The organism is Pedobacter hartonius (genome assembly GCF_900107535.1).
Lineage (GTDB): Bacteria > Bacteroidota > Bacteroidia > Sphingobacteriales > Sphingobacteriaceae > Pedobacter > Pedobacter hartonius.
Map to the genome: position 1 here is coordinate 1 of NZ_FNRA01000017.1, position 46,807 is coordinate 46,807.

Sequence of the window (46,807 nt, forward strand, 5' to 3'; positions counted from 1 at the left end):
AACTCCTTCGGGTATGCTTTTCTCTCTCGTGACATAATTTCTGTTAAGGTATGTAAATCCCTTAACTCCGTGTCTACTCAAATATAGCAAGTCCAATATCCTTTTTTTTCTAGTATTTTATAGGAATCATTAATTACTTTATAATCCACATTGGCGACTAGCCTAAATATATCTCGATCCAATTTTTGATTTGGAGAGACAATATCCTGATCTATAGCAAAACAAATTTGAGACGCTATGGAGTTTGCAGTATGTCTATTAACGAAACTGCCATTCCATATAATATCATTACAGATTTTAATTGCTCTATCATACTGATTTATATTCATAAAAGTAAAAACGTATAAATATAAGATTTAAATATAAAAATAATTATTTCAGAATAAGAAAATAATTATTAATACATTACCAGTGATACTGGTTGATAATTATGAATTACTGCTGTGAAGTAGATCAACCCAAGCGCAATGCGCTATTTCCTGGAATCAGAAAAAAATGATCAAAAAAGGGGAACCTATGCATTGAATGTCTTCGGACGGCTTATGATATTGAGCGCGAAATCAAGGATAAAGCTCCCAATGAGCGCAAACAAGCCAGACAGAAACTATCCAAACCTATATGGGTTCACTTTGGGCAGTGGCTTGAAGAAAACGCTGGGATGCTGAATGAGAAAAATGCTATTACTAAAACCTTTGCCTATACCATAAAACGATATAAATGCCTAGTGGTATATTGAAAACGGCACCTTAAACATTGATAACAACCCAATTGAGGGCAGTATAAGAGGAATTGCGCTCGGAAGAAAGAACTTTCTGTTCTGCGGCTCCCAGGAAGGGGCACAAAGAAGTGCCATGCTATATTCTTTCATGGGAACATACAAATTACAAGGCATTAATCCCATGGTCTGGATGGTAGACGTATTGAAAAAAATCAATAATCAACACACAGACCAAATCCAAGATCTTTTACCACACCGATGGAAAGAGCTGCAAGAAATCGAACCTGTGCGGTAGTGTTAGCTTAGCCTTAAGCTGTGGTTAATAACTAAGTATCTTTCTGAAAATTGCTTCTGCTAATAGCGGCGGAACTGCATTTCCAATTTGTTGTTGTATGTGAGACAAAGGTCCTTCAAAAACAAAGCTGTCCGGAAAACTTTGTAATCTGGCTGCCTCGCGTACCGATAACCCTCGATCTTGAAATGGGTGAATAAGCATATTTTTCCGATAGTTCGAGATTACTACAGATGGCTTATTAGCATCTAAACGCTTATAAATTCCACTGTGACAGTTACTGGTATTTGAATAGTTACCCATTAGTTCAGCTGGAATTGCCTTCCAATTTTCACCCTGCTTAATATGTTTGTAGCGCTCAATCACATAATCCTGATTTCGCGAGACAAAATTCTGTAGTGGTGTTACGGAATCTGCCCGCATCTTTGCAGCATATTCACTGATATCACTGAATGGCAAGGTATATTGCGCAATTGGAAAGTTATCACCATTGACGAGGACAGGTAGATCTGCTAGAGCTTCCTGTACATTTACTTTTTTATCGTGCTTTTGAGGAAACTCAAAATTTATTCCCTTGCGATTTCCTACCATAAAAAATCGATTACGATGTTGCGGCACACCATAGTCTGACGCATATAGCACAGCTTCTGTAGTATCATAGCCGATCTCCCGAAAACATTCCTTTATTTTCAATACTGTATTGCCCTGATTGTAGTTTGTTATCCCCTCGACATTCTCAAAAAGAAACCATTCGGGTTGCAATACATTGACAAAACGAACGAACTCAGAGAATAGCTTATTATTACTATTCTCATCACTCCTTGTCTTTGTATTTGAGAGTGAAAAGCCTTGACACGGCGGGCCACCGAAAACAATAAATGGTGAGGCACTGCCCATGTGAAACTTGGGATTAATCTTGGTAATATCTTCACACAACACCTTTACTCCAGGATGGTTACGACCGAAGGTTTTGGCTGCAGATGGATCCTTTTCTACAGCAAATCCAATTTTAATGCCGGCACTCTCCGCCCCAAGACTAAGTCCTCCGGCACCACTAAAAATGTCAATTCCTATTTTGTTTATTGTTTTCAATTTATTAGATATGTTATCTCCCAGTCCTTTATAATAATTAGAAGCATGTTTTTCTGTTAGATTAAACATTTGTGAAAGTACAAATTATAATTATATTTTTAATCCCAATGCTTCGTTAGTTTAGATTTAGTCCCTCTTCCCTTGCCGTGTCGTAAATCTGATACAGGATCTTAGCTTGTTTTTCCGAAGGTAAGGTGATTTGCTTTATGGACATTTTTTCGAGAATTCCTAATTGCATATTGCTTAAGCTCCGTATACCCTTATAATTCCTATAATGTTCAAAAATCATCTTCCAATTTGCATTGGTAACGTTGAGCACAAACACCTGATTGTCGATCGCTTTTTCAAGTATCTTAACGTCTTTACTTTCTTTTATTTTATAATTTTTCTCCTCACGGTAGATGAATAAGCGCTCGTCAAGTTCAGGGAAATCGATATCTATATTTCTAACGGCCTCCCAACACATGCTATTTTTTGCCCACTGACTGATGTTAGCGTAACCTGTTGCAGGATGCGTGATTTTTTGGTAAACCTGCTGTGTAATCAGCTTTAGCATTTCAATAAGCTCAAATGGGATTTCTTGCTGTTCCCAAATTAGATCGAAGTTAAGTTGTAAGCCTGAGGTCACAACAAGCTCTGAAAGATAAGAGATCGAATAGGCTACCGTCTGCGCCCTATATCCACCATCATACCATGCCGCTGCTGATACAAGCTTCTCTGTTGTTCTAAAAAGGATCACCCTGCAGATCGCATCCTTAAAATAGGTTTCTGTAATAGCCAGATTATCTTTTTCTAATAATTCAGTAATGTCCTCTGCAAATTTTTTAAAACTCTCCTGCGCACCTTTTGAAACAACATCAGGGCGCCGCAACCACATTATTTCAGTTTTAGAGAGAAGAGTCTTGTCGACCACTTGTGATTTAGGATTTTCCAATGCAAAGCTGTTTTTTTCAGCAGTCTTAAGATAAGCCTGACTGTTAAGATATTCTCCTCGTACACGCTCATAGAACCATTTAGTTCTGCGCTGGGCACCACCGATTGCAGGCGCATAGACTCTACTTGAATATTCTTTCATATCCTTATGGAACGGGCTGTTTGAAAAGAAATCCGAATTATTTATTTTGTTTTGGGTATTTGCATATTCAGCTACCTTGGATATGAAATCATCTTGCTTGCTGGCATCTTTTACAACCGAAAGTTTCATTTGGACAGAAACTTTGGAAACATCAATGAGTGAGGTTCGCTTAGCAGCATATATGGCAGAAGTAGTCTGTCCACCATTTACGATCTGAAAATTCTTAATCTTTTTTAGGTGGCCATCCTCACCAAGCTCAATCTCACTGGCTGTTGCAGTGATTCCATTGTTATATGCGAAGAACATCTCGGGCTTATGTTCGATAGTAATCTTTAAGCCCTTGTTAACATTGCCTTTAAACTGAAGGAAAGTTCTAACATTTTGTTCAAATAGCTTTTGACCATGCTCCTCATAAATGTCGACTAAGTGATCACCATTGATAACTGTAAGATAAGATTGATAACTATTTTCCTCATCATTAATCTTTAAACATGGTAGGTCGACCACAATATCAGAGATAGTAGACTTTGCCTCAGATTCATAAATGTTATGAAGATAATTGATGTCAATCACCCTAAAGTCAAGTGCAGCTCCCTCTAGTATATCTGATGGTAGCTCTAATAGATTTCTTGTTGCCTTTCCGTCTGTTAATAGCATTAACCTTACACGAAGCAGTTGTCTTTTTTGAAAATATTTATAAATATTGTAAGCCATGCTATAAGCTTCGGAAGTTTCCTCCATATCCTTGTACAGACCATCAACTGACCTAGTGAGAAAAGTCTTGAGGCGATTAAATTTTGCCTCCATCTGCATTCTCGTGAAAGTTTGGATTGACTCATCCTGAAAAAACTGGTGATTGAGGACAGTAAGTATCTTTCTGTCGTCATCATAGTCATAACCATAAACTTCCATTCCTTTTTTAATATACTCCGCTGGGGAATAGTTGCTTGTCATGTCACCAACACTGACCAGATCTTCACAAACTACTTCGAAGAAGGATTGGGCCTGCAGTAGACCTCTACTATCCGCATCAGTAAGTATCGACTGGAGAAAATCCTCATGAAATTCTTCTAAAGTTGCCATGGTGTTATCAAGTTAAAATGGTAATTTTTGTTCATATTTTTCACATTGTACAAGATCCAAGCTGTATTTGACGCCTGAAATTCGGGAATCAATCATATCGTTAGTAATCCTTGGAAAATCTGTTTCTACCTTGTAAGTCTTCGAGCAATCTATAGAGTAACTAGAAAATGGACCTTGTGTTATGCCTTCTATATAACCATAGGCTGTTAATCGTTCCTCAAAAATACCTAATATCTGAATATCCATTGGAGTAATCAGATCAATGATAGCCTTAACTAATGATGGTATATCCAATCCAGTTGATCCTTGGCTGAGAGCATAACATATAAGGTAGACCGGCTTGATATCCGTTTCCAACTGTCCCAAGGAAGATATTCTTATTTTGGGGCCTTTGCTGGATACATAAGACTTAACTTCCAGGAAGCACTCTTGCAGCGAAAAGTCCTTCTGATCAGAATCGGGACCAACCCATCCAATAATAGCGTTTCTGTAACCGATAGCGGGTATGATCAGATCTAAAATACAATATAATTCCGCGAAGAGGCCCATTTGTATCTTTTCAGGCATCGATAAAGGTCTATCTTCACTTAAGAATCTTTGCCAGCGCTTTATACGTTGATTTATAATCCTGATCATATCAGGTTCATCCTTTACTCTCGAGACTCGATCAACAATATCGCAACATACCGCCAAAAACATCTCCCAGTCTTTATTCTCATGTAGGATCAAATAAAATCTTGTGCCATCATTATCTACAGTCGCAATAGAGATTCCTTTCATTTGGCCAATAAAACTTTCTTGGGGCAGTGAATGATTAAAATGAAACATCATTCCAAATCTTCCATCATCATCACAGATCCAAAAGAGATTATGAATTGTCTTTAGATCAATTCTTCTGACTGTCTGAGAGTTCATATATCGCCATGGGTTTTCAGATAGATTCATAATTATTCCTCACCTTCATCTAGCCTGTCCTCAAGCTGATCTAAAAAAACTGTATTCACCATCAAACGAACTGGTTTCGCTTCTGACAAAGCAGTCCCGTTAAAACTTATCCCAAAAGCGGCAATTTCCTCCAACTTAATATCACCTTCTTTATTCTCTACCTCTAATAGATGGAGCATTAGTAGTGGCTTAGTCCTCATACCGCGAGACTTCTTTCGATTATTACTAACTAATCGCCTTAGTTCAGGATCTTTTATTGCAATCGCTTCTGATGTTCCAGATGACACCTGACGATTGAGAACCTCATAAGCACCATTCTTGTCGGCTACAACCCTTTGCTGACGTTTTAATTTAATGTCTTTATATGAGAACTCTTCTCCGTCACCGCTATACAGCGCAATATCCCATAACGTATCAGTCTGATTTATATATTCTTTTATAAAACCAATTGGCATCCTCGATGAAAGCCCAAGTTTATCCTTATCGTAGGTTTTATAAGTATTCACGAACTTTTTCACGAGGGATCTATCGATATCTGTCCATAATACACTTTGAAAATCAGGCGAATGGTTTGTCGGCAGGTTATCAATCAAGTCTTGTATCGCTCTAATATTATCAGTTATTACATTAGGTTCCTTTCTGAGATAACTGGTTTCCTTCAGCGAACCTTCAAGACGCATATCAAAATAATAATATTCCATATTATGCTGCTTATTTCTTGCTGTAACCTGGAGAGCACTATCAGGATTCTCTTTGATATAAAGCCCAAAGTCTTCTGGCGTCCTACGGTTTTCCGCCATAAGTTTAAAGTCGTCTACCAAATCTTCTGTCGCTCTGATGATCTCAGCAAAATCGTTGATTCTATCCTGAGGCATAAATATCCTACATAGATCTTCATACCCTGGTCTATATCCAAACCATCTACCCATCTGCATAAGTGTGTCATAAAATACAGTGTTACGTAAAAAGTAGCTAACGCTTAATCCTTCAACAGTAAATCCACGGGCTAAACTAGCTCCGCCAACAACAATAGCATTAGTCACTACATCTTTTCTATATTCTAATGGAATAGCGCTTTTAGCGTGCACATCTCGTATCACTATAGTTTCTACAAAGTTTGGAAATTCCAGGAGGACGTCATTCCAATTTAAATTTAATTCCTCGACGTGATTTTTGTACGTTACAGCAAGTTGTTTTAAATACACACTCATCCCTTCGCCGCCCTCTAATGCAGCATATGCAATTGTGTCCTTCTTTAGTAACGTTAAATATTCCTCGGCAAGCGTTGCCAAATTTTTATGTACATCAGTAAATCTTGTTGCATGTATCAACATACTATTATGTTTGTCTCCCTGACCTCTCAATCTTCTAATAGATATATTTATTAGGAAAAGTCTAATTGCATCCAAAAGATTTTCTGGTAAACATTCTAGAATGAAATCCTTTTTATGAGTGTATGGAATTACTGTTTCATGGTCATCTATCGCAATAAGATGGCGTTGATTGGTATCTATAAATATTTTTCTAGCTCCAAAATAATTTGTAGGAGCATTCAAAGCATAAATAAAATCTTTTGGAAAAAGATCTTTTCCAACTGAATCGTTATTCGCTTTGTGATCGATAAAAATATTAGCGTAAGGGGTTGCGGTATAGGCTACATACGCTGATCTCTTGAAAAGGCTTAGCAATTGTCGCAATCTTTTATTAATAATTGTTGGATCGTTTTCTCCTTTTGTATTTATAGAGGCATAATCTGATTCATCATCTATTACCAACATGGCATGTTCGATATCATTTCCCCGATATTGTTTTTCAAGCCATTCGATCACGCTTTTTAAGGTGCTGGTGTTTTTTTTGATTACTAAAAGCACCGGTACATTTACAGTCTCAAAATTGATGCCCTGTGCTAATCGATCTGCGTCCTGCCTATTAAAGTCACGTTGTGTAGTTGTCAAACTATATGGCGTAAGGTGTTTCCCTCCGTTACCAATTCCAGCCCCAACCTGTTCCCCTCCACTATAGCCAACAAACGATTCATTCATCCTCTCCTGTGTCTGATCCCTTAGATTGTTAATGCCTCCGGCAATAATTACAATAAATTTATATCCAGCATCTGCAGCCTTACAGACAAGAGATGAATAATTAAGTGTTTTACCCGACTGCACATGCCCAACAACCATCCCATATCTACTAAACCGGTCGGTGGATGGAGACTCAAGGTTATTCATAACGACATCAGTATCGTCATCCGTTGTTTTGACAACATTTGGAGGAAGGGATTTGTAGAGATATGTCTTATACCTGTCCCAGTAATATAAGTCTGATTTCCCTTTTGCCAAAGACGTCCACCAGGAATTATCTCTTAGCTGTTGTTCATTACCTTGAATAACTGTCCCATGCCGCATTCCAACATCAAAATGTACCTCGAACTCGTGCTTCAATTGTTTCCATTCAACGTCCTTCAGATCTATGAACTCAGACACTGAAAGAATGTTATGTAATATTAAAACAGGAACAGCGGCAATCACGCCTTGAAGATTGCTTATTTCTTGATGAATAGCAGCCTTGTCCAAGGGACTGGGCATTTTGTTGAGCTTATCAAAAATGTAGCCCTTTACGGCCTGATAACTATTTTTCTCCATCTCTTAACAATTCTTTTCTATTTATAAATATCTCTGTTTTCAATAATTCTTCGATGTAGTTTGGTGGCAAACCTGCACTCTTCAATCTTTCTGTCAGTTCTTCTACGTCTGAAATTGTTAGAGCAGTTTGTTGTTTTAACTGATGCGGACTATTTTGTAGCTTAAACTGTATTGCATCAATTGGAAGGTAAGCCTGCAGTCCTTTAAGATATAGTTGAAGCTTTCGTAATAGTTCTTCCGGAAGATCAGCTTCTAGATCTGCATACAATGGATGATCTTCGTTTATCGCAAAACGGAAATCTTCGTTCATAGGAAAAATCTCCCAAAATTGTATCAGAGTTTTATCTTCTATTTTCCGTCCCCTACCAGTAAATGGTTTCGATCCAATTTCGGTCACACGCGAGATTATACGTTTAAGATTAGTCTTAACGAGATCTGCAGGCTTTGCTGTTGATTTTTTTATATCAATGCCCCAATAGTGATCCATATCGTTGGGAATATCAATTTTTATTCGCACAAGTTTATGAGCGTCTACGGTTTTATGTAATCCCCACCACGTGCCATAAACCAGAATACGATTCTCTCTATACAGATAAAACCCCTGAGACCTAATATATCCTTCCTCAGTTGCATAATGCTCATATTCTTGCTGTGATAGCTTTGAATGATGTGGAAGAATAAAAGGTTGCACTGTAACTTCTGATGAATGAATTTTGATACGCTCAAGTGATAGCTGCTGAGTTGCTGGGTGATTTAAATTGAATGGATTAAATGGTTTAATTCCATTATTATTTAATGAAATTTTAATGGAGAGTTTATCAGCACCCTCTAAGAAACGATGGAATACTAAAGCTAAATGCTTACGAACCTGATCAATAACAGAAGTAAGTTCTGATTTTTCACAACGATCAATCGTTTCCCAACAAACTAATGTGCCGCTTTTCTGCGATTTTAGTTCCGCTAACAATGGAAGATCCAAAATATCCTCGGGAGTTTTCAATAACCATTGATTTTTCTCCGAAATGTAGTCTAAGTCCCATTGCTTACTGGAAATTTGGCTATCCTTTTTGGATACAACAGTCAACTTTCTACACTGCGAAAATGACGCTGTCTTCAAGCCAAGCCCAAATCTTCCGAGGTCATTTTTCTTTCTTGTGTCTTTCGGATTCTTAGTCGCTAGACGCATTGCCTCTCTTAGTTCAGACTCTGACATACCTGTCCCATTATCTAACATTGCAAATCTTATCTGAGGAACGGGTGTTAAATGTATACTTACTTGACTCGCACCTGCTGTGATGCTATTATCAATTAGATCAGCCACTGCAACTTCAAATGAATATCCAATATCTCGAATTGATTCAATAAAGTTTCCAACGTTAGGATCGACGACTTCGGTTTTGAACATTTAAACGGCATTAATTGTATAGTATTAGCTAAAGTATCGTTTTTTTATCTGCTAGCAGAAAAGACATAATCTTTTTTTTAAAGAAAAATATCGTCCGTCCATATTATTTTGACCAACATGAATTTTTAATCGTTTTAGTGAGCAAATATTTTCCCCCATATAATAGATGACTTATCTAATGTCCCTTAAGGCACCAGTAATTTGCCGTCAAGAAACTGAAGATTGCATCAAACCTAAATATCAAATTTAATAGGGAGAGCATGAAGTTACTTACGGTTTCCCGTAAGCAACTAATATTCTGAAAATAATTATCTTACAGCATCAAGCTAAATCATAATATAGTCCTTATCAAGGCTCTTTTTGCCATTAAAACTTAATCTGATACTTTTTGCCGAATATTGGACTTAGGCTATTTAGACTAATGCGAAAAGAGATGACACCCTGACTAAGTATTGATCTAAGTGAATCCCCATGATAGAATTCTAGCCATGAGAGCAGATAAAGTTTCATGGATCTTATCTTTTTTAAGATCACATTCCCAAACATCAATTATGCTCCACCCTTTCATCTCTAAATCATTATGATGTAAAGCATCTCTCATTTTATTACCAAAAATTTTGTTGCGCCACCATTCGGTCCTTGATTTAGGAATTACATAATATTTACATCCTTCATGTCCATGCCAAAAACATCCATGTACAAAAATTATCGTTCTGTACTTTGGTAATACTATATCTGGTTTGCCTGCAAGATTCTTCACATGCAACCTAAACCTAAATCCATGTTTATGGAGGTACTTACGAACAAGTAGCTCAGGCTTTGTATCTTTACTACGGATCTTACTCATATTATAAGACCGAACTTCTTTTGAATGCATATCAGACATATTATCTTAACATTCGACATATGAGTTTGTTCAAATAGAATTGCACCAGATTACGATGAATTTTCTCATGTATTTTTTTATGAAAATTACATACCGCCATATATCCACATACGCTACAGGAAGACTATTTAACCTTCCTGCCTGATCTGGATTTACTGCATCAGGACAATAGGGAGGAAGTAAAGAAGAAATTCGAAGATAACATCAAGCCGTTGATCACGATTGCGCTAAACCAACCTTGGGATCACCTTCCCTTACCGGGTAATACCCTTTAACAAAAGCACTCATTAGACGCGAGCGTTTTTATTTATCTGTTTTAGATATTTTTTTGAAGACTCAATTTGTTTAGCGAACAAAAGTCTTCCTCTGAGTCTTACTAATACCAATGTTTCTATTTCAGATTCTGGCAGATTGACCTTATTATCTTCTTTTATATTTTTAGTTCTCATATCACAAATTTGTTTTTTATAATCAGACAGATCACGTTGTTACTACCTTGATTCCCCTACTCGAATGTGAGTTTGATCCTGTTTTTGTCTACTAATTGGGTAGCCCGACGCTGGCACAATCTAACTTTACTACGGCAAAAGTAAATAAATAATTAATTACCTATCTATTTGAAATAAAAAATTTATGCCGATATAAATATTGGTAACGAAACGATAGGTAAGTGATTCCAGTGATGAAGGTAAATACTTAGGCTCCCTTCTTCGATTTCAAACTACCCATTAACTGACTGTACAGATCTTCTTCGGCTTCTTTCCGTGGTTTAAGCTTTTTGATAGTCGGCCTTTTTCCTTTTGCCTTAGCCTCGATCAGCTTCAACAGCTTTTTATGATAAGTGTCTTCATATTTTGAAACATCAAAATCTTCGGCATACTGGTTCACCAGCGCCAGGCCCATATCCATTTCCTTTTTACTAATGGTTTTGCTATCATCAATCTTCAGCTCATCAGCGTCCCTGATTTGCTGCTGAAAACGGATGCGGGTTACCACAAGAGCATTTTTAACCGGATGTATAATACATAAACTTTCTGTACTGCGAAGTACAAAGCGGGCCAGCCCTGCTTTTTTTGATTTCTTCAGCACCTGCAGCAGCAGATTATAAGCCTTGTTGCTCCTCACATCGGGCTCAACATAGTAGGATGTCTCATAAAACATAGGGTTAACGGAAGCGATATCTACAAAGCTTTCAATCTCTATCGTTTTAGTCTTTTCCGGCGCTGCCGCCTCGAAATCACTATCCTCAACAATCACGTAATTATCTTCCTTATACAGATAACCCTTCACGATCTTATCATAGGGCACTTCCTTCCGGGTGTTTTCATTGATCCGCTGGAACTTGATATGGGCATGATCCCGCCCGTCAAGCATATCCAGGTCAAGGGATGACGTTTCAACTGCTGAATACAATTTCATTGGGATACTAACCAGCCCGAAGCCAATACTCCCCTTCCAGATAGATCTCATAATTGTTCGTTTTTATCTTTGTTTATCCCGTGTGGGTGATGTGCTTCAATCTGATCTGCCAGCAAATGCAGTAGCTCTTCTTTAAGATCTGCCGGGTTCTGGCAAATATGCAGGTAATTGTATGCGTCTGGTTCAAAGCTGGCTACAAGCTTTCCTTCCTGGAATACTTTTACTTTACAGGTTTCACCATTTTGGTGCAGGTATTCACCAATTTCAAAATGGTGGATCTGCTGATCTATGCTGATACTTATCGGATAATTGTCCATAATGCGTTTAAACTGTTAATGCTAACAAATTATAATACATGTAGTTTTCAGTTTTGTGTATTGAAATGCACCTTACACACTATTCAGGTAAAATATGTTAGCGCTGAAGGCTTCTATAAAATCATTTAAGTTTTCCACATGCGCATATTTACTAAATATATTAGCATATTTTTGGCTTTATGGAAATCGGATATATAGCAAAGAGAACATTAGTGCCTACACTGATGGAGTGGGTAAGCAAATCAAGAATACAGAGCCATCTTCCGGAACATTGTATTTTTATCATGTGGCTGAATGATAGTATTCAATTTAATCTTTCAAAACTTTCCATTGATCCTACCGGTGGAAAGATCTTTATCTTTTTTAACCGCAAGCGTAATATGGTGAAGTTATTGCATACCACCAAAAGTGGGGAAGAACCAATATGCGCCGGAATGACAGGGTTTACAAATATGTAAGCCTATCGGTTCGTTCTATATGCACATTTTAGTGAGAGTCAGCATCGTCCAGAATATCCAAAGACAGCAGCTTGCTGGAACCTTTCTTATGTACAAACTCCTTCCATTTCTGTATTTGGTTTTGAATGCGCTCAAATAGTTCAGGATATACCGTTTGCAACTGACCATTCGTAATATCGAACCATTCGTGCTCGTTATTGCTATACTGGAAAAAGCGATCTTCTGTATGGCGGATGTAAACATTCTTGGTCGGTTGTTCTAGGTCAAAACCACCAATCTTACAATAAGGAGTTTCTCCCGAGCTTTTGACCGGAACCGGAGCGCAGCTGTATCCGTACGTTTCCGTAAGATTTAGGCTGAGGGTAAATGAGAATAGCTCGTAATGATAATGGTTAAGCTTGGACTGGGTAAGTAATCTGATGTATGGACTATCATGCGAGACCTCCTGCCAGGAAATCAGCGATTGTCTACAAGTAGAGATCGAACTGGCATGATTCGCAAAGTACCAGCGCCAGTCTTTAAGACCTGTCTTTTCTTCTTTGATAAGATCATCGATTTTGCGGCTATCCTCAAAGAATTTGTTCATGACATTGATTTTATCAAATACTGCGCGCCAGTTCTCGTCACGCTCACGGCTATTACCCCGTTTGTTACTACAGAAACTAAATCTCCCCGAGGACTTGCTGATGAGGTAATCCTCATAGCAGATAAAAGCCCGTTGTAAACGGCGGTAGGGGTCATCCATGTTCGTCTCTGTGAAATAAGACTGGAAACGTTCGGCCAGTTGGACAAAGTATTCTTGTTCGAAGTTCCGATCTACGGTTGCTCTTTTCAGTAAAAAGCCAATTTGACCATACAAATAAAAGTGTTGTTCGTACCGGAGCAGAACATCTTCGTCTATTTTGTAATTAAGTATAAGGCTGGCCTTTAAGCGTTCTTCGGCGACTTGTCCTTGAGCAAAATAAGCGACATCGCTGCCATTATTTAGGTTTTGAAGAATGGCAGCGTAATGTTTTGAAAGCCTGTCGATCGACACAATCGCGGAGACGTATTCAGGCAGTTCATCAATGCGGGAGTTGTAAATAAGGTTTTGGATTACGCGCTGCCAGGAACAAAAGGCTTGTTTATCTTCTTGCTCATAAGCATTTAGAGGTTTGTTATACTTAACAACAAAACATAATATCCCATAAAGGAAAGCCCTATCCGAGTAGCTGTAAAGTTTTTTACCTGAAAATAGTACTGATGAGAAGCTTAGATTGGGGTCGATGAACGTATGTGCGCCGTTTATCCTTAGGAGTGCGTCTAATATCTCCCAACCTTTTCCTCTTAGTTGTCGAAGTGCTTTGAAGACATAATTGATGCTTTCAGTATTGAAAATCTGATGGGTTGAAAAGAAGCTAAATGGTATAATATTGTCTCTTGTATCAATATCCAATACATTGGACAGCGTGCGCCTTTCGCGGTAAACCGGCGTCGTCTCTGTTTTTAGTGTCCGAAGGAGATCATATTGCGCTAACCGGATAAAGAAATTCCATTGGGCAGCGTCTACGGATTCAGGGCTAAGTTTTTTTTGCCAGAAGATATCTGCCCAGGAGATGTCCATATGATCGTCCCAATTTGCGATAGCAATAATTATACTTTCTTTTTTGATATGATCGATTAGCCAGGATTTGAAATTTTCGAACTTGTCAAGCTGTCGCCCGCGCGCATTCATTTTGACATAAAGCTCGTCTTCCGCATTAATGCTATCTAAATCAAAAAAATCGAAAGTAATTGGTCCATTTTCTTCATTGGCAAGCTGGAAGTAGGTCTTTATATCTTGTGGATTAGCATCTTTAAAATGTTTGTGTATTTCGTCAAGCACAATTAACATACCGGATACTGTAGGATCATGCAGCCAATTGTCAAAGAATTCTTTATGGTTGATAATCGAGACCGACGGCTGAGTCTTTGGGTTCAGGTCGTTAACATTTAGTTGGTCAAGATGTGTGCAGAAAAGATTTGAGCTTTTTCGTGTTTTATAGGTGAAATTACTAAAGTCGATCAAATGGCTTTGGTTTCCCCTGACAGCAAGATAACGATATAGCAGGTAAAGCGTGGTCATGCGTTGTTGCCCGTCGAGCAGGATAAGGCGGTCAGCTCGAATATTTTTATCCAGTTCATCAAGATCGTACTCGAGGCCGAGGGCTAAAGAAGACGCATATTGTTTGACGGAACTGAGCAGCAATTTCATTGCTCTAACATTCTTGTTCCTTGACTCATCTTTTTCACCTCCCCGGACTCGGCCATAGATGAAGTCTAGGTGAATCCTAGTATTGCTGGTAATGGCGCTCGCCAGGTCAGCGACGAAACGTTCCCTGATCTCGGTAGCTTTAACACCGGTCCTACCCTGCGCGTAATCACGCTGAATAACTGGTATTTCGATTCGAAAATTCCGGATAAGTTTGGGGAATGTGTAACTTGTGGCCATGATAGGTATCGTTGTTATATGTATGGTTGTGGTTGTTCCGGAAGATAATTGTTTAGGAGTTTCTCTATCCCCTCTTTGTAGTCCCGGGCATCATTGATGCTCCAGAAAGAGACATTGATGCTGTCGTGATTCTTACTATAGTATTTACAGAAAGCGTTGCGTGTTGCCAATGGAATGAAACGGTCATCCTTAGTCTCTACGGCATCCAGAATCATTTCGCGTTTCTTAAAAAATAGGCGATTACTCAGCGCTGAGTTGGTCTTGCTATCTAGCAGCGCCATGTTACCGATGCCGTGCAGCTCTAATTTTGCGGTGATCTGATCGCTGAGCTGTTTCAGCCGATCTCTAAAGTCAGGATTGATCTTTGCTTCATGCTGACTTTGGCTCAATTCCTTGATAAAAACTTCTAAAGACCCTTTGATTTCAATTTCGACGTCAACGATGCGGACTTGTTCATTAGCCCATTGAATAGCCTCGCCTATTGTACTGAGATCTTTTGGGCTTTGGGGATGGATATGTTCTCGTGACCATATGTTTTCAGGGTTATTATATCGCCAAAAAGGAAAGCGAGCGTCCGGCAACAATAACTCATAACTCAATACATTGAACCATAGTAGTGTATTTCGAACGGGCCCTGGTTCATCAACATAGTGTAAATTGTCAATATGATAGGGATGATATTTGACCTTGTTCTTTTCCCGGACGCGCAGAAATAAGTTTTTGATCTGTCTTATGAGCTCTTCTTTGAACGCGCTTTTTGATGTGCTTTCATTGCTCCATCTCAGAATTTTCACGAGGTCTGTACTCCCAGTCGCGGTAAGGAATCCGATACGGTGATAGGTATAGGTATCCTGTGACCAGTCTCGTAGGCGCTGGTACTCACTGACTATCTTTTTCCAGTTCTCCGCGAGGTCCTCACCTACTTTACGCGCACTTTCCCATTTTTTGTAGACCTTACGCTGATCGTCGGTGCCCGGAGTGATACCCGCCTCCAATTGCAACAAAAAGTCGATACGTGTTGATAGCACTGCACCGCCGAGAAACCACCAAAATTCTCTTTCCTGTAGGCCTGCTTCTATCGTTTCCCACTCGAAAGCGAACTCCGCGATCTTTAGATCTCTTATCTCTGTATTTGGATATTCCTGAAATTGGAGCAGGACCATGGCTTTGATTAGTTCCGCATCAGTCAGGGTGATCTTACCAGCATTAAAGTTCTTGAATATTTCCTCCGAACTTTGATACTGATCGACGATCTCGTACCAGATAAATGCCGTATTGTTTAGTAATTTATTCTTAATGTAGTGCGGCGTAACTTCTCCGCGATTGAAAAAATTGTGTACGGTATTATAAGCTTGATAAAAATGATAATTGTCGATGTTATCTTCTTCGGGCTGTTGACTGATCAATTGTTTCCAGTCGTCATTATCCCCAAGTGGCTTTTTGTGAATTGTTCTCAGGAAGTGTTCGCTGCCAGTACGGGTTTGATAACATAAGGTGAAATGCGGAATTGCCTTATTTATGTATGAAAGAATAATATAAATGGTTGATAATCGCTGCTGCCCGTCGATTACATCAAAGCGACCGTTAATAATTTCGTGTTGGCCTTGATCTTTTTGAACATCTTCTTCTGTAGCCGTGACCACGAGAGGTTGCAGGCAATAAATCTCGTTTGGATCGCTTTCCGTGATATCGATTAGTAATTCTTCTACTTCTTTGCCGCTCCATTTATAACCTCGCTGGTAGTTCGGTATCCGGAATATTTTGTCGGCCAGTTCAGCAACTGGGAATAATTGGTTTTTGGGCATTAAGGTTTTAAGTTAAAAAAAATCAATAATATTACAATGCGTGATAATACATTGCTAAAGGCATGACAAATAAAAAATTCCTTTATGGAAATCCTAAAAATACTCAAGCTAAAAATGCCGCCTCCCGCAACATTCGGCAGATCGCAGCGTTTGCTAGTCCTGCACATCTAACGGCCAAAAAAATCATCCGTTATAAATACCTGCTGCCTGGATATTCCGCTCCATAGTACGCCATGATTCCGCTGCAAAGATGGCATGGTAGAACTTATAGATTCGATTTCGTCGGATATCAGTATTTTACCCATTCCAACTTAAATTTATAGCCCATTTGCTTTATTTTTAGATAAGTATCATATAATGTAATCTTGGAGAAAAATGAAAGGTTAAATTTTTTCCCTCCCTTTATAATTCGGAATACAATGGTAACTTCACTTGGAATGAACCTTGCCATGTCATATTGGGAGCGGATGGCAGCAGTCTTTATTTCCTTTTTGAAATCTTTTCTAAAACTAACATCGTTTAGCATAAGCCTTGCCGAAACCAGTCCCTGATTGAAGAGATGGCTGAGCTTGGATGCATTACCTCCCTCTTTGACATGGATAATCTCTTTATTCTTGTTTACAATATCTGCATACTCGATCTTTGTCGGCGCACCAGTATAAAATACCTGGTCCATTACTTCATGTTCTATCTGTGCGAAATTTTGAAGATACCCCGTTTCTGTTCCAAAAAAAGTAGTCTCCGAACCTTCAAATTCAGCTTTCCTAGCTGTCAGATGGTCAAAAAATCTAGTTACTGTCTTATAGTAATTCTTCTCCAGCTTGAACCAGACTCCATTTGTGAAAACGTAATAATTTTTATTGAACTCAACCTCACAAGATAGCGACCTGTAGAACGAATAACTTTTTTTGTGGGCATCATTGCCGTCATAAGTTTCTATGGTAAGTTTATTCAGATCATGGGCAAGAACAAGATGCCCAGCATTACGGTACTCTTCTATAAAATTTCCAGCATCTGGATAGTCCGACTCAATGTATGATCTGAACCCACCGTAACAAATGTGATCGATATCGAAATAGTTGATAATTTCAGGGTACGACAAGGTAAATCCCTCTGAGCTGTCAGCCGCAATTGCGGTATTGACTGCATTTTCAAGTTCGATGTCAAGAAGGTCTTTTAATGCCTTGTCCTTGACTGGCGCAACAAAATCAATCCAGTTAAAATTTGTTTTGTAGCTGACCTGTTGATATCGGCTAAAAATCTCGCCGCTTTTTTTGATAATAGAACTGCCCGCAAGGTCTGCTGTGATCATTAAGCTTTCACTGCCCACCAACCCTTTAGCAAATGAGCTGTCAATTGAGACTCCAGCAATCTGGCTGACCAGGTCTTTCATAATATCCAATTCGAATTCCGAGATGGCGCCCTGGGTAGCAAGCTGAACACGCTTACTTTTGGCCTTTCTGTCGATGGTCTTCGAGTCAAGGCTTCTTATCCCATTGACATTGATAGTATTGAGTACGACCTTCATACCAAAGTCCCATTCTGTCTTGCCTTCTATAAGGTCATGTAGACCATACCCAAATATATAGACCAAAAACCTATCGGAGATAGGTACAAAAAGCAAAGCGGCAGCCCCTTGGTTTTTTAGGTCAGGGATCTTCTGATTAAGCCCTTCTTCCAAAAAGCTTTTCCAGGATGGGGTTCCATCATAAGACTGTCCATAGTAGAGCTCTGAACCTTTTATATTGTCCCAGTCTTTTAGTGGGCCCTGCAGTCCATGATCATGTTTCAATAGATCTTTGACCTTAAGGGTTGGCTTACCTAATCTTGTTGTAAGTTTCATATTGAGAGGTATATTAGTAGAGCAAGCTTTTCTTATAATAATTCTATTTTTCTAAAATGTATTGCCATTTGTTTCTGGACAGTCTTGTCATAATCTGATTCTGAATCATTTGCTTTCCCTATTAAAATAAGCAGCTCAAGCAACAGCAGGAATGCAAGCCATATAAAATAAACCCCTGCCGCTATAGTAGATTCTTTCAAAATGCTAAACATAATTCCAAGTTCATCTAAAAAACCAATTTTATTGTTAACCTCTTTTTCAAGATCGGCTTTCACGCTAAGTAGTAGCATATCTTTTTGGGTTTTAAGGCTATTTAGCGTGGATAATTGTGCATCGATTGCAGGAAGTTGATTTATCTTTGGATTTGCTATCATTTTTATAGTCTTAGAAGTCGACCTTTCCATTGCAGTTTTACTCGTGGTAGTTTTAGTAGCTGTGTCTGTGGTAAACTTTGTAATTGGTACATTGCTTGTACTTGTTTCCACGGAGGATATGGTAGGATGCTTATTAAAATCATCAACTATTTCTTTTCGTTCACTTTCTTTGATAGCTATAGAAGTGTTTAGCTGCGCGATTTGGTCGCTAATTTGTTTGGTCTTACCTGGTAGAAGATCTTCCACCTGTTTTTGATTGCTTTTAAGTTTTGCTTTCTCAATATCATCTTTAAAGATTATCTGATCGATCACCAAAGAGCCTATGATGGCCATTAATAGGGCTAACCCTATTCGGGTTAATTTTAACCATTTATTAGCTTTATCAGAAAGCAACACCTGTTTTTCAATTTGAATGATCATTAGTACTGCAGTCAGTGCCCCGAAGATACTTCCGGGAACATCTAGCTTCATGTATGTATGACAAAAACAATAGCCCACAAAAGCCCAAACAGTTACCACAATTAATAAAGCAGCTGTGTACTTCCTGACTTTCCGTACAGAGATTTCGCTGCAATTACTAAGGATATAGAAATCGTATCCTGTCAGAAAGCAACAAACCTTCAGCCACCAATTCTGAAAATTTTTCATCTAAAATCGTTTTAAAATTGTATGATGAGATATTGCTGAAAGTCCATTCATGAAACCACGAGTATAACTTATGATCATTCCCTGACTATCACCAGTATTACTACGGTGTTCTGCTTCAATTTCAAGAACTTTCAAAACATGACTCTCAGCAATGCACTTTTTCATTTTTAATTCATCAACTACGTCCACCATACCACTTCTAGATCTACTGTCAATGTGGAAATCGATTTCTTTGATAAAATCCTCATAGAATGTCTTTACCCGTCTTATGGTTCGATCCAGCTGATTTTTTAACGCCTCAAGATTTTGATCCAAATGGCTGGCATCTGGGTTCATCAAAGCATCCTCATAACCTTTGTTCTCATGATTCTTATCTAGGAAATCAAACAATAATTCGATATTATTTTCAGCCTTTCTTACTGAAACCTCATCAGTTTTACCCGAAAGTTCTTTTTCATTCTCGATGAATAGGCGTTCTGGGATTTCCATTGCTTTTGGCACATTGGTAGACTCGGTCATAACCAAAGGATTTGTAGACATTTCTTCTACTTTGTTTCGTCTTAAAAAATCAAACATATCATATATAGATTATTGGAACTTTATACTTAGCGTGTCCACGCTGATGACATGAACTACAAAGAGTAATTAACATTCTATCAGGATATTCCCACGGAGCCTTAAATTTTTTCAGCGCATTTATGTATTGATATTGTCTATGATGAACTTGTAAATCTTCATTGAGCCCACATATCACACACTTGTTATTGTCAAGTAATAATATATTGCCTCTTTTTTGTTTCCATCTAACATCAAAAAGTAAGGTGCCGTACGAACCATGCTTGTTAGGATTCGGTTCAGCTTTACTTTCAGAATTATCTTCTTCACGAGTATATCTTCTATAAATTTCCATAAAACCTGTTAGCTAGCAATTTTGCCTATTTGCATCATCAAATTTATATAGATCATGGACAGATATTTTACGGAAAACCGTAAACCGAACCTGATGTCTCTTATAAATTGAGAATATCATTTATATAGGTATAAAACTATTATCACTGCAGTACTTTAATTGTAGTAATCAATTGGATGAATAAATCGGAAATAGGTTTACGGTAACCCGTAAAAATTATGCAGATGTCACCTTATTTTATGCAGAAACAGTGTTAATAATGATTGAAGATTATAAAAAAGCGCCACTGGATCTCTATAAAGCAGTGAAAGCGTCTAACAGTTTCTTTGATCCTGAAGGTATACAGGAAATTACTGATACGCTGGCTTGGCACCACATTGCAAAGCAGTAGTCGGAAAACGAAAGACAGGCCACGATTACATGACAAGGGATCAATTCCCCTGAGGAGTAGTCTATATAATGCAACGGTTAACGGCAAAGTCAACGAACAGTTTATCTGCGGGTCCATGTTCCAGCTTCATTCCGAGGCGTCTTGCAATTAGCTGCTGACGCAAATGAAAACAGAACTGAGAATAGCCATAGCCATCCGGTTATACTGCTATATATTCTTCCCAGAGTAGCTTTTTGGTACCCCCAACATGCTTTAATTCCTTTGAAAGTACTCCAGGTTATTGCTCAAATGCTCAAACCGAGGGTCTTTATAGACGGGGTCCCCGGCAGAGAATTTACTTTCCAGCGTTGGATTTTCAAGATCCAGCAGCTCTGATAAACACTTTACAGCGAAAGCCTGATCTGGTGATCTGTGATGAACAGGGTTATATCTCATTTGATAAACCAGGTGCGGAAATGCTCTTTAACCACATCTCCCTAAGAACGGCCATTAAGTCTACCATTATTACATCTAATAAATCTTTTGATAAATGGCATGAAATCTTCAGTATGGACACGATATTGACAGCGGAATTGCTGGATAGGCTTACCCATAAATCTTTCATGGTAAACATGAATGGGAAATCCTATCGGATGAAAGAGACAAAAAGCATGATGGGAAGCAAAATTGCTGAAAAACCGATGGGGATAACAGCGAATATCTAAAGAAAAGTAACTACAAAGTTGAGCAGTGATGCGCTGCTAGTATTGAACTAAAATCTTACATTTGAGCCTCGCTAACGGGTACACTTTTCAACCGGAATCCTGGTACATAATTCAACTGGTATAAACACCTACTAGTGAGAAAGCATTTGAAAAAGTTACACCTGATTAATAAAATTTGTTTCTACTGTAGTATATCGCCCATAATTCGGATCAGTATATAAGTTGCTTATAAATTTTATATGGTCTTGTAAGGCTTGATTTATTAGTAATATTTAAATAAAAATATATTTTATTTCCTTATTAGTTACATTTGCAATAGAAAAGAAATAGTTGGCTATAAAAAGCAAAACCCGATAGCTTGAATTGCTTCAGGGGCTACCGGGAATAATGTAGTACAAATATATAAACAAATAATTGATCTTGCAAATACGAACAATTAATGAGGTATATTGATTTTGAAAATATAATGTCTCCCAATCGAATGGGCAGATATCTTGCTGCATGTGGCGGCGATAGCAGAAATGCGATGACCCTTTACCGTAAAAACTTAAAACTTTCACAGGAACTATTTACCATAGTCAGCTGTTTGGAAATTGCATTGCGGAACAAAATAGATGGTCTATATTTAAATCAGAAAGGTGGAGACTGGCTGCTAAATGCCTCTTCTGCAGGCGGAATGTTTGATACCCAAAGCAGCAGGCATACCAAAAATATTATTGCCCGCTCCATGACTGAGCTAGGCCAATCCTACACTCATGACAAACTGGTAGCAAGAATGGATTTTGGCTTCTGGAGATACTTGTATGCCCAACCCCAATTTTATGCAGGAGGACAAGTTTTATTAAAGGTTTTTCCTTCTAAACCCCGAAGCACTCCATTTATTCAGTATAACCACACCTACGTATTCAATGAACTTGAAAAAATAAATGGGCTTCGAAACAGATTAGCGCATCATGAGCCAATCTGTTTCGCGAATGGCCAACAAGTTAAGAGCACTTTATATGCAAGACACCAGTATCGATTGATATTAGAATTATTTCAGTGGATGAATATAGATGAAGCAGCATTACTTTATGGGCTAGACCATATTGTATCCCATTGTAATGATATTGACGCCATGTAATATGATCAACTAATACGAAAGCTTACGGATAGCCGTATGTAAGATTAAAAAAGGCCTGATGGATTCAGGCCTGGATTACTTATTTTTATTAAGGGCTCGACTCCATGTTCTTCCATGTAAAGCTCAATCTTGTCAACTTCGCTAGTGGGTACCAAGTCCAAAATTGAGGATTCCTTCACGGCCCGCCATAGTTTATGATTTTCTATAAAATCTTTATGTGGTTCGTCGCCAATCAAAAAGAAATGGCCGTTTTTCCCAGTCGGGGTTTCTTTGATTCTATCTATTAAATATAAATGGGCACTAATTTGCTGTTGAATGATGTGAGGTCTCTGACCATTAAAATCCTTGACTTCTCCAGTAACCTGAACTTCATTCTTACCTATAAACCATACTTTTGCCGGAACAACAAGGCCTGGAATTTTAGAATTATCAATTTCTGCATCAAAATTGACTCTGCCTGCCAGTGAACTTGTTAATTGTTTTTTTACTCTATCAATAGGTTTGAGCTGTGGTTCATCAAGACTAGGCAATTGGTAAATAAATTTCTCGAAAAGTTTATCAAAAATATTTTGATTGAGATCAAGATCAATCCTTTTTGGTGTTGAATATGTTATTAGATTGTTTGCGTAAGTTGCTAAATAATTGAAATAATGCTCTTTTAAAGTTGATGTGCCCTTATAAGTTTCCAAAATATCACCTTTAGATTCTTGAGAAAGTTTTTGTAACGCCTTTAAGCTAATCTTGATCATACTGAATGCACTTTCGGAAAACAACCCTTTGATCACTGATAATTTATGAGCAGAAAACTCAAATTTGCATGTGCTTTCATTCCCAACAAAAAGGCCAATACTTACCCGCTCGCCAACATTTGGACGGATTGTGCAGTATAATATTGAGTAGAATGTTTTCATTTTTGAACTATTAACGAATAAATTTATGAATAAGTTGTGAAAATGAAAAAATTGTGTCATTTAACCATTGTTCATTTTCGATAACGGCTGACTTAACATTGTCTAATAAAACCGATTTGTCACTACACCATTCATCAGGTATATATTTATTATATTGGAAAGAGCTTCACTATATTTTAGACCAAATGCTGGCTTTTCGAAATTTGCAATCTGAATAAGTCCACCCAAGATCTTGCTTGGTATGTGTTCCTCCCTGATTTTTATTAAAGCCCCGGGAAGAAACGGTAAATCCCAGCTTTGCAACCATTGATGAGCAATAACCTCTTGTATTAACTTATTCTTGTAATCATATTTACAAACGTAATCTTCAACGTCACTGCCAAGTACCACCACAGGCCTGCTACCCCCGGTTTCTATAACGCGTGAAATCTCAGTGATCGATTGTAGTAATGGCAACATCATATTTGAATTAAGTATCAATTTGTTATATCTACATTGTTTTAGAGGTATTGATCTCGCAATATAATGTTTTATAATAACTAAATTGTTGTTCTTCTAAGTTATGTAAAATTAACATACAATGATATTAAACAATAGTACAAATCAGAATTATCAACACTATATTTAAAATCAATTATCTTGATGATTAGCTTTTTTCACCACAAAACATGGATTTTATTCCTGGTAATGCTGTCCTAAGAATTATTCCTCTTTCACTACAAAAAACCAACTTGACACATAAGCAGTAAAAGTACCAAATAGTCCCACTCCTGCAGTCATTAAGATCGCTGCAATAATCCTACCTTCTGTAGTCACTGGAAATTTATCACCATAGCCAACAGTAGTTATGGTTACATATGCCCACCATATGGCGTCTTCTGCAGATTTTATGTTACTATTAGGATCTTTCTCCACTTGGAGGATGGCAATCGAAGAAAATATAATTAGTAGTACTGCAAGAATGGTCACTGAAGTGAAAGCACCCTTTGCTCTGTTCCTAAACACGTGTTTGACAAACATCTGTGTAGAGCGGAACGCACGAATCAGGCGTAATAATCTGATTAACCTCAAAATCCTCCCTGCTCGCAAATAGCTTACTGCAGGTACGCTGGAAATTAAGTCGATCCACCCCCACCTCAAAAAAGCCAATTTATTTTGGGCTTTATAGAAACGAACGCAAAATTCTGCGAAGAAAAACACACAAATAGTATTGTCTATGTATGTCAGTAAAATTGATGTCTCTTTTGGGAGAATAAAAACGGTATCTACCAGGATCGCGAGCAAAACATAGATAGATAATACAAGTACAACTAGATTGAGTAAGCCGAGTTGATTTTCATTATTGAAATTTTTAGGCATAATTGAGGTATGTAGATGAAGATTTTCGTGGTAATTTATTATTCAAAAAACCTGGACCAAAAACTTTTCTTCTTCAATTCAGAGACGACTTCATTATTGCTGAATGGAGGAGGAACAAACTCCGTGGGTATATCTTTAACGGTTGATTCTTCAGCTTGTAATGAGTCAATTTGTGCCTCTTTATTTATGTTAGCTAACGGTTTACCGGATTTCAAATTATCAAGAAACACTTCCAATGCGTAATTATCGGACAGATTAACTTCTCTTGCTCTGCTTCCATCGAATGGCCCTACTACTCCCGCTGCTTCCAATTGCTCGATAATTCGCCCCGCACGGTTATATCCCAATTTTAGCTTTCTTTGTATAAGAGAAGTGGAGCCTTGCTGATGCATAACTATCAATCTTGCGGCGTCCTCGAACATCGAATCACGATCATCAGGATCAAAATCTGCTTGTGGCACACTTTCCACTCTATTTTGCGGCAACAGGAATGCTTCTGGATATCCCCGTTGATTTCCGATAAATTCATTTACTCTTTCTACCTCTGTTGTATCCACGAAAGCACCCTGTAAATGAACGATTTCAGTACCATTAGACATTAACATATCACCATATCCATTTAATGATTCAGCACCAATACTATCCAATATTGTACGTGAATCAATAGCAGATGTAACCCGAAATGCCAATCTTGCGGTGAAATTAGCTTTGATTGTGCCAGTGATAATATTTACAGAAGGTCGCTGAGTGGAGATGATTAAATGAATGCCTGCCGCTCTTCCCAACTGTGCCAGGCGGCTAATCACTAATTCTATGTCATTATTGTCCATCAACAATTCTGCAAATTCATCAATTACTACTACAATAAATGGCAGGAAACGGTGGTGATCATTAGGATTTAATTTGCGATCTATAAACTTTTGATTGTATTCTGCAATTTGACGTACACCAGCGTGATTAAACAGATCATAACGATGATCTGTTTCTATAACCAAACCATTTAGGGTATTGATCGCTTCCAATTTATCACTAACAATGGCTTCTGTATTACCTGGGAGTTTGGCTAGAAAGTGATGTTCAATTTTACGGAACAGCCCTAATTCTAAACTATTCGTATCAATTAGAACAAACTTCAATTGGGAAGGATGCTTTTTATAAAGAAGTGATAATAGGATTGCATTCAAACAAACAGATTTACCCTGGCCGGTTGCGCCTGCGATTAAAAGATGGGGCAACTTGCTTAGATCAGCAACAAAGACATCATTGACCATATTCTTACCCAAAGCAATAGGTAAATCAAAATCACACTTTTGGAATTTTTCAGTAGCCAGTAATGAACGCATCGAAACAAGAGCGCGGTTCAGATGTGGAACTTCAACACCCATACATCCCCTGCCAGGTATAGGGCCGACAATATTAATTTCTGCAGCCAAAATAAGTGCAAGATCGTCCTTAAGACTTTTAATCTTTGAAACTCTAACACCTGGTGCAGGAATAAATTCGTATAAGGTAAGGGATGGCCCTACTATAGCTCTTATTTTGTCAATCTCAATCTGGCTATAGCTGAAGGTCTCTACTATTTTATTCTTGTTGATCTCAAGTGTTTCAGCATCGATAGCGATGCTGTCAATGTAGGTTTCAAGCAGATCAATGTTTGGATAATTATAACTTGCAAGATCAAGTCTGGGATCATAATTATCGAATTGTTCTTCTCGTCTTTGCAGCGAACCTGAATTGATGTTGTCCATACCTGTTAGCTTTTAATTGGTTTCAGATTCAACATTAACGCCATTTTTCCGGGGATAGTCAAATACCAGAGAAGTAATAACTGGCAGAATGAAAACTGCTACAGTGAAAATAGACACGAACAAATCGGTCTGCTCACCTTCAATAATATTGGACAGTACCGATTCCGGATAAAAATGAGTGAATAAGGAAGATGTCAGTTTCAGACCTAGTACACCTATCACAATAAAAGCAACAGTTTCAAGGAAGGTGAATTTCTCCATTAACTTTACAAATGCTTGTGCAACAAATCGCATAGCAAGGATTCCAATGAATACTCCAATGTAAATCAGCCAGATGTGATCCGTAAATGCTACTGCAGCAAACACATTATCGATAGAGAAGGCGAGATCCATTACCTCAACTAATGCAACAGTGGCCCAGAATGTACCGACCAGACCAACAGTGGATTTATATATCCAATTTTTACTTTTATCTACCTCTTCTTCTTCCCCCTCTACTTTAGCGTTCTTTTTCATGAAATAATCAAATGCCAGATATAATAGATATAATCCCCCTAATGGTTTTAACCACCATATTTTAACTAACCATGCTGCGAGAAAAAGACATATTCCGCGAAATACATATGCTCCGATAATTCCATATTTTAGAGCTTTGTCTCTTTCATCTTTAGGCAAGTCCATTACCATGGTTGCTAGTACTGCAGCGTTATCCACCGAAAGCAGGCTCTCGATGACAACTAAGTTTAAGACTACAAGTAGCCCGGCCTGAATGTCATCACCCAAAATAGTGTGTAAAATGTCCATTATATGATTGCTTTTATATTTGTTTAGATGTGAGTTACTTTGCAATTATATTTTTCTTATACCAGCCTTTATTGCTGAGAGAAGAAAAACAATAACAAAAGCAATAATTATCGGAGCAAAAACTTCAAACCAACCCACGCTTCCGATAAAAATTTTAATGATGAAAAGTACTGCGCTAAATAGTATTGCTAACGAAACTATGACCTGTTTAAATCCCATCTTTTTAGCAGCAGCTTTTCTTGTTCTTCTCTTTGCCATTAAACGAATTATTGAAAAGTTATTTCTATTCTTCGGTTCTTCTTTCTGCCGGCATTTGTAGCATTGGATGCAATTGGATTTTCAATACCTTTACCTATAGCAGATATTCTACTTCCAGCGATTTCCTTCTTAACTAACAAATCCTTAAATGCATCTGCCCTACCTTGGGATACTATTTGGTTTACCTGCAATGATCCATCACTACTTGCATATCCAAGAACGTTGATCGCCGCATCAGGATTTTTTGTTAAATAGGAAACTATTCTTTTTACAAGTGACTGATCCATTTGGCTAATTGCAGATGATCCTTCAGCAAAGCTTGCAACAGTCTTATTATTTAAACTTGCAGCTTCATTGCTGACATTCTTCTCAGCATCGCGTTGTGTTATTATGGGAGTAGTTTGGCTGCCAGTGTCACTTTCCACGGCTGATGGTTGTGCAGTTCTGACCGTAGCGGGAACTACCTTACTACTTGAACCAGTAGGAACCTCTGCGACCAAATTATTTTCGACTTTGGCTTTTTCATCCTTAGATAAATAAAACCAGATTCCGCCACCTATGATCAGAACTCCCAAAAGCACAAGTATCCATTTATTTGAACTTGGAGCAGGTGGCGAAGTTACCGGAGGTGCTGCATCACCTTTTGATAAATCAAATTTGGATGTAGACTGAGGTTTATTGGATGTCGCTTTATCAGCTCCATCATTCTTGTTTAAATCAAATGCCATAATTTCAATTAAGATTAGGTGTACATATCTACTAATGTTTGCAGGCTACCAGTATGCGCTCTGCCCATAGCTTCGAATTCCCAGCTATCTCCTACGCGGAATAATCGTCCAAATTCAACAGCATCTTCGTTGGTATATTGATCCTTAAGATCGTAGCGCAGCAATTCTTCGCCGGTGCTTTCATCAACAATCCGGATATAACAGTCATTCACTTTTCCAAAATCAAGATCTAGTGTTCTACGATCTTTTTTGTTATCATGAGGGTATTTACAGATCGTACAGCACACGATAATCTGCTCTATTTTGGAACTCACTTTGGTAAGGTCAATAAACATATCTTCATCATCATCGCCGTCACTTCTGGATCCATCAGGATCATCAATCGCACCAATGATAGCACCATCCTCAGTTAACGGTCTGAAAAGCCCTTTCTCTAGTTTATCCTCAATTTTGTTACCCATCCGGATCTGGCCATAAAAGGTGAAATAAGAATCAGATGGTATCTTAAAGTCGCTGCCAATTGAAAAGGCAGACACGTCCAGGTCAAACTCTGGCCCGCCGGACTCCTCATTAGGATCCCAACCCATTCCTATTTTTACTATCGTTAGTCCAGGTGCTGCCTTAGACAGGGAAAACCTATCCCCTTTACTTAAATTGAAACTGCCCATATTGATATGTTTATTGATATAATTCTACTAGTGTATTTAGACCTCCGGAAAACGCCTGGCCCAAAGCTTCTACATCCCAGGCACCACCATTCCTGGATATTGATGCAATGATCAGTGAATCCTCATTGGTGAAATTTTCCTGTAGTTTATACTGGCACAGGACGGAGTTATCAGCAGCATTCCTGATATTGATGTAGGAATTTTGCACATGCCCAAAGTTGTGGACTCTTTCTTCACATTGATCAATAGTGACTGCAAAATACAGGAACTCAACCTTAGGATTGATTTTAGAAAGTTCGATATTGATTACTTCATCATCTCCCTCGCCTTCACCACCTCTGCTATCTCCTGGATAGTGAGTAGATCCGTCCGGACTGGTAGCATTGTTATAAAAGATGAAGTATTCATCTTCCACAAGTTTGCCATCTGCACCAAGCATGAATAATGAAAGATCAAGATCAACAGAGTGTCCGTTTACTGTAGCTGGATCCCAGCCTAAACCAGCTATGATGTTATTTAAACCTGGTTTTTCCTTAATTATGGAAATTGGTTTTCTCTTTTCTAGTTGTATAGCCATTTGGTATGTAATTATTTTAATTCTATTTCGAGTTATGAACCCTTTTTGGGTGGCAATGGCGGTAGCTTGACCGGATTTACCTTCACCGGGTTTGGAGCCTTCATTTCAGGCAATTTTGGAATGATTACCTGTGCGGGCGCTACATGGCTACCCTTTTTCGGTGGTAATGGGGGTGGTACTTTCGGCGCAGGTAATGGGGGTCTTGCAGCAGCTATCGGCAAGACAGGTGGTGCTGTGGGTTCTTTTGGTTTCGCGGAATAATTGGAATAAGCAATCTCAGCAAAAATGGACTTCATTGTATCTGCGATATCAGAAGCCTGCACCTCTTTTACATACCTGTATTTCTTTAGCAGTTTGGTTGAGAAGTAAGAAGTACTGATTTCCTCTGTACCTAATAAAATAAATACGTTCTCTTCAAGTAGGCTTCCTGTCTTCAATAGCTCATCAATAGCACTGTAGATCAGATTGTCATTTGAGTAATACTGCAGCCTGTCACTAAGACTGCGCTCATTGACTCTAAACCAATATTTATTACCATCGGAAAGTTCAGCATCACCTTTGATAATAGGTACAATATTTTCCAACAGGCTTGCACAAAACGGCAGCAGAACAGCAATTTCTAAATCCTTGTCTATAGACAGATATGAATTTTGGAGAATAATATATTCCACAATCATATCGGCCAGAATTTTAACCCTGGGATCCGCTCCCTGGCCCTCTAGCCGTTGTGTCCCAATTGGATCGGCACTGATATTTTTATACAGCTTTAGATAAAGAACATCATCAATTCCGCTTAAAAGTAGAACTGCTTTGTCTTTAGGTATTATACCCCTTTCAGACAATACCTGGAAGAGAGTTCTATTATAAAATACCCTATCCAGATTAAAGTATCCGGCTTCCTTAAATAGATGTTCGATCAATGACTTCTCATTGTCTTCAATATCTGTATCGAAAAGAAATCGAAGTGGAAAATTCTGCCGGTAAGATTCAATTGAATCTGTTTTGTACAATACGGTATTTAGAAAATACGACAGGTATTGTTCTATTCCATAATAAAACAATTGCTTAACCGGTTTCTTATTGCCATAAATACTGAAGTGCTTACTTGGATCTTTAATGATTTCAAAATACCTACCATAAGCATGAGGATCATGCCGGTTAAAACGATCCCTTGCTGCACTACCAAAAATAAAGTCGTTCCCGTTCACATAGAAGTATAAAGGAATTTCATTGGATTCCTTTATACTTAAGGGTGCATATGCATTGTTGTCTGATTGGTACCAGAAGGAGACAGAACGCTTGGATATTTTTGTTAATACACAGAATTTCATCGTTCTTATTGTTTTTGAATTCCTTTAAGGAGATGTTTTTCGAAAAATTTCATTCCTTCCAGGATGATGATAGGCGCCACATAGTCGAACTCCTTTTGATCGTCATGCTTCCGCTTTTGCGCCTTGATAAATCCAGGTTCGCCCTTAATGTAATTTTCGATATTCATATCCTGAAAGCCTGCCATGAAATCCGCGGCGTTCATTTTTAAGCCAAACATGGTAGAGGACACTTTATAGAATAAGTCCGCGAAATCCATAAACCTGGGACAGTGTGGTTTCCCATCCGGAGGCAAGCAGATAAAATGATTTCCGATATGCTCTAACATCTCCGGAGTTATAGAATTGGTGGATTCCAGATATTTAAACTCACCTGCAGGGGTTACAACGCAGAAGTTATCTTCTCCTAATATTTCTATTGCCTGCTTATTGGTCGGAACCAAAATGCTTGTGATATTTGTTGGAATAGCTAAACCTTTTGATACTTCGTACTTGACGTCCGCATTATTGGATCCACGCTGTGAGTTGATATCAATGATTTTTAGCGGGTTTGTACTTATAGGATTAATTGTTTGCTTTGCAATAGCCTCTCCGCCTATCCCCCTGATGAACATCTGAGTATAGTAATCATCCGCAGCAGCCGGATTTACAGCACTAAACCAATCAAATATTCTAGAGCCTTTGCCAGCAAATGCAATCTTAATTTTTGGTTGAATCGCTTTAACCGCAGCTGGTGCATCTTCTGATTTTACAATTTCATTTCTTAATTTGTAGGCGAGCTGCCCAGCATAGAACATGATTAAACCAGTAACATATAGGTTAATACTCATCATCTCTTTGCATTCGGCGGCTATCAAAAGATAAAAGGTTTCAAAATCCGAGGCCCCCAGTCGATCTACAACCTGTTCAAAATAATAAGGAGCAGTATTTTCAGAAAACTTGTTTGCGCCCATATTTAATCCCTGAATAGAGATATTTTTCTTTTCGCACATTCTTAAGAGCACGTTTTTGAAGTTGGGAGAAAACTTGGTAGCCTGAGCAATTCTTTCCGCAGCAAAACGGATAGAGTTCTGTTTAATCATTGCTTTGCCACCATCCATCTGGCATAAGGCTGTGATATCTGTTGTACTACCACCAATATCAAAGCAAAGGACTAACTCTCCGGGATTAATTGAATACCCTCCATTTGGCCTGACTAAGTAATTGGCAACAGCACACGCCTCTGAAAGAGATTCTTCATTACTCAATTTTTTGAAATCAAAACGCACAGGTCCGGTTTCTGTAGCAATATTTATTGCCACGGCAGGTTTGCTGGAATTATCACCCCATCCCCCTGCGGCAGCGGGCAATTTGGTCTCATTTCCCCAGCCGCTGCCAGTTGATTCCGATCCCCAGCCTGATGCAGATGTTACCGGTTGTAATGTTGAGCTACCCCATCCTGAATCTGCTACTGGCTCGCCCCAACTGCTGCTTCCCGTCGTATCACCCAGGTCCGAAAGATCGGAAGGTGGATATGTTTTTAATGTCACGTTACTGACAATTGGCGAGATACCCTTGAGTGAGTCCCATATTGCGCGGTATTCACTAAGCAATTCTTTTCCCATTGAAGATGGGTATGACCATTTCAAAGTATGGGGCTCATGCCCTTCGATAAATAACTGTGCGTATACATGCAGCAGTAAAGAGCTTAAATAGGCTGTTTTATAACTTTTATCAATGGGCTGGGTAGACCATTTCATGTTATAGATCAATTCAGCCTTTCCAATTCTATTGTATCCTAAAATGTATTTATTATCCTCAGCATTCTCAATCGGGAGATTCTTTTCAAAACAGGGGAACCCCCCTTTAACAGCCTGTGCCATCAAGGACTCACTTAAGATATTGCTGTCATTTACAACTCTTCTGGAATCATGAATAGTTAGTACTGATTTGATCGCATTGGTTAAGATTTCATCATTCTGAAAGAAGAAAATCTCATCTTCTACTGCAGGCCGGATATCATTGTTTTTCGCATCTGTAGATAACAGTGAGACCCTTTTATTTGTCAATTTTAAACTTTCGCAAACCTCATTCTTATGATCAGAGAAATATGCGATTGAAGAATTTGTACTTCCGAAGTCAACCCCTAAAAATGCAGGAGAGAGTGCTTTAGGAGAGTTGAGCATATTGACAGGCAGAGACTGTGTATTTCCGGACCCATCATATCGTATGATTCCAAAGCCGCAATCTAAACCTGCGTGAGCAAACTTTACGCCCTTAAAAGGCTTGTTGCTCTCGTAAATCTCATATTTATATTTATTATCGGCGACTGCATTATTTGAAGTTATATGCAACTGAGCCATTATGCTTCCATACTTATCTGGGATAATGGCTGCCTTGCCGTTGTTAGCGAGATACAAGGGCACGCCGTTTTCATCATGTACGATCCTAAAAAAATCATCATCGACGTTGCCTATAAAGGGAGTCGCTTGAAACTTAGCATCATTATGAGGGATTTCGGAATATAAGAAATACCGGTTCCATTGTTTAGAAATAAAGTTAGGCCACATTAAAATGTCCTTCCCAACGATTGAATCAGGAGTGACTTTGTAGATTACCTCTTTAATGATTTCACTACCAGACTCCGTATAGAGTTTAAGATTAACGGTTAAGCGTTCACCATCTTTATCATTTGGATCGTAGATTGCCGAAATTCTTGATTTCACATTTGAAGCATCAGTGATGCCTACCAGGGCATCTAATGTTGCACCAAAGACATTAAGTGCGAGTGGTGTTAAAGGAAGTGTGAAGTAAGCAAAACTGTTAGGTTGTCCCTTTGTCTCTGCGGCTAAGAGTAAGATTGGCTTGGATTTCAGATAGCCTCTGGTTTCCACTCCTTCTCTGCCAAAATCTATTTGTGCGATTTCCGTTGTATCAGGAAGTAAAAGATCTTTGGGATCGAAAATAATTCTTCCCTCTTTGGGATCGCTATATATAATTCCCTCCGATCCAAACAATTCCGTAGAAAAGTTGAATAGTATGCTGAATGGATAATTGAAAAGAGATCCAACTTCCGGAGGTGTCTGCTGATCAAGTTTTGGATACCCCTTCTTTTGCTGATACACGACCATATCATCAATCCATCCCCGAACACAAGCCGATAAGTTACCATATTCTGGCCTGATTAATTCTTCAAGACCACTGTAATTTGCTCTGAACTTTTCAATGTTATGCAAGATATGCCTGGCATAACCATAGATAGTAAATAGCTCCTGGGCATTTAATTCTGATTGCAATGGATCTATAAACTTGCCATTCTGCACGTTAACAAATGGCAGCTTATCCTTTACGCTGTATGCAACGGAAGTAAACAAAAAGCTGTCTGGCGAAGTTCCACCTACAACGTTTCCCTTAAAAGATATGACGTCAATAAAGGGAACTTTATCCGCATTGTTTGCTAAGGATTGGTCGCACCATAATGGCTGACGCTCGAATAACATATTTCCAAATGCCCCTACAGGTTCATAGATATTTGCCGTATTGATGACCTGCTGACCATCAGTATACGTTAAATGAATTCTACTTACTTCGATATCCTTGTAATTTAAAGCGATGCAGCTTATAAATCCTTTCCACTCGCTGAGAAGGGACTTATAAAAAAGCATTAGTCCTGCCGCTTCGGCATCTTTATCAAGGATATTGTCCAATGCACTTTTAAATAGGTTAGCTCTGGCAAATACAGAAGGGATACCAGAAACAATAGTGCCGATGTTTACTGAGGAATTTCCCTCTTTGTCGACAGCAATCTCTGGTATTAAAATATTCTTTGTGAAAACCTCTAATTGAGGGATCTTATCCCAGGCAAATTCAACACCATTTGGTTCAGTTTTAGGATGAACCTTTATCGCCAGTGCTTTTATTCTTTTATCTGACATATCCCTTTAGTTTAGATCGAAGTTTTGTGAAATGGTAAGTGAATTGAAAATATGAGCGAGAAATTTCTCTTTGGTAGTATTTACCTTTTGCTCATCTTTTGGATTTGTATTGATCAGCTTTTCAACGAAGGTGTCGTATCTGTTACTAAAAATGCCTCCTTTCGACCAATGGTGTTTCTCATCCAGGAAGAGAGTGCCAACGTCTAATTTATTGAGTTCAGCCTGATTGTCTGGGAATGCTTTACTGTCAAACAGAAATTTACCCGGTGCTACAGAGTTCCTGACTTGGTAAAGCCAGCCAGGTACGAACTTCGCATCTTTGAAAGCATAGGCAAATAGTTTGAAATATTCGTTGATATCTTTACATTCTGCATCAGTAATTGTACTGTATTGAAGCAGTTTTTGATTCTCACATTGCTTGATAAATCCCTTGATTCCGGAATTATCTGCAGCGCCTCCATTTTTTGTTAACGATATGTGCGCTAGAGAAAAGAATGCACCAAGTTTATTGACAAAAATCTCACCTGCTTTTTTATCCTTTCCAATAAAATCATCAAAAGAGAAGTTGAAGGAATTGTCTTTAAACTCTACTGCCTTATATAAATATTCAGCCTTAGCACTATCAAATCCGTTATTTCTGGTGAAAAAGTCGTACGCTGCACATGCACAAAGAAGTTCTGTAATATGGCATGGATTCTTTTGCTCACTGCCACCCGTTATTGTCTGGTTGGAGGCATTGTTATCATCGATCTTTTTACTTTCAATTGGCCATCCGATATGATATAATAACTTGTAACACTTTTGAACAGTTGGATCACTTTGATAAAATTGGAGTGCAGCCTGACTGTTTAGCGGAAAGAACGAAGAATCAGCAATAACGCTGTTAGCTTTGCTAGCTTTTTGTTTGTCATCTGGCTTGCTAAAGGTGAAGTACTCCGTCAATAAAGTAGAACCGAACTTGGCTTTAGAGAAATCTATACTGGCGTTTCCATTAGATCTGATCTTCACAAAATCCTGAAGAGCCTTTGGAATTACTGGAATCGATGATGCACCTGTGCCCCCAAATACGGATCCAAAAATGAATACTCTTGCATTGGCGCCCGCCTTTTCTAACCTACCCATAAATTCATCCAGCTCGCGCTCCTGAGATTGTACGGCAGAGCCCTTGACAATATTCCTTGCAGCTTCTACAATACCATGATACATGAGCATAGAACCTAAATGAGTTTGAGCGCGGTAACCATGATCAAGCGCAAACTCTTGTACGGAACTCGTATCAAGAAACAGATCAGAAATCAGTTTATTAGCTTTTTGTTGTTCCGGAGTACCCGTAGAAATTTTGGATATATTTTTATAGTTCTCTCTTCCCGGACCAGAATAATTAGTCCAGAATCTGTGAAGATTCAGCTTTGCAGAGAAGAAGGTATTCGCATTTGGTGTTCCTCCGTTCACAGAGTTTCCTGATGTTTTAATTCGATTGTATAATCCTATGAGTTCTTCAACCCTTCCTTTATTACCGTTATTCTGATCAGTATCCAAGGTTAATACTTCTATCTCCTGGTTATCAAACATTCCGATACCACACAAATGGGTAAAAGATTCTAAACAGCGCATTCCGGTACCGCCGATGGCGATGACAAATAATTTATCCATTAAAGTACTTTTAGGGAGTTAAAACCAATGACCAATTTTACCGTTTGCGAATACTTTGCTGAGTATAAAGCCTAGTAGAATGTATAAGACAAATCCAATAGCAGTGCCCATGCTCAATGCACTGATGTAGTTGTTTACAACCATGATATTAGCATCTGGCTTGAATACAAAATACCCCAGCAGGAAAGCTACAGCAGGATTTAAGATTGCCAGTATCCAAAACCACGTTTTACGTAATTGAGGATCTTTGGGATTGCTACCTCCCTCAAACTTTATAGCATTTGCAATAAGTGCAGAAATCAATACAAATATTAGTGCTGTAATGAGTGTGATAATGTAAGCTGATGTGGATTCCATTTTTATTCTGTTCTTTTGAGGTTAATGTTATTTTTTATTTATTGTTGTGTTTTGATGTAGTAAGAGTATACTACTTTGTTTGAGGGCTTAAGCTCCTGCAAAGTGTTTTTGATTGACTCATATAAGGCAATGTTTGGAACATGCTTGGCATTTATCCATTGGAACTTGGAAAGCTTAGGGCCATTCACATTAGGTTCAGCAGTGTTTAGAAGGATGTCAACCTTCAACAAGCCTTCTGAATTGTGAATATTCTTGAGATTAAACATAGGATCAAAGGCTACTCCGAATTCTACGTTTTTATGGTCAGTGCTCTTGGTATTGTTAAACAAATTTTTATTGAGGGTAAACACTTCGTTGACAGCTTCAGCAGGCTTCTGCTGATAGATCCACTGGTCTTTTAATTTTCCTTTGGTATCATAACATGCCAATGCAATAGGATCAGTTTCATTATCTGCAAATTTATCCTCACCATCTGATCCTTTTACTAGCTTAGGCTTGTGAGCTTTGGCCTCAGCAGATTTAGCAAATTGTTCGAAGTCCTCTGTGATATCGGAAACCTTGACACCAAAATCAGTGTACGAATAACTGTCATCATTACTAAGATCAGCATAAAGTTTTCTAAAAAAGTCATTAAACTGACTCTGATTTTTATATGTTGTGTGAAGCTCATCGATCGTTTTCCAATCTACACCCAGAGGGTAGAATTCGTAATATTTACCGCTTTTAAGTCCATTGACGTAAGATTCTTTCAGATCCAGCACATTTTTGGCCTTTTCGGATTTCCCACTCGCATCATAAAATATTCCCCCAGACTTCTCACTTCCATAATCAGTATGTAGTTTGTAGGATTTATCAGATAAATCAAATCTTGAGGTAAATGGAGAAAGTTTAGGCGCAAGTTTGCTGATCATACTTGATTCGTTTATTCTTCTCGAGTTGAAAACAGTGAAATAAAGATGTTTATCAACTGTGCCTTCTTTGTAATCGGCGATAAAGAAATGTATACTGTTACCTTTCTCAAGCCATTTGGAGAATGGGATCTTCAAAAAGGCCGTATTGGTTACTTCACTACTTTTCTGCCACTCCTCAAAGTCCGTAATTAACAAAGCATCGCTATTTCCATCAACAATTTTTTCAACTGCAGATTGAATAGGTGCCCAAATATCAACATACTGAGCAGGATCACTTACTTGTTGGCCTAACTCAGTTGTATTAGAAACATTTAAAGGCGAGATGGCATTCGAACCTAATTTATAAACATCGAAGTTTTCTGCCAACACGGTATTGAAGCAATTCGTCATCATTCCTCTTATAGCAGGATCCGCGAAAGCTTTATATATCCCAGATGAAAAATCTATATATATTGCTGGATTTCCACTTTTTGTCTTGGTGGTATCGTGCGTAATCGCGTTATTGTACGCCTTAACGCGCCCAGATAACTCCTGGTCATAAGGATTGAATTTCCCGAACGGATCTTGATTTCCACCGACACTACCATCACAAGAAGTTAATAGCACTAACAAACCGAATACATATGCCAGCCTGGAAACAACGGGCTTACCTTTTTTCATAATTTATATTTTTTAAATTGTATTAGATTGCTTATTTAACTTTAGTCGCCTCCAGTTTCAATACTGCTTCAGCCAAAAGACCAGCATATTTGTACAGATCATCTAAAGACTGGATCTCGTACTTAATCTCTTTCTTCGCATCGTCTAGAATTACCAGATACTTTTTTGAATTCAGATATAATCGACAAATGGTCTTACGGTTATTGTCATCCAAAAGGATAGCGAAATATGAAAGAGCATCTCTGTAGGTAATCCTTTTAGGATCTGTAGATTCCCTGAGAATTGATTTCACGATAAAAAAACCTTCAATCTCTTCTTCGGTAGTTATGATTCCTGATGCCGGTTCCGCGATAATTTCTTCTTCAATTTTAGCTGCTTCTGCAACATCTTTAGCCTTCTCCTGATTAAGCGCAGACTTCAACCTTTCATTAATTGCATCACTGATGAGCTGATTAAAGGATCGCTTGATAATTGGTGCAAATTGCTCTTTAACCTTCGCCGTTATAACCTTTGGATAGATCTGCTTGGTAAAAAAAGTAATAAAACTGTCTGAGGGTTCTGCAATCTCCTGGTGCAATAATGTCTTCAGTTCGTTTAGATATTTTAACTCGCTGGCAGTATTTGTGATATTCTCAACGTCGAAATAAGACTTATGGAATTTCTTAAGCTCTGCTAATTCAGCTTCCTTAATTTCTGTAAGTTTAAATTCAAAGAATGGAGTGCTATCCATCTTATTCTTTTCTACCAAGTCAGTATAAAAACGATATACCAATCCATTTGTTAGTAACCCAAACTTTGCCTTCGTGGTATGGAAGTACCGGAACAGTTGTGAATTGTGAGGATCAAGGTTTTCGAGGTGATGTTTGCATTCGATTAGAATAGTTGGCTCACCGTCCTTCATTATAGCGTAGTCAACCTTCTCCCCTTTTTTAATACCCAGGTCTGCAATAAATTCGGGGTTCACTTCAAATGGGTTGAAAACATCATATCCCATAATCTGAATAAAGGGCATCACCAATGCATTCTTAGTAGCTTCTTCGGTTTGTATCTGCGGAAGCATCTTCTCTACCCGGGATGCTAATTGCGCTATTTGATCTTTAAAATCCATACTGACTTAATTAATGAATTGATTTTGTTTCAGGAGGCTTGTTGCCATGCCTGCGGGCTCTGTTCTCCCACACACATAAAGACATTCCCTTTTGTTGAGCGCTGAGCTCATCGCTTTTTAAAAGCTTATACTGACAATTACTTAGTCCTCTGCATGTTGATAAATAATGATACTTATTGGTATGTTTATTATTACAGATATATACAGCTCTAGGACCATTGGAGGCGATCGTATTGATGATGATATATCCTGAGAGCAGCAGTGGTTTCATATAATCAAAAGTATAGAGCTGACACAAACATTTTTTACGGGAACCCGTAAACCAGTTTAATGTTATCAAACGATTATTGTATAGAAATTTAACGGAATCAATACATCCTAATGCTCACATGGTAGCAGTCTAGAGATTGCACTAATTGACCGGATCTTTGAAATTTCAAAATATAAGAACAATCAATATTATCTAATTATCAATTAATACTGACTTGAGTACGTTCGATAAATATAAAGAAGCGGTAGCCATTGCCCACACTAAAAAAAGAACTGAAGGAAGATTACCGGCTAACTTGCGCGACCATACGGCGGCAAATCTGAAGAAGGAATGTATCGTTGCATTTATGGATAGATTCAATCTAAAGGATACTGAAACATTTACTGCGCTCTTTGGAAAATCGGAAAATAAGGAAGAGTACTTTGCAAGATTAAGATTATCAGATCCTGATATTTTTAGACCCTTGAATAACTATTTAAAAGGTAATACGGATGATACCAGAAACCAAAATATTGAGCTGCTAGCTTGGCTGATAGATTTTGAACCAAGACCGTTTACCAATTTTATAGGACAGAAGGGTAAGAAAAAGAAAATCGGCGTCGATTTCTTGAATCAAAAAATTGCTATTTTAACGCTTACACTCTTATTCCTTGTTAGCATTATTTATAACGTCTTTAAACCGAGAGGAATGTACTGGGATGGAAAAGAATATAAAACCTATTCCTTATATGATAATGTCGAGGGCATTATAATTCTTCCTCTAGATACTTTCAAGCTTGCTCATCAAAAAAAGATAACGAATGTAACACGGATTACCCGTAACGGTATTGGAATAATACAATACTCGAAAATTAACAAAGTGCTGACCTTTTATACTGCCAGGGGTAATAATCCAGATGACACCTCTCGAACTTTATCACCAATGTCCGAGTATATCTATGAAAAGTATGTTGTGCCAAAGAAACAAAAAAAGCCTGCACAGCCATAAGATCAATGGCAAGCCTATCCCCCACCGCTTCGTATTAAATGACCGTGAGATTTTCGCTTTTGCGGGGCTATGGAGCCAGTGGAAACATAAAATAACAAATGAGGTATACAGATCATTCACGATCATGACTACAGTAGCAAATGACACGGTCGGAAAAGTACATGACCCAAAATTCAGAATGCCTGTGATCCTGGATAAAAGTGAGGAAGCACTATGGCTAAGTAAAGGCATCAGTGCGCCTGATCTGATCAGTCTTTGCAACCCCTATCCCGATGATCTGATGAACAGCTTTCAGGTTTCATTGTCTGTGAATTCAACGGTGATTAATAAAGCGCATAATAATCACCCGGATTTGGTGTTACCATTGAACAGTTATTAAGGAACAGGATATCAGACTACAAAATATGTGGTATCAACAGCTGAGGCCTTTCACTCCAACACACACTCAAAAATACCAAGCGCCTTGAACTATTAAGCTGATCATATTAAAAATAATCAGAGCCAATATAGGAGTTCACCTCTACCATTTTATATTGATCTGGCTTTATGTATTCAACAATATAAATCTTGCTGAACGGGAATCTCTTCTTGTCTGTGGTATCATAGCCAAAGCAGGGTATATTCTTCACTTTATCAATAGTTGTAACCATGGTTTTAACAAACTTCTCATCTTTATATTCAAATGTAGATTCATCAATAGGACAAAATGCATAACGCCGGATGTGGTCTTTGTCCTGCTTGATATGAAGATACCAATAGATCGTATAAACATCAGTTTTTACAGCATTTCGTGTTACCTTACTCATAGATTTGCCATCGTCATCCTGAAAGTATAAATATATCACCTTCGCTATTTTTTGTTGGCTGTAGCATGATGCAAAAGGCAATGTTCCTAAAAACATTAAAACCGTCAGCCATTTTAGTAATAAAAAATTTGGGTTACTATAAAACATCATTACAATCTGATTTACTTCGGTTTAATAACAGGGCATTTATTTTGTTCTCAATATCAGACTTTTCAGCCTGCGTTTTTAAATTATATTCATCAGTTTCCGATAAACCCTTCCAGGCTAAGACCTGATAATTGGAAATATCCGATCTGTTCTGATCATAAAATCTCAAAGTCTCTGCCATAATATCAATATAATGCTGAGCCATGTAGGCATGAGAATATCCGGCAGTGTATCCCTGCTCCTGATACAATTTAAAAAGAGACGGAAAATTAAGATTATTCAATTTACCAGGGCCATGGATGGTTAATAAAGGCATTTAAGCGTGCGTCTGGAAAGTTTGAAGCCCAATCAACCGCATACAAAGATGCGTCGTGTTCCTGCATGAAAGGAACATAAAAAGCTTTTTCAATTCAAACTAAAAGATCTACTATCTTCTAGCCTAACCGCCCTATTATGAGGCAAAATGTGCTTTTCTGACGTACTGAAGCAATTTACGAACTATTTTTGAAACCTAAAAATTTTGCTCCGTTACGTATTTGCTACGATTTTTTCCGGGAAATTTAAATAGCATCTACGTTAGTGTAGCAAGACTGACAGCTATAGGAATGGCTTTGGAAAACTGGAGAGTTCCGGATATAGACGGTAACAGAATATATCACTATAGTCCAGTATACAGTAGATATTCATTTCCATCCTATAAAAAGATGCATAATATTTTTCCAAACATATTATGCATACAGCCCTCGTATACTTAAATTATACGATTCGAACCTATCCCCTGCATTAACATAACCACAGATTGTAGTACACTTGGCGCTGGTCCCCAAAATCATGACGTTCCTGTATTTTTTCTTTTTTAATATATTCTCTTTGCGTTCATTTGTAGAAGGTCCTTTAGCGCGCAGATGAAATTCAGAAAAAAAACAACCTTGTCCCTGTATTGGAAGTGTCAGCTCATCGGCTGGTCACTTGCATCTTTATATTGGAGCATTTTAGGGGCACTCGGAGGACAGTTTAAAATCGGCATCGGTCTTGTTCAGTTTTTCAGCGATGTAGCGCTTTATAATTTTATCACCCATCTTTACCGGATTTTTGCATTGAAAAACCATTGGCAGGATTTAAATCTAACAGATTTATTTAAGCGGATTATTCCCGCAATTGTGATTATGGCGATTCTGTATACACTGGTAACGACCATTAAAGTGTACGGCATCAGGGTTGTATTTTCGATAGGTACCTTTCCGGATATGAAGACCCTGATGGGCCCGACAGGAATCGGTATTTTTGTAGCAGGTATTCGCCTGATGGCGATCTGGATGCTCGCCTTTCACCTGTATTATTATGCCAGGCGTGAAATTCGAATTGCCCGCGAAAACACCCTTTTAAAACTCACTGCAAAACAGGCCCAACTTAGCCAGCTTACTGCGCAGCTCAACCCACATTTTCTCTTCAATTCCCTCAATACCATTAAATCCCTGATAAGCATTTCTCCAAAGCTTGCCCGCCGGGCTGTAGACTTGCTGAGTGAACTGCTGGGCAGTAGCCTCTATGAGCAATCGGGGGGTTTTTGGGGGCTGGATCGGGAACTGGACCTGGTAAGGGATTATCTGGAACTTGAGACCCTGAGGATGCAGGAAAGATTAACCTTTGAAATCGAAGTAAGTCCGATTACCCTGCCCCTCTTGATTCCGCGCCTTTGTCTTCAAACTTTGGTCGAAAATGCAGTGAAACATGGCATTTCGCAACTGAAACAGGGCGGGAAAATTTCCATTTTAATTAGTTACCGGGGAAACTTGCTGGAAATAAAGGTTGAAAACCCCGTTCCGCTGCAGCAAAAAGAAAGTGCATCCAAACTTGGCTTAGAGAACCTGCGGGAGCGTCTGAAAGCAGCTTATAATGAAAAAGCATCATTTGAAATAAATATAAATCCCGGCGCATATGCGCAGGCAACGCTGAAACTACCCTTATATGAATAAGATCAGAACCTTAATTGTTGATGATGAAAAACCCGCCAGGGACGAGCTTAGTGCGATGCTTAGGGCATTTGATCATATTGAGCTTATCGGACAGGCGGCAAACGCAGATCAAGCTGAGGAGATGATCCGAAGGTTAGACCCGCAATTAATTTTTCTTGATGTACAGATGCCGGAGCGCACGGGTTTTGATTTACTGGAATCCTTAGCGAGCGTTCCCTTAGTGATCTTCGTAACAGCGTATGATGCATATGCGCTAAAGGCTTTTGAAGTGAGCGCTGTGGATTATTTAATGAAACCAGTTCGGGAGGAGCGGCTGAGAAAAGCAATTGACTTGCTCACAGTACGAGCGGCTGAAGTTGAGGAAAGTCTTTTCGTCAAAGATTCCGGACGATACCACCTAATCAAACTCAGGGACATCCACCTAATCGAATCCATGGATAATTATGCCAGGATCTTTTTCAATAAACAGGTTGTACTGCATAAGACCTCACTCAACCAACTCGGGCAAAGACTGCCCGGCGATGTATTCTTCAGGACAAGCCGCTCCCAGATTATAAACAGAAACCATATAGATAAAATCGATAGCAACGAAAGTGGACTATTTTTAAAGCTCCTCTCGGGCGAGCTGGTATTTGTTTCCACCAGACAATCTGCGAAACTCAGGCAGCTGCTCTCAAAATAAATTCATATAACAGATAAAAAAATGAAACTAAAAATTATTGGTATAGGCTTTATATGCTTTTTTTACAGCTCGCGAACACATGCCCAAAATACTGCGGCTCAGGTAGACACCAGTGCTTACATCATCGACAAAAATGTGCTGATTACCTCAAAACAAGGCGTTACGCTTTCTGCTGTCGTAATCAGGAAGAAAAGCAATCCTGCAAAGCTTCCTGCCGCCTTATTATTTTTCATTTATACCAACTTAAAGAGGAGCCTTTCTGAGGCGATGGATGCGGCCGATCGAGGCTATGTAGGCGTTGTTGCCGATACCCGTGGTAAACGGCTTAGTCAAAATAAAATAGAACCTTATGAGCATGAAGCGCAGGATGTAAACACAGTAATTGACTGGATCATCCAACAGCCCTGGAGCGATGGAAGGGTCGGGATGTATGGCGGAAGTTATTCGGGTTTCGCTCAGTGGGCAGCGACAAAGCATTTGCACCCCGCACTAAAAACCATTGTTCCCTATGTGGCAGCTATACCGGGACTTGGGTTACCAATGGAAAATAATGTTTTCCAGACAGCAAATTACCAATGGGCTTTTTATGTTACAGGAAACCGGTTTACCGATGATGCGGTGAATGAAGACCGCCAGCGTTGGCAAAAGATGAGAACGCAATGGTGGTTTAGCGGAGCGGCGTATAACCGCATTGATAGCATAGACGGGAAGGCAAACCCATTTTTGCAGAAATGGCTAAGCCACCCTGATTATGATGGCTATTGGCAGGGGATGGTTCCGTATAAGAGTGACTTTTCTAAAATTAATATTCCCGTGCTCAGCATCACGGGTTATTATGACGACGGGCAAGTGTCGGCGATGGAATACTTCAAGGAACATTACCGCTACAATCCCCACGCACAGCATTATTTGATCATTGGCCCTTACGATCATTTTGGTGCGCAGAAGGGAGGAACTCCGCTCCTGCGTGGCTACAAGGTCGATCCGGTTTCACTAATCAATACTAGGGAGATTACCTTTGAGTGGCTCGATTACATCTTAAAAGACGGACCGAGGCCTGAGCTGATCCAAGACCGCGTAAATTACCAGACCATGGGCACAAACCGATGGAGGCATGCATTCTCACTTTCACTTATGGAAGATAGAGAGGTGAAGTTTTATCTGACCAATCCTGTTGGGAAAAATTTCTTACTTTCCAGAATAAAGCCCAAAAAGACCAGTTATAATGAGCAGGTGGTTGATTTAGCTGACAGGACGCACTATTACAATGACTATTACCCTGATCCGATTGTAAAAAAGAAGCTTGAACGTACCAACGGATTATTTTTCTTTAGCAAGCCCTTTGAGCAGGCGGTAACCGTCAGCGGAAACTTTGAGGGGCAACTCCAGGCCATCATCAACAAAAAAGACATGGATGTGGGATTGATTTTATATGAGCTCACTTCATCGGGAGCATATTTTCAGCTTTCTTACTACCTCGGTCGGGCAAGTTATGCGCAGGATATGAGTAAACGTAAACTGCTCATTCCAGGCAAGCTTGAGCAGATACCCTTTAGTCGTTCAAGGGTCTTTAGCAAAAAGCTGGCTAAGGGAAGTCGTTTGGTTGTAGCACTTAACATCAATAAAAACCCCTTTGCGGAAATTAACTATGGAAGCGGTATGGTAGTGAGCCATGAAAACATTCATGATGCAGGAGAACCCCTTAAGATTAAATGGTCAACAGGCAGCTATATAAAACTGGGCATCTCAAAAGAAAAATAAAATCTTTTGTGGGTTTACTGAAGATTGCATTAGAGGATACTAAATCAAAGAAGCCAAGCTTTTGGCAAATGATTGGCCTATAAGGGAGTTTGATAATCCATGACATCTAATTTACAGACAATTTTATTGTATAGGAATGCTTTAATCACTACTATTAGCGCCTTCCTAAATTATAGAATACCGACGGCAGATAAAATTGATATTCAGAGAGTCCATTACGGATACGTTTGACATCAATAGCCTCCGTATTACTTATAACTTTTTATTTTCAAAAACAGATCCTCGATCTGGGTATGTAATGACGAATTGTAAACAACTTGTCTTCGGCAGTTTATTAGATACTGTACGATGTTTTTACCTTTTAGAGAAGATAAACTTTTGTCCATTTTCCTCAAAGATCATCTCTTTCGTATTTGGTTTAAATTCAATCTTATTACCTTCCCATAAATTCTCAAATTTATTTTTCTCGACGGGTTCAATTGATAGTACAGATTCATGAGACTGTAAAGTGAACTGTGTCAACTCTAAAAAGTTAGAGTTAAAATAAGTAATTTAGTAATACTTAGGACGCGATGAAAAATAAAGAACCATT

The 46,807-nt window shown here is 38.6% G+C and carries 40 protein-coding genes and 2 pseudogenes; 12 read left to right on the plus strand and 30 right to left on the minus strand.

The window, feature by feature from the left end; all coding sequences use genetic code 11:
• Positions 1-520 precede the first annotated feature (520 nt).
• Positions 521-830: pseudogene (locus BLW16_RS24110) on the plus strand (IS66 family transposase); the annotation flags it as partial.
• 36 nt (positions 831-866) lie between these two features.
• The gene (locus tag BLW16_RS24115) at positions 867-1,013 is read left to right on the plus strand and encodes a transposase domain-containing protein (RefSeq protein ID WP_175470674.1); all 147 of its coding nucleotides are present in this window, start codon (positions 867-869) and stop codon (positions 1,011-1,013) included.
• A 24-nt stretch (positions 1,014-1,037) separates the two neighbouring features.
• Here BLW16_RS24115 and BLW16_RS21450 read toward each other — a convergent pair whose 3' ends face one another.
• From BLW16_RS21450 to BLW16_RS21485, 9 genes are all read right to left on the minus strand, one after another.
• A complete protein-coding gene (locus tag BLW16_RS21450) occupies positions 1,038-2,171 on the minus strand; it encodes a DNA cytosine methyltransferase (RefSeq protein WP_175470675.1) in 1,134 nt (377 codons plus the stop codon).
• Between the two features lie 46 nt (positions 2,172-2,217).
• Positions 2,218-4,260, minus strand: a complete 2,043-nt coding sequence (locus BLW16_RS21455) for an AIPR family protein (RefSeq protein WP_090559939.1) — start codon at positions 4,258-4,260, stop codon at positions 2,218-2,220.
• A 12-nt stretch (positions 4,261-4,272) separates the two neighbouring features.
• Positions 4,273-5,205, minus strand: coding sequence for a PD-(D/E)XK motif protein (locus BLW16_RS21460; protein ID WP_090559940.1), 933 nt, complete (start codon positions 5,203-5,205; stop codon positions 4,273-4,275).
• 2 nt (positions 5,206-5,207) lie between these two features.
• Positions 5,208-7,847, minus strand: a complete 2,640-nt coding sequence (locus tag BLW16_RS21465) for a Z1 domain-containing protein (RefSeq protein WP_090559941.1) — start codon at positions 7,845-7,847, stop codon at positions 5,208-5,210.
• Complete coding sequence (locus tag BLW16_RS21470; protein ID WP_090559942.1) at positions 7,834-9,252, minus strand: ATP-binding protein; 1,419 nt, start codon at positions 9,250-9,252, stop codon at positions 7,834-7,836. The genes BLW16_RS21465 and BLW16_RS21470 overlap by 14 nt, the downstream gene beginning before the upstream one ends.
• A 457-nt stretch (positions 9,253-9,709) precedes the next feature.
• Entirely contained in the window at positions 9,710-10,129 is a 420-nt protein-coding gene (locus tag BLW16_RS21475) for a very short patch repair endonuclease (RefSeq protein ID WP_245735409.1), read from the minus strand.
• A gap of 296 nt (positions 10,130-10,425) precedes the next feature.
• Positions 10,426-10,587, minus strand: coding sequence for a hypothetical protein (locus BLW16_RS23365; protein ID WP_175470677.1), 162 nt, complete (start codon positions 10,585-10,587; stop codon positions 10,426-10,428).
• 247 nt (positions 10,588-10,834) lie between these two features.
• Positions 10,835-11,608, minus strand: coding sequence for a non-homologous end joining protein Ku (gene ku / locus BLW16_RS21480; protein WP_090559944.1), 774 nt, complete (start codon positions 11,606-11,608; stop codon positions 10,835-10,837).
• Complete coding sequence (locus tag BLW16_RS21485; protein WP_090559945.1) at positions 11,605-11,874, minus strand: hypothetical protein; 270 nt, start codon at positions 11,872-11,874, stop codon at positions 11,605-11,607. Before BLW16_RS21485 ends, ku begins: the two co-directional genes overlap by 4 nt.
• 179 nt (positions 11,875-12,053) lie before the next feature.
• Here BLW16_RS21485 and BLW16_RS21490 point away from each other — a divergent pair, with 179 nt between their 5' ends.
• The gene (locus tag BLW16_RS21490; RefSeq protein WP_090559946.1) at positions 12,054-12,332 is read left to right on the plus strand and encodes a hypothetical protein; all 279 of its coding nucleotides are present in this window, start codon (positions 12,054-12,056) and stop codon (positions 12,330-12,332) included.
• A 28-nt stretch (positions 12,333-12,360) separates the two neighbouring features.
• Here the strand turns inward: BLW16_RS21490 and BLW16_RS21495 are convergent, their stop codons facing one another.
• Together BLW16_RS21495 and BLW16_RS21500 are read right to left on the minus strand one after the other, a co-directional pair.
• Positions 12,361-14,802 (minus strand): GmrSD restriction endonuclease domain-containing protein, encoded by a 2,442-nt coding sequence (locus BLW16_RS21495; protein ID WP_090559947.1) that lies wholly within the window; start codon positions 14,800-14,802, stop codon positions 12,361-12,363.
• Positions 14,803-14,816: 14 nt separating this feature from the next.
• Complete coding sequence (locus BLW16_RS21500; protein ID WP_090559948.1) at positions 14,817-16,607, minus strand: DUF262 domain-containing protein; 1,791 nt, start codon at positions 16,605-16,607, stop codon at positions 14,817-14,819.
• 62 nt (positions 16,608-16,669) lie between these two features.
• On the opposite strand from BLW16_RS21500, the gene BLW16_RS23370 reads away from it, so the two are divergent.
• Positions 16,670-16,834: a hypothetical protein gene (locus BLW16_RS23370; protein ID WP_175470678.1), complete on the plus strand. Its 165-nt coding sequence runs from the start codon at positions 16,670-16,672 to the stop codon at positions 16,832-16,834.
• Positions 16,835-16,896: 62 nt separating this feature from the next.
• Here the strand turns inward: BLW16_RS23370 and BLW16_RS21505 are convergent, their stop codons facing one another.
• The 3 genes from BLW16_RS21505 to BLW16_RS21515 are packed head-to-tail and all read right to left on the minus strand — an operon-like array spanning position 16,897 to position 20,048.
• Complete coding sequence (locus BLW16_RS21505; RefSeq protein WP_090559949.1) at positions 16,897-18,450, minus strand: DUF6119 family protein; 1,554 nt, start codon at positions 18,448-18,450, stop codon at positions 16,897-16,899.
• A 32-nt stretch (positions 18,451-18,482) separates the two neighbouring features.
• On the minus strand, positions 18,483-19,472 hold the full coding sequence (locus BLW16_RS21510) for a DUF4407 domain-containing protein (RefSeq protein WP_090559950.1): 990 nt from the start codon (positions 19,470-19,472) through the stop codon (positions 18,483-18,485).
• On the minus strand, positions 19,473-20,048 hold the full coding sequence (locus BLW16_RS21515; protein ID WP_245735410.1) for a hypothetical protein: 576 nt from the start codon (positions 20,046-20,048) through the stop codon (positions 19,473-19,475). It abuts the gene before it with no gap.
• A 593-nt stretch (positions 20,049-20,641) separates the two neighbouring features.
• Between BLW16_RS21515 and BLW16_RS23915 the strand changes: the two genes are divergently transcribed.
• From BLW16_RS23915 to BLW16_RS21530, 3 genes are all read left to right on the plus strand, one after another.
• Complete coding sequence (locus BLW16_RS23915) at positions 20,642-20,773, plus strand: hypothetical protein (RefSeq protein ID WP_262497169.1); 132 nt, start codon at positions 20,642-20,644, stop codon at positions 20,771-20,773.
• A 347-nt stretch (positions 20,774-21,120) separates the two neighbouring features.
• Entirely contained in the window at positions 21,121-21,477 is a 357-nt protein-coding gene (locus BLW16_RS21525; protein WP_317039985.1) for an ATP-binding protein, read from the plus strand.
• Between the two features lie 439 nt (positions 21,478-21,916).
• Entirely contained in the window at positions 21,917-22,600 is a 684-nt protein-coding gene (locus tag BLW16_RS21530; protein ID WP_090559951.1) for an Abi family protein, read from the plus strand.
• A 44-nt stretch (positions 22,601-22,644) separates the two neighbouring features.
• On the opposite strand, the gene BLW16_RS21535 is transcribed toward BLW16_RS21530, so the two are convergent.
• The 15 genes and pseudogenes from BLW16_RS21535 to BLW16_RS21605 form a co-directional block, all read right to left on the minus strand.
• The gene (locus BLW16_RS21535) at positions 22,645-23,511 is read right to left on the minus strand and encodes a hypothetical protein (protein WP_090559952.1); all 867 of its coding nucleotides are present in this window, start codon (positions 23,509-23,511) and stop codon (positions 22,645-22,647) included.
• A gap of 102 nt (positions 23,512-23,613) precedes the next feature.
• A complete protein-coding gene (locus BLW16_RS21540) occupies positions 23,614-23,973 on the minus strand; it encodes a hypothetical protein (RefSeq protein ID WP_090559953.1) in 360 nt (119 codons plus the stop codon).
• Positions 23,974-24,213: 240 nt separating this feature from the next.
• Positions 24,214-24,870 (minus strand): potassium channel family protein, encoded by a 657-nt coding sequence (locus tag BLW16_RS21545; RefSeq protein WP_090559954.1) that lies wholly within the window; start codon positions 24,868-24,870, stop codon positions 24,214-24,216.
• A gap of 209 nt (positions 24,871-25,079) precedes the next feature.
• A pseudogene (locus tag BLW16_RS21550) lies at positions 25,080-26,579 on the minus strand (DNA translocase FtsK); the annotation flags it as partial.
• Positions 26,580-26,630: 51 nt separating this feature from the next.
• Positions 26,631-27,422, minus strand: coding sequence for a TerC family protein (locus tag BLW16_RS21555; protein WP_090559956.1), 792 nt, complete (start codon positions 27,420-27,422; stop codon positions 26,631-26,633).
• Positions 27,423-27,467: 45 nt separating this feature from the next.
• Positions 27,468-27,680, minus strand: a complete 213-nt coding sequence (locus BLW16_RS21560; RefSeq protein ID WP_090559957.1) for a hypothetical protein — start codon at positions 27,678-27,680, stop codon at positions 27,468-27,470.
• Between the two features lie 8 nt (positions 27,681-27,688).
• Positions 27,689-28,408, minus strand: coding sequence for an OmpA family protein (locus tag BLW16_RS21565; protein WP_090559958.1), 720 nt, complete (start codon positions 28,406-28,408; stop codon positions 27,689-27,691).
• Between the two features lie 14 nt (positions 28,409-28,422).
• Positions 28,423-29,076, minus strand: a complete 654-nt coding sequence (locus BLW16_RS21570) for a TerD family protein (RefSeq protein ID WP_090559959.1) — start codon at positions 29,074-29,076, stop codon at positions 28,423-28,425.
• Positions 29,077-29,086: 10 nt separating this feature from the next.
• Entirely contained in the window at positions 29,087-29,653 is a 567-nt protein-coding gene (locus tag BLW16_RS21575) for a TerD family protein (RefSeq protein ID WP_090559960.1), read from the minus strand.
• A 32-nt stretch (positions 29,654-29,685) separates the two neighbouring features.
• Positions 29,686-30,984 (minus strand): hypothetical protein, encoded by a 1,299-nt coding sequence (locus BLW16_RS21580; RefSeq protein WP_090559961.1) that lies wholly within the window; start codon positions 30,982-30,984, stop codon positions 29,686-29,688.
• Between the two features lie 5 nt (positions 30,985-30,989).
• Complete coding sequence (locus tag BLW16_RS21585; RefSeq protein ID WP_090559962.1) at positions 30,990-34,895, minus strand: hypothetical protein; 3,906 nt, start codon at positions 34,893-34,895, stop codon at positions 30,990-30,992.
• Between the two features lie 6 nt (positions 34,896-34,901).
• Positions 34,902-36,548, minus strand: a complete 1,647-nt coding sequence (locus tag BLW16_RS21590; RefSeq protein ID WP_090559963.1) for a hypothetical protein — start codon at positions 36,546-36,548, stop codon at positions 34,902-34,904.
• Positions 36,549-36,566: 18 nt separating this feature from the next.
• Entirely contained in the window at positions 36,567-36,905 is a 339-nt protein-coding gene (locus BLW16_RS21595) for a hypothetical protein (RefSeq protein WP_090559964.1), read from the minus strand.
• Between the two features lie 38 nt (positions 36,906-36,943).
• Entirely contained in the window at positions 36,944-38,476 is a 1,533-nt protein-coding gene (locus BLW16_RS21600; protein WP_090559965.1) for a hypothetical protein, read from the minus strand.
• A 31-nt stretch (positions 38,477-38,507) separates the two neighbouring features.
• Positions 38,508-39,584, minus strand: coding sequence for a type I restriction endonuclease (locus tag BLW16_RS21605; RefSeq protein WP_090559966.1), 1,077 nt, complete (start codon positions 39,582-39,584; stop codon positions 38,508-38,510).
• A 485-nt stretch (positions 39,585-40,069) separates the two neighbouring features.
• Here BLW16_RS21605 and BLW16_RS21610 point away from each other — a divergent pair, with 485 nt between their 5' ends.
• On the plus strand, positions 40,070-40,843 hold the full coding sequence (locus BLW16_RS21610) for a hypothetical protein (RefSeq protein ID WP_090559967.1): 774 nt from the start codon (positions 40,070-40,072) through the stop codon (positions 40,841-40,843).
• Complete coding sequence (locus tag BLW16_RS21615) at positions 40,803-41,222, plus strand: SOS response-associated peptidase (protein ID WP_175470679.1); 420 nt, start codon at positions 40,803-40,805, stop codon at positions 41,220-41,222. The genes BLW16_RS21610 and BLW16_RS21615 overlap by 41 nt, the downstream gene beginning before the upstream one ends.
• A gap of 106 nt (positions 41,223-41,328) precedes the next feature.
• On the opposite strand, the gene BLW16_RS21620 is transcribed toward BLW16_RS21615, so the two are convergent.
• Complete coding sequence (locus BLW16_RS21620; protein WP_139298379.1) at positions 41,329-41,688, minus strand: hypothetical protein; 360 nt, start codon at positions 41,686-41,688, stop codon at positions 41,329-41,331.
• Positions 41,689-42,701: 1,013 nt separating this feature from the next.
• Here BLW16_RS21620 and BLW16_RS21630 point away from each other — a divergent pair.
• The 3 genes from BLW16_RS21630 to BLW16_RS21640 are packed head-to-tail and all read left to right on the plus strand — an operon-like array spanning position 42,702 to position 46,215.
• Complete coding sequence (locus tag BLW16_RS21630) at positions 42,702-43,772, plus strand: sensor histidine kinase (RefSeq protein WP_090559971.1); 1,071 nt, start codon at positions 42,702-42,704, stop codon at positions 43,770-43,772.
• Positions 43,765-44,454, plus strand: coding sequence for a LytR/AlgR family response regulator transcription factor (locus BLW16_RS21635; RefSeq protein ID WP_217631619.1), 690 nt, complete (start codon positions 43,765-43,767; stop codon positions 44,452-44,454). The genes BLW16_RS21630 and BLW16_RS21635 overlap by 8 nt, the downstream gene beginning before the upstream one ends.
• Before the next feature lie 21 nt (positions 44,455-44,475).
• Positions 44,476-46,215 carry a CocE/NonD family hydrolase gene (locus tag BLW16_RS21640; RefSeq protein ID WP_090559972.1) on the plus strand — a complete coding sequence of 580 codons (1,740 nt, stop codon included), beginning with the start codon at positions 44,476-44,478 and terminating at the stop codon, positions 46,213-46,215.
• Positions 46,216-46,807: the final 592 nt, after the last annotated feature.

Bases quoted from the DNA above. Each gene is read 5' to 3' on its own strand.
- BLW16_RS21470 (WP_090559942.1), bottom strand. From the start codon at position 9,252: ATGTTCAAAACCGAAGTCGTCGATCCTAACGTTGGAAACTTTATTGAA.
- BLW16_RS21510 (WP_090559950.1), bottom strand. From the start codon at position 19,472: ATGAAAAATTTTCAGAATTGGTGGCTGAAGGTTTGTTGCTTTCTGACA.
- BLW16_RS21475 (WP_245735409.1), bottom strand. From the start codon at position 10,129: ATGCATTCAAAAGAAGTTCGGTCTTATAATATGAGTAAGATCCGTAGT.
- BLW16_RS23915 (WP_262497169.1), top strand. From the start codon at position 20,642: ATGATTGAAGATTATAAAAAAGCGCCACTGGATCTCTATAAAGCAGTG.
- BLW16_RS21495 (WP_090559947.1), bottom strand. From the start codon at position 14,802: ATGGCCACAAGTTACACATTCCCCAAACTTATCCGGAATTTTCGAATC.
- BLW16_RS21500 (WP_090559948.1), bottom strand. From the start codon at position 16,607: ATGCCCAAAAACCAATTATTCCCAGTTGCTGAACTGGCCGACAAAATA.
- BLW16_RS23370 (WP_175470678.1), top strand. From the start codon at position 16,670: ATGACAAATAAAAAATTCCTTTATGGAAATCCTAAAAATACTCAAGCT.
- BLW16_RS21600 (WP_090559965.1), bottom strand. From the start codon at position 38,476: ATGAAAAAAGGTAAGCCCGTTGTTTCCAGGCTGGCATATGTATTCGGT.
- BLW16_RS21540 (WP_090559953.1), bottom strand. From the start codon at position 23,973: ATGATGTTGCCATTACTACAATCGATCACTGAGATTTCACGCGTTATA.
- BLW16_RS24115 (WP_175470674.1), top strand. From the start codon at position 867: ATGGGAACATACAAATTACAAGGCATTAATCCCATGGTCTGGATGGTA.
- BLW16_RS21560 (WP_090559957.1), bottom strand. From the start codon at position 27,680: ATGGCAAAGAGAAGAACAAGAAAAGCTGCTGCTAAAAAGATGGGATTT.
- BLW16_RS21585 (WP_090559962.1), bottom strand. From the start codon at position 34,895: ATGTCAGATAAAAGAATAAAAGCACTGGCGATAAAGGTTCATCCTAAA.
- BLW16_RS21455 (WP_090559939.1), bottom strand. From the start codon at position 4,260: ATGGCAACTTTAGAAGAATTTCATGAGGATTTTCTCCAGTCGATACTT.
- BLW16_RS21640 (WP_090559972.1), top strand. From the start codon at position 44,476: ATGAAACTAAAAATTATTGGTATAGGCTTTATATGCTTTTTTTACAGC.
- BLW16_RS21590 (WP_090559963.1), bottom strand. From the start codon at position 36,548: ATGGATAAATTATTTGTCATCGCCATCGGCGGTACCGGAATGCGCTGT.
- BLW16_RS21450 (WP_175470675.1), bottom strand. From the start codon at position 2,171: ATGTTTAATCTAACAGAAAAACATGCTTCTAATTATTATAAAGGACTG.
- BLW16_RS21570 (WP_090559959.1), bottom strand. From the start codon at position 29,076: ATGGGCAGTTTCAATTTAAGTAAAGGGGATAGGTTTTCCCTGTCTAAG.
- BLW16_RS21535 (WP_090559952.1), bottom strand. From the start codon at position 23,511: ATGAAAACATTCTACTCAATATTATACTGCACAATCCGTCCAAATGTT.
- BLW16_RS21575 (WP_090559960.1), bottom strand. From the start codon at position 29,653: ATGGCTATACAACTAGAAAAGAGAAAACCAATTTCCATAATTAAGGAA.
- ku (WP_090559944.1), bottom strand. From the start codon at position 11,608: ATGAGATCTATCTGGAAGGGGAGTATTGGCTTCGGGCTGGTTAGTATC.
- BLW16_RS21545 (WP_090559954.1), bottom strand. From the start codon at position 24,870: ATGCCTAAAAATTTCAATAATGAAAATCAACTCGGCTTACTCAATCTA.
- BLW16_RS21580 (WP_090559961.1), bottom strand. From the start codon at position 30,984: ATGAAATTCTGTGTATTAACAAAAATATCCAAGCGTTCTGTCTCCTTC.
- BLW16_RS21565 (WP_090559958.1), bottom strand. From the start codon at position 28,408: ATGGCATTTGATTTAAACAAGAATGATGGAGCTGATAAAGCGACATCC.
- BLW16_RS21595 (WP_090559964.1), bottom strand. From the start codon at position 36,905: ATGGAATCCACATCAGCTTACATTATCACACTCATTACAGCACTAATA.
- BLW16_RS21490 (WP_090559946.1), top strand. From the start codon at position 12,054: ATGGAAATCGGATATATAGCAAAGAGAACATTAGTGCCTACACTGATG.
- BLW16_RS21630 (WP_090559971.1), top strand. From the start codon at position 42,702: ATGAAATTCAGAAAAAAAACAACCTTGTCCCTGTATTGGAAGTGTCAG.
- BLW16_RS21605 (WP_090559966.1), bottom strand. From the start codon at position 39,584: ATGGATTTTAAAGATCAAATAGCGCAATTAGCATCCCGGGTAGAGAAG.
- BLW16_RS21505 (WP_090559949.1), bottom strand. From the start codon at position 18,450: ATGAAACTTACAACAAGATTAGGTAAGCCAACCCTTAAGGTCAAAGAT.
- BLW16_RS21635 (WP_217631619.1), top strand. From the start codon at position 43,765: ATGAATAAGATCAGAACCTTAATTGTTGATGATGAAAAACCCGCCAGG.
- BLW16_RS21460 (WP_090559940.1), bottom strand. From the start codon at position 5,205: ATGAATCTATCTGAAAACCCATGGCGATATATGAACTCTCAGACAGTC.
- BLW16_RS21530 (WP_090559951.1), top strand. From the start codon at position 21,917: ATGAGGTATATTGATTTTGAAAATATAATGTCTCCCAATCGAATGGGC.
- BLW16_RS21515 (WP_245735410.1), bottom strand. From the start codon at position 20,048: ATGTTTGATTTTTTAAGACGAAACAAAGTAGAAGAAATGTCTACAAAT.
- BLW16_RS21615 (WP_175470679.1), top strand. From the start codon at position 40,803: ATGTTGTGCCAAAGAAACAAAAAAAGCCTGCACAGCCATAAGATCAAT.
- BLW16_RS21465 (WP_090559941.1), bottom strand. From the start codon at position 7,847: ATGGAGAAAAATAGTTATCAGGCCGTAAAGGGCTACATTTTTGATAAG.
- BLW16_RS21555 (WP_090559956.1), bottom strand. From the start codon at position 27,422: ATGGACATTTTACACACTATTTTGGGTGATGACATTCAGGCCGGGCTA.
- BLW16_RS21485 (WP_090559945.1), bottom strand. From the start codon at position 11,874: ATGGACAATTATCCGATAAGTATCAGCATAGATCAGCAGATCCACCAT.
- BLW16_RS23365 (WP_175470677.1), bottom strand. From the start codon at position 10,587: ATGAGAACTAAAAATATAAAAGAAGATAATAAGGTCAATCTGCCAGAA.